This window comes from Gracilibacillus lacisalsi DSM 19029, from assembly GCF_000377765.1.
Lineage (GTDB): Bacteria > Bacillota > Bacilli > Bacillales > Amphibacillaceae > Gracilibacillus > Gracilibacillus lacisalsi.
The window spans coordinates 115,343-173,013 of sequence record NZ_KB898662.1; the positions used below are offsets into that span (position 1 = coordinate 115,343).

At 37.2% G+C, this 57,671-nt stretch carries 49 protein-coding genes (2 of these 49 running past the window's edge); 9 read left to right on the forward strand and 40 right to left on the reverse strand.

Going from position 1 to position 57,671, the window contains the following annotated elements:
* The 3 genes from D569_RS0100525 to D569_RS0100535 all read right to left on the reverse strand — a co-directional run.
* A protein-coding gene (locus D569_RS0100525; protein ID WP_018930433.1) for a sugar ABC transporter ATP-binding protein crosses the window boundary here: on the reverse strand, positions 1 to 167 show its beginning. 1,333 nt of this gene lie to the left of the window's left edge; only the first 167 of its 1,500 coding nucleotides appear in the window; its start codon is at positions 165 to 167; the stop codon falls past the left edge of the window.
* Between the two features lie 423 nt (positions 168 to 590).
* The gene (locus tag D569_RS0100530; RefSeq protein ID WP_018930434.1) at positions 591 to 1,574 is read right to left on the reverse strand and encodes a sugar ABC transporter substrate-binding protein; all 984 of its coding nucleotides are present in this window, start codon (positions 1,572 to 1,574) and stop codon (positions 591 to 593) included.
* Positions 1,575 to 1,639: 65 nt separating this feature from the next.
* Complete coding sequence (locus D569_RS0100535; RefSeq protein ID WP_018930435.1) at positions 1,640 to 2,413, reverse strand: DeoR/GlpR family DNA-binding transcription regulator; 774 nt, start codon at positions 2,411 to 2,413, stop codon at positions 1,640 to 1,642.
* A 227-nt stretch (positions 2,414 to 2,640) separates the two neighbouring features.
* Here D569_RS0100535 and D569_RS0100540 point away from each other — a divergent pair, with 227 nt between their 5' ends.
* From D569_RS0100540 to D569_RS0100555, 4 genes are read left to right on the forward strand one after another with little or no spacing between them, the layout of a single operon-like run.
* The gene (locus D569_RS0100540; RefSeq protein WP_018930436.1) at positions 2,641 to 3,558 is read left to right on the forward strand and encodes an ATP-binding cassette domain-containing protein; all 918 of its coding nucleotides are present in this window, start codon (positions 2,641 to 2,643) and stop codon (positions 3,556 to 3,558) included.
* The gene (locus D569_RS0100545) at positions 3,551 to 4,330 is read left to right on the forward strand and encodes an ABC transporter permease (protein ID WP_018930437.1); all 780 of its coding nucleotides are present in this window, start codon (positions 3,551 to 3,553) and stop codon (positions 4,328 to 4,330) included. The genes D569_RS0100540 and D569_RS0100545 overlap by 8 nt, the downstream gene beginning before the upstream one ends.
* 10 nt (positions 4,331 to 4,340) lie before the next feature.
* Positions 4,341 to 5,012, forward strand: a complete 672-nt coding sequence (locus D569_RS0100550; protein WP_018930438.1) for a response regulator transcription factor — start codon at positions 4,341 to 4,343, stop codon at positions 5,010 to 5,012.
* 19 nt (positions 5,013 to 5,031) lie between these two features.
* Complete coding sequence (locus tag D569_RS0100555) at positions 5,032 to 5,934, forward strand: sensor histidine kinase (protein WP_018930439.1); 903 nt, start codon at positions 5,032 to 5,034, stop codon at positions 5,932 to 5,934.
* Between the two features lie 86 nt (positions 5,935 to 6,020).
* Here the strand turns inward: D569_RS0100555 and D569_RS0100560 are convergent, their stop codons facing one another.
* From D569_RS0100560 to D569_RS0100580, 4 genes are all read right to left on the reverse strand, one after another.
* The gene (locus D569_RS0100560; protein ID WP_018930440.1) at positions 6,021 to 6,461 is read right to left on the reverse strand and encodes a cell wall hydrolase; all 441 of its coding nucleotides are present in this window, start codon (positions 6,459 to 6,461) and stop codon (positions 6,021 to 6,023) included.
* 294 nt (positions 6,462 to 6,755) lie between these two features.
* Complete coding sequence (locus D569_RS0100565) at positions 6,756 to 7,730, reverse strand: permease prefix domain 1-containing protein (RefSeq protein WP_018930441.1); 975 nt, start codon at positions 7,728 to 7,730, stop codon at positions 6,756 to 6,758.
* Positions 7,730 to 8,062 carry a PadR family transcriptional regulator gene (locus D569_RS0100570; RefSeq protein WP_018930442.1) on the reverse strand — a complete coding sequence of 111 codons (333 nt, stop codon included), beginning with the start codon at positions 8,060 to 8,062 and terminating at the stop codon, positions 7,730 to 7,732. The genes D569_RS0100565 and D569_RS0100570 overlap by 1 nt, the downstream gene beginning before the upstream one ends.
* An 878-nt stretch (positions 8,063 to 8,940) precedes the next feature.
* Complete coding sequence (locus D569_RS0100580) at positions 8,941 to 9,180, reverse strand: TM2 domain-containing protein (RefSeq protein ID WP_245548467.1); 240 nt, start codon at positions 9,178 to 9,180, stop codon at positions 8,941 to 8,943.
* Positions 9,181 to 9,472: 292 nt separating this feature from the next.
* On the opposite strand from D569_RS0100580, the gene D569_RS22250 reads away from it, so the two are divergent.
* The 4 genes from D569_RS22250 to D569_RS0100600 all read left to right on the forward strand — a co-directional run bounded on the left by D569_RS22250 (position 9,473) and on the right by D569_RS0100600 (position 11,787).
* Positions 9,473 to 10,120, forward strand: coding sequence for a sigma-70 family RNA polymerase sigma factor (locus D569_RS22250; protein WP_018930445.1), 648 nt, complete (start codon positions 9,473 to 9,475; stop codon positions 10,118 to 10,120).
* A 16-nt stretch (positions 10,121 to 10,136) separates the two neighbouring features.
* Positions 10,137 to 10,721, forward strand: a complete 585-nt coding sequence (gene clpP, locus D569_RS0100590) for an ATP-dependent Clp endopeptidase proteolytic subunit ClpP (protein ID WP_018930446.1) — start codon at positions 10,137 to 10,139, stop codon at positions 10,719 to 10,721.
* A 317-nt stretch (positions 10,722 to 11,038) separates the two neighbouring features.
* Positions 11,039 to 11,455 (forward strand): MarR family winged helix-turn-helix transcriptional regulator, encoded by a 417-nt coding sequence (locus tag D569_RS0100595; protein WP_018930447.1) that lies wholly within the window; start codon positions 11,039 to 11,041, stop codon positions 11,453 to 11,455.
* Entirely contained in the window at positions 11,446 to 11,787 is a 342-nt protein-coding gene (locus D569_RS0100600; protein WP_018930448.1) for a DUF3147 family protein, read from the forward strand. Before D569_RS0100595 ends, D569_RS0100600 begins: the two co-directional genes overlap by 10 nt.
* 139 nt (positions 11,788 to 11,926) lie before the next feature.
* On the opposite strand, the gene D569_RS0100605 is transcribed toward D569_RS0100600, so the two are convergent.
* The 9 genes from D569_RS0100605 to iolG form a co-directional block, all read right to left on the reverse strand.
* A complete protein-coding gene (locus D569_RS0100605) occupies positions 11,927 to 12,544 on the reverse strand; it encodes a YdhK family protein (RefSeq protein WP_018930449.1) in 618 nt (205 codons plus the stop codon).
* A gap of 77 nt (positions 12,545 to 12,621) precedes the next feature.
* Positions 12,622 to 13,797 (reverse strand): D-alanyl-D-alanine carboxypeptidase family protein, encoded by a 1,176-nt coding sequence (locus tag D569_RS0100610; RefSeq protein WP_018930450.1) that lies wholly within the window; start codon positions 13,795 to 13,797, stop codon positions 12,622 to 12,624.
* Positions 13,798 to 13,912: 115 nt separating this feature from the next.
* Positions 13,913 to 15,637 carry a prenyltransferase/squalene oxidase repeat-containing protein gene (locus D569_RS0100615; RefSeq protein ID WP_018930451.1) on the reverse strand — a complete coding sequence of 575 codons (1,725 nt, stop codon included), beginning with the start codon at positions 15,635 to 15,637 and terminating at the stop codon, positions 13,913 to 13,915.
* A gap of 30 nt (positions 15,638 to 15,667) precedes the next feature.
* A complete protein-coding gene (locus tag D569_RS0100620) occupies positions 15,668 to 16,498 on the reverse strand; it encodes a carbohydrate ABC transporter permease (protein WP_018930452.1) in 831 nt (276 codons plus the stop codon).
* Complete coding sequence (locus D569_RS0100625; RefSeq protein WP_018930453.1) at positions 16,491 to 17,348, reverse strand: carbohydrate ABC transporter permease; 858 nt, start codon at positions 17,346 to 17,348, stop codon at positions 16,491 to 16,493. Before D569_RS0100625 ends, D569_RS0100620 begins: the two co-directional genes overlap by 8 nt.
* A gap of 73 nt (positions 17,349 to 17,421) precedes the next feature.
* Positions 17,422 to 18,675 carry an ABC transporter substrate-binding protein gene (locus tag D569_RS0100630; protein WP_018930454.1) on the reverse strand — a complete coding sequence of 418 codons (1,254 nt, stop codon included), beginning with the start codon at positions 18,673 to 18,675 and terminating at the stop codon, positions 17,422 to 17,424.
* A gap of 127 nt (positions 18,676 to 18,802) precedes the next feature.
* On the reverse strand, positions 18,803 to 20,542 hold the full coding sequence (locus D569_RS22255; RefSeq protein ID WP_018930455.1) for a multicopper oxidase family protein: 1,740 nt from the start codon (positions 20,540 to 20,542) through the stop codon (positions 18,803 to 18,805).
* Between the two features lie 52 nt (positions 20,543 to 20,594).
* Positions 20,595 to 21,068 (reverse strand): thioredoxin family protein, encoded by a 474-nt coding sequence (locus D569_RS0100640; protein ID WP_018930456.1) that lies wholly within the window; start codon positions 21,066 to 21,068, stop codon positions 20,595 to 20,597.
* A 53-nt stretch (positions 21,069 to 21,121) separates the two neighbouring features.
* Positions 21,122 to 22,156, reverse strand: a complete 1,035-nt coding sequence (iolG, locus tag D569_RS0100645; RefSeq protein WP_018930457.1) for an inositol 2-dehydrogenase — start codon at positions 22,154 to 22,156, stop codon at positions 21,122 to 21,124.
* Positions 22,157 to 22,532: 376 nt separating this feature from the next.
* On the opposite strand from iolG, the gene D569_RS0100650 reads away from it, so the two are divergent.
* Complete coding sequence (locus D569_RS0100650; RefSeq protein ID WP_018930458.1) at positions 22,533 to 23,522, forward strand: LacI family DNA-binding transcriptional regulator; 990 nt, start codon at positions 22,533 to 22,535, stop codon at positions 23,520 to 23,522.
* 400 nt (positions 23,523 to 23,922) lie between these two features.
* Here D569_RS0100650 and D569_RS0100655 read toward each other — a convergent pair whose 3' ends face one another.
* The 24 genes from D569_RS0100655 to D569_RS0100775 all read right to left on the reverse strand — a co-directional run.
* Positions 23,923 to 26,970 (reverse strand): 3-keto-alpha-glucoside-1,2-lyase-like domain-containing protein, encoded by a 3,048-nt coding sequence (locus D569_RS0100655; protein ID WP_018930459.1) that lies wholly within the window; start codon positions 26,968 to 26,970, stop codon positions 23,923 to 23,925.
* Positions 26,971 to 27,281: 311 nt separating this feature from the next.
* The gene (locus D569_RS0100660; protein WP_018930460.1) at positions 27,282 to 28,484 is read right to left on the reverse strand and encodes a Gfo/Idh/MocA family protein; all 1,203 of its coding nucleotides are present in this window, start codon (positions 28,482 to 28,484) and stop codon (positions 27,282 to 27,284) included.
* Positions 28,475 to 29,443 carry a sugar phosphate isomerase/epimerase family protein gene (locus tag D569_RS0100665; RefSeq protein WP_018930461.1) on the reverse strand — a complete coding sequence of 323 codons (969 nt, stop codon included), beginning with the start codon at positions 29,441 to 29,443 and terminating at the stop codon, positions 28,475 to 28,477. The genes D569_RS0100660 and D569_RS0100665 overlap by 10 nt, the downstream gene beginning before the upstream one ends.
* Before the next feature lie 107 nt (positions 29,444 to 29,550).
* Positions 29,551 to 30,633: a substrate-binding domain-containing protein gene (locus D569_RS0100670; protein ID WP_018930462.1), complete on the reverse strand. Its 1,083-nt coding sequence runs from the start codon at positions 30,631 to 30,633 to the stop codon at positions 29,551 to 29,553.
* A gap of 32 nt (positions 30,634 to 30,665) precedes the next feature.
* Complete coding sequence (locus tag D569_RS0100675; protein WP_018930463.1) at positions 30,666 to 31,643, reverse strand: ABC transporter permease subunit; 978 nt, start codon at positions 31,641 to 31,643, stop codon at positions 30,666 to 30,668.
* Positions 31,644 to 31,665: 22 nt separating this feature from the next.
* On the reverse strand, positions 31,666 to 33,141 hold the full coding sequence (locus D569_RS0100680) for a sugar ABC transporter ATP-binding protein (RefSeq protein ID WP_018930464.1): 1,476 nt from the start codon (positions 33,139 to 33,141) through the stop codon (positions 31,666 to 31,668).
* Positions 33,142 to 33,404: 263 nt separating this feature from the next.
* Positions 33,405 to 34,013: a hypothetical protein gene (locus D569_RS0100685; RefSeq protein WP_018930465.1), complete on the reverse strand. Its 609-nt coding sequence runs from the start codon at positions 34,011 to 34,013 to the stop codon at positions 33,405 to 33,407.
* Between the two features lie 114 nt (positions 34,014 to 34,127).
* Complete coding sequence (locus D569_RS0100690; RefSeq protein WP_018930466.1) at positions 34,128 to 35,474, reverse strand: alkaline phosphatase family protein; 1,347 nt, start codon at positions 35,472 to 35,474, stop codon at positions 34,128 to 34,130.
* Between the two features lie 25 nt (positions 35,475 to 35,499).
* Complete coding sequence (eboC, locus tag D569_RS0100695) at positions 35,500 to 36,381, reverse strand: UbiA-like protein EboC (RefSeq protein ID WP_018930467.1); 882 nt, start codon at positions 36,379 to 36,381, stop codon at positions 35,500 to 35,502.
* Positions 36,378 to 37,238, reverse strand: coding sequence for a sugar phosphate isomerase/epimerase family protein (locus D569_RS0100700; protein WP_342662669.1), 861 nt, complete (start codon positions 37,236 to 37,238; stop codon positions 36,378 to 36,380). Before D569_RS0100700 ends, eboC begins: the two co-directional genes overlap by 4 nt.
* Entirely contained in the window at positions 37,204 to 38,028 is an 825-nt protein-coding gene (locus D569_RS0100705; protein ID WP_018930469.1) for a TatD family hydrolase, read from the reverse strand. The genes D569_RS0100700 and D569_RS0100705 overlap by 35 nt, the downstream gene beginning before the upstream one ends.
* A gap of 30 nt (positions 38,029 to 38,058) precedes the next feature.
* Positions 38,059 to 38,916, reverse strand: coding sequence for a sugar phosphate isomerase/epimerase family protein (locus D569_RS0100710; RefSeq protein WP_425401981.1), 858 nt, complete (start codon positions 38,914 to 38,916; stop codon positions 38,059 to 38,061).
* Between the two features lie 112 nt (positions 38,917 to 39,028).
* Positions 39,029 to 39,616 (reverse strand): CalY family protein, encoded by a 588-nt coding sequence (locus D569_RS0100715; protein WP_018930471.1) that lies wholly within the window; start codon positions 39,614 to 39,616, stop codon positions 39,029 to 39,031.
* Positions 39,617 to 39,651: 35 nt separating this feature from the next.
* Positions 39,652 to 40,248, reverse strand: coding sequence for a signal peptidase I SipW (gene sipW / locus D569_RS0100720; RefSeq protein WP_018930472.1), 597 nt, complete (start codon positions 40,246 to 40,248; stop codon positions 39,652 to 39,654).
* A 121-nt stretch (positions 40,249 to 40,369) separates the two neighbouring features.
* Complete coding sequence (locus D569_RS0100725) at positions 40,370 to 40,576, reverse strand: hypothetical protein (protein WP_156822840.1); 207 nt, start codon at positions 40,574 to 40,576, stop codon at positions 40,370 to 40,372.
* Positions 40,577 to 40,654: 78 nt separating this feature from the next.
* Complete coding sequence (locus tag D569_RS0100730; RefSeq protein ID WP_018930474.1) at positions 40,655 to 43,999, reverse strand: ThuA domain-containing protein; 3,345 nt, start codon at positions 43,997 to 43,999, stop codon at positions 40,655 to 40,657.
* 605 nt (positions 44,000 to 44,604) lie between these two features.
* Positions 44,605 to 45,678 carry a Gfo/Idh/MocA family protein gene (locus tag D569_RS0100735; RefSeq protein WP_018930475.1) on the reverse strand — a complete coding sequence of 358 codons (1,074 nt, stop codon included), beginning with the start codon at positions 45,676 to 45,678 and terminating at the stop codon, positions 44,605 to 44,607.
* Positions 45,679 to 45,719: 41 nt separating this feature from the next.
* A complete protein-coding gene (locus D569_RS0100740) occupies positions 45,720 to 46,550 on the reverse strand; it encodes a carbohydrate ABC transporter permease (protein WP_018930476.1) in 831 nt (276 codons plus the stop codon).
* Between the two features lie 18 nt (positions 46,551 to 46,568).
* Positions 46,569 to 47,465 carry a carbohydrate ABC transporter permease gene (locus D569_RS0100745; RefSeq protein ID WP_018930477.1) on the reverse strand — a complete coding sequence of 299 codons (897 nt, stop codon included), beginning with the start codon at positions 47,463 to 47,465 and terminating at the stop codon, positions 46,569 to 46,571.
* 63 nt (positions 47,466 to 47,528) lie between these two features.
* On the reverse strand, positions 47,529 to 48,878 hold the full coding sequence (locus tag D569_RS0100750; protein WP_018930478.1) for an ABC transporter substrate-binding protein: 1,350 nt from the start codon (positions 48,876 to 48,878) through the stop codon (positions 47,529 to 47,531).
* A 352-nt stretch (positions 48,879 to 49,230) separates the two neighbouring features.
* Positions 49,231 to 50,238, reverse strand: a complete 1,008-nt coding sequence (locus D569_RS0100755) for a LacI family DNA-binding transcriptional regulator (protein ID WP_018930479.1) — start codon at positions 50,236 to 50,238, stop codon at positions 49,231 to 49,233.
* 137 nt (positions 50,239 to 50,375) lie between these two features.
* Entirely contained in the window at positions 50,376 to 50,813 is a 438-nt protein-coding gene (locus D569_RS0100760) for a GNAT family N-acetyltransferase (protein ID WP_018930480.1), read from the reverse strand.
* A 328-nt stretch (positions 50,814 to 51,141) separates the two neighbouring features.
* On the reverse strand, positions 51,142 to 52,470 hold the full coding sequence (locus D569_RS0100765) for a S8 family peptidase (RefSeq protein WP_018930481.1): 1,329 nt from the start codon (positions 52,468 to 52,470) through the stop codon (positions 51,142 to 51,144).
* 263 nt (positions 52,471 to 52,733) lie between these two features.
* Positions 52,734 to 57,671: the 3' portion of a phosphodiester glycosidase family protein gene (locus tag D569_RS0100775; RefSeq protein WP_018930483.1), read on the reverse strand. Its footprint extends 435 nt past the window's final position; the window shows 4,938 of its 5,373 coding nt (coding positions 436-5,373); the start codon falls outside the window, past its right edge — the gene reads right to left on this strand; its stop codon occupies positions 52,734 to 52,736.

A 57,671-nucleotide genomic window follows, 5' to 3' on the forward strand; every position in this document is an offset into this window, starting at 1 on the left:
TGGTAGATTCCACCTAAAACTTTAATTAATGTTGATTTCCCAGCACCATTCTCTCCTAACAAAGCATGCACTTCACCAGCCTCCAGCTGTAATCCAACTTCTTTTAATGCGTTTACTCCTGGAAATGACTTGGTGATTCGCTTCATACTTAATAGCTCTACACTCATACCATCACCTCTTTTCTGGACCTTGTTAAGAAAAAACGAGCAAAATTCGCTCAGCCCTTATCACTAACTGTTAAAATTTTTCGCTTCCTCTAGTAGCCATTATGGAATTAAATAAACTACTTAACTACCGCTTCGGCTACCCACTTCCCTTTCCGTGGGGTTAACTTTTATGAGCAAACCCCGCACGTAAAAGTGGATCTTCAGGCCAAACGATTTCCACAGGAGTTGAAGTGGGCTGCCTTCGCTTTATACCTTTGCTACAACATTTGTAAGACCTAGCAACTTGGTTTATGATCCCAGTGGAAATGCCAATAGCTATAACATGAGAAATCACTAATAATGGTTAAAACCAATTTCGTGATGTCGCCTAGTTTCTGACGCTTAGAGGTTAACAAGAACCCAATTGTTTGGTAGAGTCCTGATTTATTGCCAGCTGTCCACCCCATATTCCTCCACATTCTCTTCGTTAATTAAAAACGTATCTACGGGTGTTCTCTCTTCGTAATCTTCACCATTTAAGATTTGATAGGCTACATCAACAGACATTTCTCCGATTGAAATCGGCGATTGAGCACCTGTACCTACAAATGGACCACCTTCTGCGATAGCAGCTTTTGCATCTGGTGAACCGTCTACACCGTAGATCGCAATATCCTGTATGTTATTGGACTTTGCCGCTGCTAAGGCACCTAGAGCAGTTGGATCATTCCCACCCATTATCGCAATGATGTCAGGGTGTGCCTGCAGAATATCTTCCGTAATATCAAGCGCAGTTTCCAAATCACCCTTGGCATCCTGTTGGGCAACAATTTCAAAGTCATGCCCTTCAATTGCTTCCATAAAGCCTTCAATACGATCATTAATCGAGTTCATGGTCGGACTGTCTAAAACTGCTATTTCTCCCCCTTCTGGGAACCTTTCTACTAAATCTTCACCTGCTACCTTTCCTGCATTCTTATTGTCAGATCCTACATAGGCTGTCACATATTCAAAATCCTTCACTTCGGTATCATAATTAATAATCGGGATATCTGCTTCTTCTAACATCACTAATGCAGGTCTGATTCCTTCCCAGTCAACCGGATTTAGAAAAATGGCATCAATACCTTGGGCAATCATGTCCTCAATCTGGTTAATTTGTAACTCAACCTCCATCGCTGGATTGGTTGTAATTAACTCATCACCGTTTGCTTCCACTTTTTCTCTAATGGCTTCTTCCAAAACTTGAAAGAAAGGATTGTTTTGTGTCATCGAAGTATAACCAAAAGTATAGCCATCCGTATTCTCTTCACCAGCATCATTTCCCGAATCATCCTCTCCATCACTTTCTGTGTCCCCATTACAAGCAGCTAACAACAAAACAAATAAGACCGATAATAACAACAATAATAAACCTTTCTTTTTCATAGCTTGACCTCTCCCTTATCCATTTTTTTAATGAATCACATCATGTGATTATTAACGTTATCATCCTATAATAAGAAGGTGTCACATATGACAAGTTCTACTCCTGCTTGCTCAATCTCATTTTTCTGATTGTCTGGTGGCATTTTCTCTGTAAAAATACGATGAATATCATGCAAATTACCGATTTTGTGGAGATAATTTTTTTCGAATTTGGAACTATCTATGAGAAGATTGACTTCATTCGATTGTTTGATCACTTTTTGTTTAATTTGAACTTCTAAGCTGTTCGAGTTTGTAAATCCCTTCTCTACTGAAAAGCCTGAAGCAGATAAAAAAGCCTTATCAAAATATAAATGATCTAAGTGAGATTGGGTAATTGGCCCAACTAAAGACCTCGTAGATTCTCGGTAAATACCACCTAACAAAATCTTTTCTTTGTTCGAATCATGAATGTTTGAAACAATATTCACTCCATTTGTGACAAGTGAAATCGCCAAACTACTTGATAAATAACGAGAGAAATGCGAAGTTGTTGTGCCAGCATCAATAAATATAGAATCACCATTTTGAACATATTGTGCTGCAACATAGCCAATCGATTGTTTTTCTTTCACATGTAATACATTACGGCGATTAAAGGTAATATCCGTATTAGCAGATAAGATAGCGCCTCCAAATGTGCGTTTTGCTAAGCCATAATCTTCTAATTTCTCTAAATCTCTTCTAATTGTCATTTCTGCTACATTGAATTTTTGAGATAATTCATTTACTTTTACATCATCTTCTGTTTTTAATAAGTTATAAATCTTGTATTGCCTTCGATTCAAGGATTTTTCCATTTTTTATTCCTCGCTTTGTTCGTTATTGTTTAAATCGAACATTTGTAAAACATTATGTATAAGGGAGAAAAAATATACTTGAAGGATATAAAAAATCATCTCCTGTTTCGAATTAGCAATGTAGGGAGTGCAAATAATTCTTTACACTTTTTTTATACTTTTCTAGTTAAATTATTTATACCTCCCACTTATTATAAGAATCATCAACATGGAAAGGGTGATAACATATGTCAGAAACAATTCTTAAAGCAACGAATGTGTCCAAAACATATGGCAAAAATAAAGCACTTGATAAAGTATCGATTGAAATTAAACGTGGGATGATTTACGGACTAATCGGAGAGAACGGCGCAGGGAAATCGACATTCATGCGCATGGTTATGGGATTGATCAAAATCGATGAAGGTGACATTGAACTATTTGGAGAAACAGGGAAGAAAGAAGTACAACGAGCTCGAAGAAAAATGGGACAATCAATTGAAACTCCAGCACTTTATCCAGAATTAACGGCTCGAGAAAACCTGAAAGTCCAAGCAGCAAATGGTGGTGTAAGTGAACGAGAGATTGATCATTTACTCCACTTAATGAATCTAAGTAATGCAGGTAAAAAGAAAGCAAAAAACTTCTCTTTAGGCATGCGTCAACGTTTAGCAATTGCTTCCACACTTATTACTAATCCTGAGTTCTTAATCTTAGACGAGCCGACAAATGGACTAGATCCATCGGGGATTGTAGAAATGCGTGAAATTATTCAGCGATTAGTGGCGGAACGCGGTATTACGGTCTTACTGTCCAGTCACTTGCTTGATGAACTTTCACAAGTCGCAACTCATTATGGTATTTTGCATGATGGAAAACTTATTAACGAACTTTCGAAAGAAGAGTTAGCCCATGAAACTCGTCAGTACATTGAACTAGAAACAACGGAGGTGCAAAAAGCAGTCGTTGTATTAGACGAATTAGAGATAAATGATTATGAAGTTGTAAATGGTACAAGTATTAACATCTATGAACGTATAGATGATGTTGCTAACATCAACCGTTCCTTAGTCTTAGCTGATGTGAACGTGTCACGGATTGGTACAACAAGACAAAAACTCGAGGAATACTTTTTACAATTAACAGGGGGAAATTCGCATGCTTAATCTTTTAACTGCTGAAAGAATTAAATTATTTCGAAGTAAAAAACTATGGATTGTTCTAGCTATTTTCACTATTCTTCCTATCCTGCAAGCCGTGAATAGTAAGATATCAGTAGATTATGGAAAGGAACTTGTCCAAGTTGTCGATACAGTTATCAATGGAGCAACAGGGGTTCTAATGACAGAGAAAAACGGATTAACTGTTTTACTTGTTATTAGTGCTTTTATCTGTTTTTTTATTGGAGAAGAATTTCAAAATGGAACGATACGAAATGCCTTGTCTTTAGGACGTAGTCGCACCCATTATTATCTATCAAAATTTGTGATGGCAGCACTCCTATCACTGATTGGGACGATTGTAATGACCGTGGTTGGCATCATAAGTTTTACCGTAATATTTGAGTTTGGTGAAGTAGCTGAAATTAATCATTACTTTATCTACGCTATCAAATCCTTTAGCACGCTTTATTTATTAATTTTGGCGAATGTCTCCATTTATGTGACGATTAGTTTTCTAACCAAAAATAGTGGTATCGCACTTATTTGGAGTTTCCTATATACCATTGCGACAGGGTTTCTTCCGGATATTTTTCAACAAACTACACATTTTAAGCATGTGACATACTGGTTTTCTGAAGTGTTTTTGTTCTATTCTGATTTTGCCAACCCAGCAGATATTGCGAAATTTCCTGTGATGGTATTGGTCAGTCTGATAACCATTGTGGTATCATCAACAATAGGAATCTTTCTTTTTAAACGAACGGACATAAAGTAGGTCGATAAGTATGGCTACAATATTAATTATGGAAGACGATAGTGCCATTCATTCACTGATGAAAGACGCACTAGATTTACATGGTTTTACAACATTAAGTGCGTATTCAGGTACGGAAGGGAAGTTACTTTTTTCGCAAAATCAAGTGGATCTAGTTCTTTTAGATTTGATGCTTCCAGGGATGAATGGCGAAGAATTTCTTCAAGAGATACGGCAGAACTCCACTATCCCCGTTATTGTAGTTTCAGCAAAGAATGATCAACAGTCAAAATTAGAACTACTGACAAATGGGGCAGATGATTACATTATTAAGCCATTTGATGTGAAGGAATTACTTGCACGAATTGACATTCAATTACGCCATGCATCAAAAGCTTCAATAGGTAATAGGAAAGAGATTCATTATCAAAATATCAGTGTCAATTTGGATACGCGTGAAGTGAAAGTGAATGACCAAATCATTCACCTTACTGGGCGTGAATATGCTATTCTTTTACTTTTTCTAGATCATCCACAGAAAGTATTCAGCCGTGCCAATATTTATGAAAGTGTATGGAATGAAGCTTTTTTTGGTAATGATAAAACAATTAATATGCATATCAGTAATTTACGAAATAAATTAAATGAAAAAAATACTAATTACATCAAAACAATATGGGGCATAGGCTTCAAATTTGATTAAGGAAAGGGGCGTGAATGAAATGTGGGGATGGATATTTGTCTTCCTAGCATTGGCGCTCCTTGTTTATCTTTATTTTCTAAAACGGGAATTAAGAAAACTGAAAGAAGAGGTTAAAGAAATGCCAACTCGTGCTAGTTTTGGCAGTAGGCTCTCACTTGCTTTTCGTGATAAGGCCTTGATGGAATTGATCGATGAATGGAACCAAATAATTGATGCTTTCGAGGAGAAAAATCTCCAAGCAAAGAAAATAGAAGAGAATGTGAAATTATCCATCGTAGGTCTTTCACATGATTTACGCACACCTCTTACTTCAATTAAAGGATATGTTCAACTTTTGGATGCAACCACAGACCAAACCGAGAGAGCACGCTATTTATCGATTATCGAAAGTTCTGTCAAACGATTAATTGAAATGACTGACCATTTTTATGATTTAGCACGGATTGAAACAAATCAAAAAGAAATCAGCCTAACTTCCGTTTCCCTAGCCAGTTTAGTGGAAGAAAACTTCTTGTCTTATTATGAACAATTGGAAGAAAAGAACATTGAACTGCATTTTCCTGAACAAATAATGGACCGACAAATTATTGCCGATCCATTAATGCTTACGCGCGTTATTCAAAATATCGTACAAAACATCATTCGTTATGCCAAAAGTAAAGCGGTTATCTATTATAGAAACGAAGATGACTATATCGTTTTTATTGTAAAAAATGACATCAAACCAGATAGCAAAGTTGCCGTGGAAAAAGTATTTATGCGCTTCTATACAGAAATTACTAGCAGAACAAATACAGAAGCAAGTGGGATTGGTCTGTATCTGTCTAAGAAACTGGTGGAAAAAATGGAAGGAAAAATGGATGCAGAGATTAATAATGGTTGGTTTATTCTTCAAATCCATCTTCCCATTAATAGAATATAGATTTAATTATTTGGGCAAATGAGTTCGAGAATATTTCAAAAAGTGTGGAAAGGCATTATCTAAATGTGTTGATTATTTTATGATTTTCACCATCTATAAGCGCCTTCACAAGTATTAGCCTGTGGTTCATAATAGCAATGTTCCTTGTATTGTCCTGAAAATGGTTGACCATACCATGAAGAAGGGCATTCACCATATGGATTAAAATACCAAAGAGAATATTTGGAAGGATGCTCTCTCCAGTAGTCTAACGTTTGTTTGGCCAATCTTTTTTCTGCACTTCTTGCTCTATTATAAAAAACATTCCCTTTTTGTACTGCTTCAAATGAATAATTTCCACCTTGTACTTGATAAATGACATTCGGTATGGTCCTTAAACCTTCAAAATCTAAACAGTTAGCTTTTAGTCGATTTACAATGACATTACCTACCATAAGCATCCCCAGTTTTCCTTCACCTTCTGCTTCTGCTCTCATCATCCTCGCCATTAAAGCTACGTCACTGTCAGTATATTTTACTCTTGCCATTTTCATCACCTCTAAGAGAAGTGTATGAAAGAATCCTGTAAAAATGTAGACTTTATATAATAAGTTTAGACTTTTCACCAATCATTTTAAACTTGAAAATCTTTGATTCACTTTTCCCTTTTGTTAAAGTAAAAGCAACTGGTTTCGGCAGAATTTACTTTAATTTCCCAAAGAAAACTATACGCTGGTATTTGTGAATAAGTAACTCAAACTGGTCCGGAGCATTACTAAAGCATTCTCGGTAGTTGAAATATGCTTTAGTAATACAAGTGTAATGGATGGACTCAAAATTAGTTATTCTTCTTTATTTACCAGGATAGAATAAGCTCCACTAAACATAGCAAATAACAGCCCCGTAATAGGAAACACAATCCAATTAATATACCATAGACCATAAATGAAACCACTTATCAAGAACACGATTACGGCTAATGGCCAAATTATCGAAGCTACGGCACCAATGACACGATCTTCATCTTTTTCTTTGGTTCGTTTTGCACCCCCTTTTAAAAGTTTATCGTATGCGCCGTACATATTACCAAAATATACGAATAAATATACTGCAACTGCGACAAGTGCTAACATAATAAACACACCAAAGTTAGCCATATTTTCATTAAAAGCAATCATGCTAAGAAGAACTGCTGGAGATAGTATAATTAGAACAACTCCAACAATCATAATGATCGTAAACGTTGGCTGGTAAGCGTCATTCATTGTTTTTATTTTACTTTTTAAATCGATTGGTAAATCAAAATTCCCCTTTACACTAATATATTTATACTTATCTAATTGCATTCCCGCATAGATAAATAAGCCAACCGCAGTAGCTACACATAATAATAGTAAAATTACTCCGATATACATTCCTGTTTCCACAGTCAAGCCATTCATGTATCCATTTTCAAATAAACCTAGTAAAAGCACAAACATGGCTGAACCGAAAATACACAAAACCGCTCCTATTCCAATCCATTGACCCGATTTTTTACTTACCTGAAGATAATCCTCCACCTCTTGCTCCGTTAGTAATGGTTGTTTCGCAACATCGCCTTCTTGCGAAATGTCGAACTCTTCGATGATTTCGTCAATATTACCGAATTCAGAAATAACAACCCCTATTGCCTCATTATCCGTTTTACCAGCTTGCTTTAATTCATGATACTTCTCTTCCATATTAGCCAGAAGTTCATCCCTTAACTGCTTCATTTCCGTAGACTTCGGTAATGAAGCAAACATATTATCGACGTAATTAATAATGGTATCCATTATAGATAATCCTCCCTAATAAATTGGTTAATAACTTCCTTTGTTAACTCCCATTCTCTACACTTGTCTTGATAATAAAGCAATCCTGATTCGGTAATTCTATAATACGTTCGCTTTTTTCCAAAGGTTTGCTCTCTATGAAAAGATTCAATATAACCCTTTTTCAGAAGACGATTAAATGCTGAATAAAGGGTGGTTTCCTTGATGACATACTTATCATCAGATAACTCTTTGATTCTTTTCGAAATTTCATATCCATAGGACTCTTTTTCTAACAATAAATAAAGAATAATCGTATCATTGTAGCCCCGAATTACATCACTACTAATCAAAAAGTTGATCCCCCTTCCCACATTCCAATTTACTTCATCTGTCGTAGTAATTTCAGTTTATCACAATTACTACGACAGGTGAAGTAAAATTTTCATTATATCCGTATAGGCTTGACCAGATCCGAAGTTACCCTTAACTAAATGAGAACTACATCGAACCGTTAAGAAAAGCGCAGAGCGTCCGCTTAAAAACGTAGCGACTGGAAGCTAACTAATCAACTAAGATAAAGGAATCACTGAGAAAGGCGAACCGATGATGACTTATCGTAGGGCGATCCATAGTTTTTGGGTGCTCGGAGCTAGACTGCGAAGTAGCTTAGTTGCAAAGTTAGCAGGACTTCTCTTCCAGGGATATCTCTTTCTGTTCCGAGGATACCTCTTTCCCTTCCCTGGATATCCTTTGCTGTTCCGGGGATATGCCCTTCTCTTCCCTGGATATAGTCGTTTATCCTCGGAAGAGAATATCTTTTCCCTGGAAGAGAAGCCTTTTTCCTCGGAACAGATCGGCGCTTCCGGGGATATCTCTTTTCCATATCTTCGTTACTTAGCAGTTTATGTATTATTAAGAAAAACCGACAAAGCCCACCCAATCCTTGTCATTGACCAAAATAATATATCGATGGTATAAAGTATTTATTTTGAGATGGATATTGGGCGTTACAATCGCTGCGGCTTGTCCACTTCCACTCCTACGGGATGATTTTCGACTAAGATCCCGTGGAAAGGGAAGTGGACAGCCGCAGCGATGGTTTCCTGTACAAGCTATTTCAAAATGGCTACTCTGCTTACAAATGCGTTGATACCGCGGATTATATACTTTCTTTACTTATAAAAAAAGCCTATTACATCACTAAAAGTGACACAATAGACTTCCGCTTTTATCTCGGGTTCCGACACATTCCCGGAATTAAGAAAATATCGACAAATAGCCAAATCCATAGCACGACTAATGGAATCCAGCCAATTAAGAGCCAGGTAGTCCCCCATCCTATGATGCCTAGTAGAAGCTGGGTGATCCCACTCCCTACACGACCTGTGTAAAAACGATGCAAACCGATTTGTCCGAAGAAAAACCATAATAAATATGCAATAGCTAAGTTTCTTTCCTTCATCATCATATTAACTCCTCTCGATTACGATAACATGTACTTGTTAATTTTATCATGTTAGGTCCATTATAGTGTATGAAAAATAACGACTAAGATTTTATCATAATTTTGGAAATTGGATAACCTAACATATTGGCATTTGAATCATTAGTTATTTAAACTGAAATATAATATAAGTAAATTTTTGTTTTGCCCGTATCTTTCTATCCTCCTAATTAGTTATATAAGTAGAGAGGTTCCAAAGGAGTGAATGCAATTGCATGTCAACAGACGTTTTTCTGCCAATGAAGGATGTTATCACATGGAAATAGAAAGACAATTTCATCAATTATATCCAAAACTGAAGAAATATTCATATTTTTTAGCTAAAAATAAATGGGATGCCGAAGATCTTATACAAGAAACTTTCTTTAAAGCGATGAAACATTATCATTCATCTGAAATAAGTGCAGCACTTTTGAATAAAATTGCTTACCATGAATGGATGGATACCGTAAAAAAAAGAAAGGTTGAGGTTTTTAGAACATCGGAAGAGAAATCAAAAGAAGACCCAGCGTGTAAGACAAATCGATTGATTGATTTAGCGAAGTTATTAGTGAATCATTTAACGCCAAAACAAGCAGTTATTTTCATGCTTAAAGAAGCATTCAGCTATCAATCAGGGGAAATAGCTGATTTACTGGATACAACCAAAATGGCAGTCAAATCCACTCTGCACAGAGCAAAAAAAAGATTAAACCATAACACTTCCCTGCAGTCCATCGATTCATTTTGGCAGGAAGAAGAAAGAAAGAAATTGTATGACTTGTTATACCGATCCCTTCAGGCAGATGATCCGGTTATATTGATTGATTGTATTTCCACCTTACATTCATTGGCGGAAACACCTTTGCTTGCGAAACCAACGCATTCATATTCACCTCTCAATATGTATTCTATGGCCGCATAGAAAAGGAGGAAATGATATGGCTACGATTCCATATGTCATTGAACAATCAAGTCATGGAGAACGTTCCTATGATATCTACTCACGTTTATTAAAAGATCGAATTATTATTATAGGCGATGAAATTAATGATCAGGTAGCGAATATTGTAACAGCTCAACTATTGTTTTTGGAAGCTGATAATTCTGAAAAGGATATTTCCATTTATATTAACAGCCCAGGTGGTTCCACATCTGCAGGATTTTCCATATTTGATACAATGGAGCTTGTCAAACCAGATGTTAGAACAATTTGTACCGGGATGGCTGCTTCTTTTGGAGCCTTGCTGTTGCTTGCGGGGACGAAAGGAAAGAGATATGCACTTCCTAATAGTGAAATAATGCTGCATCAACCTATTGGTGGAACAAAAGGGCAGGCAACAGAAATTGAAATTACGGCTAGAAGAATCTTAAAACTCAAAAGTCACATTAACGAAATAATCTCAGAACGTACAGGTCAATCCGTTGAAAAAGTAGCAAAAGATACAGAGCGTGATTATTTCTTAAGCGCACAAAAAGCTATGGAATATGGGATCATCGACCAAATTATTAAGAAGAAAAGATGAGCCAATAAGTTGTAGAAGGGCGTTTCATTTAAATGCTCTTCTACCGATCCATTTCTTCTTGCAGAATGCTTACAATATTATATTTAATGACAATGTGTTCAGTACCTCTAAATACTAGTGTAAAAATAAAAAGGCTTAACTTATTCTAGATGATAAGCCTTTTTATTTATTTTGTATTATACCCTTCATGCGGAAAACTCCCGTACATGCAGAGAGCTACTACACCCCTAATTTTTTGTAGAAAAGATAACTAGATTCTTTACTTTATATCTTAATATACGATATAATCTTATAAAACGATATAAAGAGGTGGTTTTATGAGCAATAATATCTCCCTATTAAACCAATATTGGACTGACATCTATTTTTATTTACACTATCCACATAAAGAAAAAATTTCTCATCAAGTAGTACGTATCCTTCAACTTATAGATAAACGAAAAGAAATAGGAGTTGGTGAAGTTGCTTCCCACCTGAATGTTTCACACAATACGGCATCTGAGCACGTTAAAAGAATGATTGCTAAGAAATATTTAAAAAAGGAAAGAGCTACAAAAGATGAGCGAAAAGTAATTCTGTCTTTAACAAATTTAGGTGAAGAAGTTTTATATCGAAACACCAGTCTGGATGAAAAGAAATTAGAACACGTGTTAAATCAATTGAATGAAAATGAAAAAAGTTTAATAGAAAATGCCCTAAAAACTTTGAGTGAGCGAGTAAAACAATGTATGTGATATTGAAAATTATCGTTTCAGCTGTCGTTATTGGGATTGTTACAGAAGTTTCGAGAAGACTTCCGTCCTATGGAGGAATAATAGCGGCTCTTCCTTTAGTAAGTTTACTTAGCATAATATGGCTGTATGTTCAAGGAGAAGAGACAACAACTTTAAGTAAGTTTGCGTTAGGAGTTCTTTGGGGATTTCCGGCAACTGCCGTTATGTTAATAATCGTGTATATCGCATTACAAAATGCAGTTCATTTATTTATTTCAATAGGTTTAGGTGTATCTGGATGGTTAGTATTTCTATTCATTCAAGATCTAGTTTTAAAGCACTTACTACAATAGACGAACTTTTGTCTAAAAGTTCGTCTCACAAAAGATCGTTCTGTTCCTTAACGAAGAGAAAAGGAAACGAACTCTTATATTTTACAAGAATAGTAAAAGAGTCCCTTCAATTTGAAGAAACCCTTTTGATTAACCATATTTATTCAATTGGTGACAACTCATCTTCTGTTACCCATTTATGATTAGTAACTTCTTCACCCGTCGTAGTCAAAGTGAAATCAATCATATATACAGTGGTATCAATCGCTGAGTCAATTTCGGCGGTTGCACCATCCATACCTTCCATATGAGCTGCATTTATGGTTGCTTCATCTCCAATTTCTAAAGGTTCTTCACCGACATCTTCTAATTCTTCATGAATGACCCATTTGTGATCTGTAACTCTATCACCACCATTTGTTGGTGTGTAGGACACTGAATAAACTGTAGTATCGTATGCACCAACAATAGTTGCTTCTGCACCATTCATACCTTCCATATGTTCTGCTTCAATTATAGCTTGACTGTTTACTTCATAAGCTGGATTTTCGGCTTCTTCTAATTGTTCCGGAACCTCACCTGACCCTGACATATTCATTTCGGAATGATCATGATCCATATCTTCCTTTTCAGCTTGTCCTTCAGATTCCATGTCCCTTTCTTCTGTATTTTGTTCTGTTTCAGTGCCTTCTGGATTTATTTCCTCTGTTTCATTAGCGCAAGCAGCTAATAAAAGGATTACAAATAAAGAAAGTAGTGAAGTTGTTATTTTTGTCATTGATATCCCTCCATTACATTAGTTATCTATACAGTGCCCTAGAAAGTTGCAGATTATGTGTAGATTGCTTGTATATATTAAGAATATTTATTTCTGCGATACAAATGACCAACCACCAAGCATAACAAGACTACCGAAAGGAGAACGAATAACAGATAATTTATTTCAAAATTATCTTTAGTTTGACTATTTTCTTTATTAGAATCTTTTCCTGCCTGTGATTTACTGTCTGTTGTTGCTTTTGTTAGATTATATGATTGGATAACTTTTTCCTCTTCATTGACAATACTCAATTTTCCATCTCGAGTTACCTGCTTTTCGATTTGATCATTTAAAGTGTGAGTATATGCTCGTTTTTCAGGATTTATATATTTGTCTCCATCTAGAGTAAATGAAGTATCTTTATCAATATAAGATGTTTTGTAATGATCAAATCCGTAGTCTAATAGTTTGATAGTATCATCATATACCCCATTCCTTTCATTACTTTTCAAAGTAATCACAATTAAACTTAAATCCTCATCTTCTGCTGTTGTTGCTAGCGTATAACCAGATTGATGAACAAAACCATTTTTTCCTCCGGTGATATTTTCATAAGGGATTTCTCCCTTTACTAATTTGTGATGAGTTATGATGGTGGTATCCCATGTCTTTCCATCCCATTCCATTTCTTTCGTACCAAAGATTTCTTCAAAGGTTTCGTTTTCCATAGCATAGTTCGTTATTTTGGCTAAATCTTCTGCTGTGGTAACATGTTCAGGGTCAAATAAACCGTGTGGATTCTTGAAATGAGTATTTTGAACACCAACCACATTTTTAAGATAATGATTAATATCTTCCGAAAATTGTTCTTCACTACCGCTGAGATGCTCAGCAATCGCTACTCCTGCGTCATTTCCAGAATTAATTAATAAGCCTTTAATCAATTGTAATAAGGGGACTTTTTCACCTTCCTCCAAAAAAACGGTGGTACCTTTTACATTTTTAGAACTTGCATTACTGCTAATCGTTACCTTATCATTTACATTTCCGTTTTCAATGGCATAGATTGCAGTGGCAATTTTCGTAAGACTTGCTGGATACATTTGAGAGTTAGCGTTCTTTTCATAGAGAACTTGTTCTGAATCTGCTTCCATTAATATGGCTGCTTCACTTTCTATATTTGGCGCGTTATTCGATTCGCCATGAACTTTTGAGATAAAAATAGTATTTATTATCATTAGTGCTGCTATACATAATGCGAATTTTCTCATTTCTACTCTCCTAATATAGCTATTCATACATCTATTATAAAGATAAAATATGATGAAAATGTGCAAATCTATCATTTGTAACATTAGTTTAAAATAGTATATAAATTGTAATATACTATTTTAAACTGGTAACCAACCTAAACCTTTTATTAATTGGGGAAATCATATTTACCTTTACTTGTTTGAGATTGTGATACTTTGGACTTCCTATGTTTTCTTGCCAATGTTCGTATTCACCTGACTCAAGCGTAATTTTGTCACTTCCTGACAATAGAGTTAAATCATTACCTTCCCAAAAATATGAGTGGTCACCAATTTTTTTCAACCCTTCTCCTTTCAATTTGTCATTCAGTCTAAAAAGAAATTCTATTTGAACAAATACATCCGCGCTATCATCAGTTAAAACACGAATAGTCCAATCATTACCTTCTCGCACTATATCAATGGTAACTTCAAAGGATTGGTTATGTGTTACGTTTCGATATTGATGTGGTAGTAAATACCATATTCCTTTGTGCTCACTATTTTTAGGTAGATATTGACCAGGAATCGGACCAGTATATCCCTTATCTAACACTTTCGTTAGTCGATAACCGTGTTTCATTTGCTCGAGTTCATCAAAGTCTACCAATCCCGGGGAAAAGCTCGTATACATTTTAATACCTAATATTTCTGCTTTACCGTTACGCAAAGAGAAAAAAGAAGGGTTTTTCGTCATTATGGTTGCGCTAATATCTTCATTACGGTACCTTACAATGGGTGAACCAAAGGAAGTATGCATGCTGCTATGCTCGATACGATTTTCATAACCAACGCTTTCCAAAGCCTTTATATTTTCCTTTATTGGATAATCACCGTTTATAACTTTTTCATAAACTTTTGGTAGTTCAGCTTTTCCTATATTCTCATCCTGAATAAATGGGAATGATAGATAACCTAGCAAAATATGATTGTTTACAGGTCCCATCTCAGAAACAGTTTCAATTGCTAAATCTGCCATTGCTTGAAATACAGGATTATGATCATGATGAGCCATCAATCGGTAAATCAAATGATAGGGAGACAAATCATAATGATTACCTAAATCCTGCCTGCCAGAATACTCTGTTACTATTTCACCGTTTGGATGCACTAGATAGACCATCATCTTCAAATTATTGCGTACATGATCCAGTAACTCCATTTTATTTAATAATATAGCAGTGTGATAAAGACTGATATCGCTAACAGCGTTATATATACCATTACTTCTTTCGGTCCATTCTCCATCCTTAGTTATATCTAAGCCTTCATTTAGCCATTCTTCTGCTCTTCTCACCAATCTCTTATCATTAAAAATATGATAAAGATTTGCTAGGGCACAAGTTAATACCCATCGATGATTTGGCGTGTGGCAGCCCCCGGTTAACATTGCTGGCATAGATCTCTTTAAGAATAAATATAATTTCGATGCTAACATTTTTGATCCATCTTCCTCGAGTAAATGGTAGATTTGCGAGAACCCAGTTACAACAAATCCGGTATCAGGTGGTGAATGATAATTAGTATAACCAGGTGATATCGTCCCGTCATTATGTTGCATGGTTAGCATATAATCTAATGCATAGTCTATCCTATTTTTTAACAGCTTGTCATGGTAGTATCTAGATTCAGGATTCACATATGCGGATACCCAACTTGCTATCACACTACCTGTTCCAACATGAGTGGGACTAGGAATCCCAGTATGTCTGTCAATAATCCCACCAAAATAGCGACTTCTGGACTTTAATATTTGTCTTTCCAAAAAAGTTGTTGTGATGACATCATTTATTTTGATCAGTTTCTTAAAAGCTTTCATGCATAAAACCTCCTGATTTGTAATCTTCACCTATCCTTTTAAACCCGAAGTAGCACTTGTATCCATAATGTACCGTTGAAAGACGATAAATACCAAAATCATTGGTACTAATGAAATAATTGAAGAAGAAAGTAATAGCACCCAATCAATATTGTCTGCTCCAACAATACTTCTTAAAGCGATTTGAACGGTATATTTATTAGGATCACTTAAAACGATCAATGGCCATATGTAATCATTCCATCTCCATTGAAAAGAAAAAATAGCTAAAGTTATCACAACAGGTTTTGCAATCGGTAACATTAAATTGAAAAATATTCTCCCTTCATTTGCTCCGTCTATCCTAGCAGATTCTATTAGATCATTAGGAACAGTTATAAAATATTGCCGGAACATGAATATTCCAGTGGCAGTATTGATCGATGGGATAATTAAACCGGCTAGGCTATCATATAAGCCCAACTCCAAGATAACGGAAAATGTTGGAGTCATGATCACTTCTGTTGGGAGCATTGTAGTAGCCAACATACATATGAAGAATACATGTAACCATTTATAGTTGTATTTTGCTAATGCAAATCCACAAGTCGCACTGGCCAGCACGGTCAATACCGTTGTTACTATAGCTACGATCAGTGTGTTGGCAAAATACTTTATAAACGCCATTGTTGCCCATGAGTATACATAACCATCTATGGTTGGGTTTTCAGGCAAGATATTTAACGGATAGGAAAACAATTCACTACCAGGCTTTAACGAGCTGAGCAATAACCATATAATAGGAAAAAGGTACATCAATGCTACGATGACAAGTGCTGTTGTTAACATTACAGTGGAAAATCGATCATTCAGCTTAGTCATCTATTTTTCCCCCTTTAGCAAAACGGAATTGTAGTAAGGCAATTACTAGAAGTACTACAAATAAGACCATAGAGGCTGCACTAGCATATCCTATTTTCAATTGATCAAAACCTGTCTCATAAATATATTGCACAATAAAAGTAGTATCTGAACCTGGTCCTCCATTTGTTAAAGCTTGGACCATCGGAAATTCTTTCATTAAGTTAAACACAGCCAAAAGTATGACTAAAAAGGAAGTAGATCTAATGGAAGGTAATGTAATGTGCCAAAATTTTTGCCAAGCTGTACCACCATCAACATCTGCTGCTTCATATAGAGACTTGGGAATACTTATCAAAGCACCTATAAAAATCAGCATATTAAAAGCAGTTCCTGCCCATGCAGTTGCAAATAAAACTACCAAAAAGGCGAAATTGCCATCGGAAGACCATGGTATTGGATTGCCACCAAGTACTTGGATCATAGAGTTTATAAACCCAAAGCTTTCACCGAACATCCATCGCCAAAGGATACCAACTACAATCGGTGAAACTAACCAAGGGAAAAAGAATATCATCTTTGCAACATTTTTCCCTTTTGTATATTTGCTTACAAGTAATACTGAAATAAATAGCGACGTTACATATATGAAGGGAACTCCTAACAACGTATATAAGAATGTCCTAAACAGTGCTTTATAAAAACTCGGATCTTGAAATAGATTAATATAATTATCAAGACCAACGAATGTCGCTATATTACCGTTATATTCTGTAAAGGAATAGTAAACACCTAATAATGCCGGCCAAGCATAAAATAATATAAACAGTACCAAATTAGCAAAAATAAATAAAAAAGGCCATTTTTTCACACTACACAACCTCCTTCATGCGGAATAATCCGTAATAAATAGCGACCATTCTGGTGGTCGCTATTTGAAAGTGTTATTCTACGTAAGCATCTGTCATCTCTTTTTTTACATTTTCTAAGGTCTCTGCTACGCTTTGCTCATCATTCAATGTTTTAATCATTTCATCTGCCAAGGTACTAGCTAAACTTCTTTTTGAAACCAATTGTTTTCGAACAAGCTCATTTCGCTGCTGACTGGCAATTGGATCAGAAGCAGCAATCTCATTTTGATAAACAACATATGCTTCCGGAGCAAGTTCATATTCTATTTCTGCATCTTCCTTTACAGGTAAATAACCTCCATATGTTGCTAACTCTTCATAATTCTCTTTTTGATACAACCAATCAATAAATTGTTTTGCTTCCTCCTCTTGACCAGATCCTTCAAAGCCAACCAAATAGTTTCCACCAAGATTGGTAGCTCTAACATCTTCATATGGCATATAAACAGCTTCCCATTCAAAATCTTCTATATTCGAAGCAAAATCTGTAATTTGCCATGACCCTGACATATAAACAGGAACTCTTCCACTTTTGAACATCGAAGAAGCGTCTTCACCTGCTGTCCATACAGACTTTGGCATGATGGTATTATCATTTAATTCAACAAATTTTTCTAGTGCATCTTTTGTTTCCTCATTTGTTGTATATTGATCACCATCTTGGTAAAAACCTTTACTACCATGTTGGTATAAGAAAGCATTCAGTCTGTGTTCGGAATCATCCATTACCATACCGTATTGTGCATCCGTTTTTTCCAATATTTCATTTAATGATGATACTAATTCCTCCCAAGTCCAAATATCATCTTCACTAGTTGGATAACGGACACCTGCTTCTTCAAACAAATCTTTATTTACAAACATACCAACTGCTGTAAGGTCTACTGGAGGAGCTACTAATTCATCATCAACTGTTATCCCCATATCAACCATCACATTATTATCTTCTGCAATTTGGGATAGATCGATTAATTGCCCTTCCCATGCCGGATTAAACCCTGTTACACGAGCTAATGCAGGTGGATCTCCTGCTCGAATCATATTCGTGATTTTAGTTACCATATCACTGTATGGAACATCTACCACCTCTATTTCTATTCCCGTCTCTTCCGTATATTTTTCTGACATTTTTGTTAATGCTGAGCCTTCTATAGTATCCCCAGATACATAAAATTGCATCTTCTCTCCGTTTGAATCATCACCTGAAATAGAATCAGCAGCAGAATTTCCACATGCAGCCAGAAAAATGGATAAAATTAAAAATAATAAAACGAATCTTTTTTTCATTCATATTCTCTCCTTCTTTCAGTTTTATCTAATAAAGTTGCGAACCCTTTTTCTTATATCCCTATCAGGTAAACGCTTACTTTTGTTTTAATAGGTGAAAATTTATTCGCAAATATAATTATCAAAATTATTCTATAATATTTCCTGCATCAGGAGTGAAAGGTAATTCGTAATCTTCATATCGTACCATTGTCGACATTCCCTTCATTGCATGTTGTAGCTTATGACAATGGTACATCCAATTGCCAGGATTATCTGCTTCAAAAGCTATTTCATATTCAGTATCAGGCATTACTAGTATAGTATCTCTACTAATAGGTGAACCTTCCAAATCCTCTCCATTACGAGATATTATTTCAAAGAAATGTCCGTGTAAATGCATCGGATGTGGCAAAGGGGTATCGTTAGTCAACGTAAGCTTAACAATGTCACCTTTATTCACCCAAATAGGCTCGTACTCCTTAGGATAAACGCTATTATTAATAGTCATTGAGCCATCTTCCTTCATCCCTAAATCTGATCGGTATTCCTTATCAAATTGTTTAATGTCAGTAAATTTTCCTTTTTTATATTGTCCGTAATCTAAAATGTCTATAGGTTCAACCGAATCATCTATAATAGTCTTCTCCACTTCAATACTATTATCACCGCTACCTACAGATTCAAACTCTATTACTGTATTATCTGTTAACCACATATCTGCCATTCTTTCGATTACAATATCCTGATTTTCGTCATATATAAATTCCACATCATACCGCTGTCCAGGACTAGTTAATAAGGATTTATTAGTAAAAGTTTCGGGTTTATTAATTGGTTGACCATCTGTATGAGTGATTTTAAATTTTGTACCAGAAAACCGTAGTGTATAATCATAATTTCCAACATTAATGAACCGTAGTTTAACAAGATCTCCATCTTTAACATCAAGGGGCTCTATTTGGTCATTCGTTTCACCATTAATCGTAAACGTATCCCATGCTTCTACAGGCGCCTCTACTGTTGGATAATTTCCTCCTAAAACCTCATCATACAGTTCTTTATCACCGATCCAGTCATCCATTATAAGTGTATAATCTTGATCATATTCAGCATCTTTTTCCTCTACTATGATAGAGCCAAATAAACCTTTATCAACTTGAAAAGCACTATGTTGGTGAGAATGATACCAATAAGTTCCGGGTGTATCTGCTATAAACTCATAGGTAAATGTCTCCCCAGGTTGAACAGCGTTTTGCGTTACTCCTGGTACCCCATCCATCTGATTAGGAACAGGGACACCATGCCAGTGAATCGTTACAGGTACTGGTAATTCATTTACTAAATGAACACGTATAATATCGTCTTCAGTCACGCGAATTTCTGTACCTGGAATCTCACCGTTATAAGTCCATACCTCTCGCTCGGTACCATTCAAAGTAAAAGCTGCCTCTTGTGCAATAAGTGTAAACCCCTTGACTGTTTTTCCTTCTGCCAAATATTTCGCACCAGTTTTAAGTACACCAATAGCGTTCTCAGAAATTAATTCTTCCTGTTGATAATAATCAAGTAATTGTTGAAAGCTAGCTAGATGTTTTGCCATTTTTTCTGTTTCACCATTTTCAGCATAAATATTAACTGATGTAAGATGAACATTTAAGATTCGGGCAACTTTTTCATTAGCAATCTCTCTAGTATCCTTGTAACGATCTACAAGTGAAATCAAATCTTCGATACTACTTATTATATAATCAGCATCATCTATTGATTTCGTTTTTATTTTTACTTGTTCATTAGATGCTTCGGTGGATTGTGCATTATTAAACCCCGATAAAGTAAATACACTAAACAAGAAAACTGTAGATATTAAAACTAACTTTTTTTTCATAAACCCTCTCTCCCATCTAAACAAATGACTATCAACCATAAACATTACTGTCTTACTCGTTATCTAGCACATACGTATTAAAAAAACGCTCAAAATTCGCATCAGCACCTTTAACTCGGGCAACTTCTTTTCCATCTTCATAGTGAACAACTGTCGGGGTTGATTCAATATTAAATGTACTCCAGGCTTCCCGAAATTCGAGCAAATTTAATTTTTTTAAATCCATTCCCAATTCTTCAGCTAAAGGTACTATTATAGGAGTCGTTTGTTTACAATATCCACATGTAGGGCTGTAAAAGTATACCGTGACATCTTCCTGATCTGTTAATTGTTCATCTAGTTTATCGGGCAAGATTTGATTTTGATAATTTGGATCATCTAGCTGTTCAACTGTTTCTGGATGTAAAGAGCTTTTTCCATAAGGATTTTCTTCAGCTAACTTATTATTTTGATAGTTCACAAAAAACCCTAGTAACACAAATATCATAACGAGGCCAATAAAAAAATAAGTCATGTTTTTTTTCATTTTTTTCACTCCTTCTTCAAACACCAAATCTCTTACCGCTAGTTCAAAAATCATCAAAAATAAGGCAAGCCATAATCAGCACAAACTTCATTTACTTTAACAGAACGTTCCTCTTGCGCAGACTTCTTAGCAGTTAATGCTAATATCTCAGCTTTCAATCCATCATCCAACTGAGTTAACGTTGATTTATTTAATAGTATGGAATCTGCAAAAGCATCAATTTCACTTTGATAAGCATCATAATAGCGGTCCAAGAAAAAATAATTTGGCTGTGCTACCACAACTGAATCTTTTGTACTAACTTCAAGATTTGTTTCTTTTTCATTTTCTACTTTTATTAAACCTTTTTCACCGAATACTTCAATCCGTTGATCATATCCATATACTGCTTGTCTACTATTATCGATTACACCAAGTGATCCATCATCAAAAATCAATGTAATGACTGCTGTATCAACGTCTTTATTCTTATGAAAGATAGGACTAATTAAGTTAGCTGTCTTAACACTAACTTCTTCCACCTCTCGTCCTGATAGATAACGAATTAGATCAAAATCGTGAATAGTCATGTCCATAAACATTCCACCTGATTGTTTAATATATTGTTCTGGTGGTGGTTCAGGATCTCTAGAAGTAATCTTGATAATATGCGGGTTACCTACTACCCCTTTTCTAACTGATTCATAAGCCTTTTTAAAATGTTTATCGTATCTCCTATTAAAGCCAACCTGAAATTTTATATTAGTTTTTTTCACGATGTCTAAAACTTCATAGGTATCATGAATATGAAGACTTATCGGCTTCTCGCAAAAGACATGTTTCCCTTCACTAGCTGCCTTTTTTATATAATCCACATGCGTGTCTGTACTTGAGCATATGAATATAGCATCAATTTCTCTATCAGTGAGGATTTTTTCAGGTTCATTCGTCATGATTGGCACACTCCCTCCTAAAGAGGAATGGTCTAATTGACCGATTGACACATCAGATATAGCTCTCAGTTCAAATTTATTAGAATGGAGAGCATTGTAAGCATGAATTTTACCAATCCGTCCGACACCAATAATTCCAATCTTTAATTTTTGCATAATAACTTCCCCTTATTTTAATAAAAGTATCATAAGTCTTTGATATCACTTACCTGTTTCTCTTTTGATAATTTGCTTTTTAACTAAATTTGATTATTATAATCAATGTCTCTAGTAAACCAATGGATTGGACCACCCAAATTTGTAGCGTTTATATTCTTTTTTTACAATGTAAACCTGAACTTTTTACCCTATCATTTTTATTACAAAAAAATAATATATTTTAATAAGTTACAATTCATTTGCATACCTTTAAAAAAAGAGTGATTTTACTTTGTTCAGAATATTTAGAATATATCGTTGACAAAACAAATTCGGTTTTATACTATTTTACTGTAAACGATTTCCTGACAGAATAGAAAGAAGGTAACGACGAATGCCAAACATCAAAAAAGTAGCTGAATATGCCGGTGTTTCCATTGCTACAGTCTCTAGAGTCTTAAATGGACAAAAAACGGTCTCTCCACAAACTAGAATTAAAGTGGAAAAGGCTATTAAACAATTAAATTATGAACCAAGTATCCTAGGGAGAAACCTTCGAAATTCTGAAACAAGATTATTATTAGTACTAATTCCAAACATTTCAAATCCTTTTTACTCAAAAATAATTAACGGAATTGAAAATACAGCATTAAAAAGTAATTACAACATCTTATTATGTGAAACAGACTCAAATCCTGAGCGAGAAAAAATATATTTTGATTTAGCAAGAAAGAAAATGGCAGATGGAATTATTTCAATGGATCCTCAAGTTGACAAAGATACATTAATCGAAATGGCAGAAAAACATTCTATTATCCAATGTAGTGAATACACATTAAATAGTACCATCCCATATGTAACCATCGATAATGAGAATGCCGCCTATCTCGCCGTTAAACATCTATTATCACTTGGACATTCAAAAATAGCGTTCATTAACTCCGATGTGAAATTCACTTATGCTAGACAACGCGAAGCTGGTTACAAACGTGCATTAGGAGAAGCTGGTATAGACGCAAAGAGTGATTGGATTTATTATTCTCAGGAGTTGGATTTTGTTAATGGACAGCAAGCAATGAAAAAATTTCTAAACCTCGATGAGAAAATAACTGCAATTTTTGCTGTTTCTGATTTGCTAGCAATAGGCGCATTAAAAGAAATTAATAATAACAAATTGTCTGTACCTGATGACATTGCTGTAGTAGGCTTTGACAAAATTGAATTTTCTAGTATGACAAACCCTACTCTTACTACCATTGAGCAGCCAATGTATAAAATGGGGAACATTGCCGCAAAAATGATCATTGAAAAAATTCACGGAAAAGAAGTCGAAAATGTGATACTTGACCATGAATTAGTGATCCGAGAATCAACTTTGGGATAGTTTCTTGATGCAGTAATATATAGCATGAAAGTAGATTCAATAGAGAAAATTCATTTGCCTTGAATTATAACAAGGACAGATAAGTAAGCTCATAAATACTATATTTTCCTTTCTGTTACTATGCTTCCAATTAAAATGATATTCCACGGTCTCCCCTACCTCTTTCATCTCTCCTTTTTCCATGTAGATCAGATTTCCTGAATACTATGGACAAGGGGAGAGGAGATATTACTGTCTATATCTCCTCTATTTTTCCATTATTTTAAAAATCTTAGGTTTGTTACTTGATAATTATCGATGTTGACACGATACTAACAACACTCTACAAGTACTAGCAGCTAAATAGATTCTAATCAACCTAATACTTGTTACTTAAGGAATCTCACCTACGCAAGGCGCGTCAGGAGCCGTCGGGTAGCTCCTTGACCCTCACGTCGCGGTAGAAGATTGTCTCCCCAGCCCCATGGTTCTGGAGTCCAACGAAACCTTGGGTGAGATCTCGATCCGGTTCGGTGCTGGTAAAGTCGTTAACTAGCACGTCGTTGAGGTAGACCTGGATGTTACTCCCCTGTACTCGAATCTCGTAAGAGTTCCACGACCCTACGGGTTTCAATGCCTGCTCTACAGCCTTCGAGTCGGCGCCCTGAAAGGTGTAGATCGATCCGGTGGTACGGTCGGGCTGATCAGAGGCATCGATCTGGATTTCATACCCTTGGTCCACTGCGATCCACGGGTCTTCGCCTGGATCAGGAAATCCGACGAAAACACCACCGTTATCATCCTTGATCAGCTTCCAATCGAGCTTGAGGCTGTAGCTATCCAGCTCGTACCCTGGGTGCCACAGAAGGCCCATTCCGCCAGTGGAGCGCAGAGTGCAGTCGGCCTGACGGCCGAACGACCCGTCTCCGGCCATTCGCCACCCAGACAGCGACTCAAGTGTGCCGTCAAACAAGGCGGTGTAGCCCTTCTCGTACTCCTGGTCTCCGCAAACATCCGGCCTACCACCAACCTTCAACGCGTCCAGGTTAACGTTCCCGTCGTCGTCCTCATCATATCGTAGGGTGATCGTGTTCGTCCCTGTCTCCAATCGCATCGGTCGCGTCACGGTAGCCCAGCTCTGCCAGTCACCCGTCGACTTTAGAGCCCACGGTTCCTGCTCATTACCGTTGACCAGTACCGACACCGTCTTGGTCCCTTCGAAGGGGTTCGGTCCGTTCGCGTACCGAAGACGAACCGGGTGTGTTCCGGCCCGATCCACTTCCACTGTGAACGTCGCCGACGCCCCTACCGATCCGAAGCCGTCAACGAAACCCCAACCTGAGTACCCGTTGTGCTCTGAGTCGACGTCCGCGCTACCGCGTAGTGTCGCTTCCTCAGCCTCGTGGAATCCCTGATCAGCCGGGGACTCATAACCCGGGATTGCGTTGAGCGTGTACCATGCCTCGGTGTTCCACAGCTGTCGCCCTTCGGTGTCGGCGAATGGACGCGGACTGCGTAGATGCACCACACGTCCCTCCTCTAGACCGTCAACAGTCAAGGTGACGCGGGTGGCGTCATCAGAAACCTCGGCGTTCGAGACGAACAGAGTGCGTTCATCCACCTTAGGCCCCCCATACGTTGGACGTGGCACATACCTCCAGTGGTCCATAACGAACGCTTCATTCGGGTCTTCGGTGATCTTCGTGATTGTCTCCTCCGAGAGAGGCTGAGTGTAGGTGACCTCGAACCCTTCCGGTGTGGCCCGCATCTCGACCATGTCGAACACATCCGTACCGTTCGGGGTCAGCTTCTGTAACCCGTAGCGTAGCTTACCTGGCTCGGACCAGTTGCCAGCCTCACCGATTCCTCCCACGTATAGAGCCCCGTCTGGGCCCACTAATGTGCGGTTCACACCCGCCTCAAGTCCCGCCGAGTGACGGAACACTGCGCCTTGGAACTCTCCATCCACCTCTTCAAGAAACCCACGCTGCAGGCCGCCGTATGTCACGTCGCCGAACACCATCTGCCCAGTGTATGGGCCTTCCTCCAACATCACTGGGGATGAAGGGGAATTGCCGATCTCGTTCTGCGGTATCCACAATGCCGGGTTAGTAACCGGTTGATCGTCGAATGGCCCTGCCGGGTTGGTAAAGTGGTTGAAGAATCGATCCTGTTCCACGTGCACCAACTTCGAACTAGGCAACCATCCGCCCTGATTATCCATGACGAACAGCTCACCGCCTGGTACCTGCGTCATCCCGTTCGGCGTGCGCAGACCACCGGCTACGTACGACACCTCACCTGTGTCCCGGTCGACCTTGATCGTGGTTCCCCGGTTTTCCGCAGGCTGCGGATCGGTGGTAGCGCCGCCGTTGTTGATTGCAACCGATAAATTCACGTAAAAGTAGTCGTCGTCATATAGCAGCCCAAAAGCAAACTCGTGAAAGTTTCCTCCAAACGGCCAGGTAGCTACCTGCTCGTGATTGTCAAGGAACCCATCCCCGTCCGGATCAGTAAGCTCAGTCAGCCCATCACGCTCCGAAACGAATACCGAGTCGCCTATCACCGCGACACCCATCGGGTTGTATAGGTCTGTGGCCACGCGGGTGAACGTGACATCATCAGGCCCTGTCGCCTCGGTGACGCCCTCTAGGACGAACACCTCGCCAGGCTCGGGATCATCCACCCAGCCGCCTGGGCTCACCGAGCCTGATGTCACCACGACTAAGTCTCCATCGTTCGTCCAGTCCATCGCCGACACCATCGGCTCAAACCCATCTGGCCGCAAATCAGTGAGCGTGTACCCCGGATAGACCGAGTCCAGACGCATTCCGTCACCCGCCTCATCGCCCTGACCCTCACAATACTTCGTGCCCGGCGCGGTCACACGAACGACATCAGCCTCGGTACTGAGGACCTCGGTGGGAACTAAGGTAAAACTATCAGCACCCGGTGGGCGCCATTCGAGACGGAGAATGTTGTCGTTGGTGTTGTCGAAATACTCAACCTTCAGGTCATGCACACCCTCTGTTAGGCCAGTTGTCCCTGTCTTTGAGGTGGCCTCGTGTAATCCGTCGTGATCGATCACCATCGAGCCATCAATCACCAGGCGAGACCCGTCATCACTCGTAAGCCGGAACTCGTAGTTGCCATCCTCTGGAACGGTCAGGTTGGCTAAAGCATGCGCGATGAACCGTTCGCTCAAACCGAATTCGTCTTCAGTCGAGAAGTCGATGGTAGGGACCAAGCGGTCAACGTTTGGTGTCTGGCCCGATCGCAGCGTGCAAAGCTGGGTAAGTTCCCGCGCCATGTCGTACACCCTGAGAGTAACACCAGACTCTTGAGGCGGAAGGTCGTTAGAAATTTCGTCAGAAATATCTGCTGATGTCGCAAATGGACTCAACGACATTGTAAACAGACCAGCAGTTAAAATGGAAGCTACTGTCATTTTCTTTAGAACATTTTTCATCCTATCTCATCCTTAAAAATTTATTTATGAGTATAAGTATCACTAGACATAAAGTTTTAAAGTTTTTTAGAAGCCAAATATTAAAAATAGTACATATCATCACCTTTACAATTTATTGATCCATACTAAAATTGTATTGGAGTTCCTTATTAAACTAGGTATAGGTATTGCAAACAAACCGGGCAGTTTACTTCGTCCCAACAGCCATTTTTTGATCTTATCTCCTACAAAAAATTTCTATCAGGGACCTTTCTTATAAAGGGAAGCTCCTAATATATAATTTATTCCTATAAAAAGTTTGCTTATTTTCTCTAGGAATGAATTAACTTTCTTCTCGCTTGTTCTCTTAATTGCGCCACATTAACCCAACCCCCTGTTTCATTGGACTGCTGGACGGCTTCCAAAACAGCTTGATTTTTAGCTCCATCTTCAAAGTTAGGCTTTGGACTATAACCATTTTTGATGCCTTTCATCAACTCGGAGATCATGTTTAAAAAGGTATGTTCATAACCAATAATATGACCTGCTGGCCAATACGCACGTATATATGGGTGTACTTCTTCGGTACAATTTATCGTTCTGAAGCCTTGTAAACCTTCTTCATCATCAGTAAAGAAAACTTCTAAATTATTCATATTTTCTAAATCCCAACGAATAGATCCCTTTTCACCATTTATTTCAAAACGATTTGCATTACGGTTTCCTGCAGCAAATCTAGTTGCTTCAAAAATACCGAGTGCGCCATTTTCAAACCGACTCATAAAAATTGCAGCGTCATCTACTGTAACTTCTCCCATTTCTTTTGAATCGACACTTGCACTTAAGCCTCCACTCATTTCTCCAATTGGTCTTTGTTTAACAAAAGTTTCCAACATACCATTAACTTCTTTCATTTCACCCACAAGAAAACGAGAAAGGTCTATAATATGTGCCCCAATATCACCTAATGCACCAGACCCAGTAACTTCCTTCTTCAACCTCCAAACTAATGGGAAGGAAGGATCCATAATAAAGTCTTGGAGATATTGTGCTCGAACGTGAAAGATTTTTCCTAATCGGCCTTCATCTATTAGCTTTTTTGCATATTGTACTGCAGGGGCATAACGGTAATTATGAGAAACCATATGGATAGCGTTCGACTTTTCAGCTACTTCAAGCATGCGTTCAGCATCTAACAAGGACAAGGCTAATGGCTTTTCACAAAGCACATGTTTCCCCGCTTCTAAAGCAGCAATCGCCATTTCTGTATGCGTATTATTTGGTGTTACTATATCGACTAAATCAATATCATCCCGCTTTATTAATGTTCTCCAGTCCGTTTCATAAGAAGCATACCCCAAAGCGCTGGCAGCTTCTTTAACTGCTTCTTCATTGCGGCCTGCAATTGCCTGTTGTATGGGTTCACAGCCCTCGTCAAAAAAGAATGGAATGTCACGATATGCATGACTATGTGCTTTCCCCATGAATTGGTAACCAATCATACCAACTCGAACTTGTTGCGTGTTTATGCCCACCACATTTCACCAAGCCTTTCTTTTATGATTACTTCTTTAAGAAAATCTGCTGCTTTTGAAAAACCCTCTTCGACTGACATTAAACTATCTTCATGTTCGATACTGATAACACCCTCATACCCAACAAGTTGTAAAGCGCTTATAATGCGCTTCCATGTTTCTTCTCCATTTCCATAACCGATCGTTCGGAAAATCCAAGACCTGTGTAATTCATCACTGTATGGTTTTGTATCTAACACGCCATTAATAGCAGTATTTTGATGATCTATTGCTGTATCTTTTGCGTGGAAATAAAATAGTGCATCATTCTTAGCAAGTTCTTTTATTCCTATGACGGGATCCATATTTTGCCAGAATAAATGACTTGGATCAAAATTAACACCTATACGATCTCCGCATTCTTCTCTTAATTTTAAGCTTGTTTCCGTATTATAAACGACAAAACCCGGATGTGGTTCAATCGCTACTCTGACACCGTATGCTTGTAAGAATTCATTCTGCTTTTTCCAATATGGAATAACCTTTTGTTTCCATTGCCAATCCAATACCTCTGGATGGTCATCGGGCCAAGCTGCAGTAACCCAAACTGGATTTTCTGAATGTTCCGATTCACCTGGACATCCTGAAAAAGTGATAACTGTTTCCACGCCTAATTCAGAAGCAAGTTTTACGGTATTTTCAAATTCGCGATGATGCTTATTTGCTTTTTCTAACTGAGGATGTAATGGATTTCCATGGCAGCTTAAAGCACTAATTTCCAAATTTCTTTTTTCAAAAGATTCTTTAAACGCCTGTAGTTTAGTAGGATTTTCTAGTAATTCAGCTGGATTGCAGTGTGCATTACCAGGATATCCTCCCGTCCCTATTTCAACAGCATCTAACCCCTTTTCAACAATAATATCTAACGCCTCATCAAGGGAACGATCTCCAAATAATACTGCAAATACTCCTAATTTCATGAGAAGACCTCCATTATAAATTTATAAACTTAACTAGATAAACCTCGTAATATTCATTAAAGTAGGATTTTGGGAGCATTGGTTATGCCCCCTAAACCTTATGACCATTAATAATTTGCATCCTCATCGTAATAGTCTTCTACATTTTCAGGTGTAACTGGTGTTGCATCAAGAACAATATCATGTGGTACTAGTTCACCTTCGAAACCTTCTGGACTTTCAACTTTTAGAATTTTAGCTGCTAAATTTACCCCAATAGCACCCTGTCTAGGTGAGTACGTAACCGACACCTTTACTTCTGGCATCGTACCTTCTAGCATCATATGATAAATTTCCTTCATACCACCTGAACTTACTATAAACATTTCCTCTTCACGTTGTGCATCTCTGATTGCTTGAACGATACCAACAGTCATATCATCATCTTGGGAAAAAACAGCATCAATTTCATCGTTCGCTAACAAAATGTTTTCCGTTGCCGCTAATGCAGCTTCTGCAGTAAAGTCACCAGGTTGACTAGCTATGATTTCAATCTCCGGATAATCTTCAATGTAATCACGGAAGCCTTGAGATCTTAAATCTGTCACAGTAGAAGGTACACCAGAAATTTCAACTACTTTACCAGCTGGCTCACCATTCTTTTCGATTAAACCTTCAACTAAGTACTGTGCATCTACTCTACCAATACCATAGTTGTCACCACCGATATAAGTACGATAAGATTCTGTCTCTAAACCGCGGTCTACGTTAATTAATGGAATTCCAGCTTCTGCAACATCTTCTGCTGCTGGTGTTAATGCAGCAGATTCGATTGGTAACATTACAATGGCATCAACACCTTGAGTAATGAGATCATCAATATCAGATGCTTGTGCTGCTGGGTCTGAAGATGTTACTAACCTATAATCGATATTCTCTTCTGCAAGCTCCTCAGCTGCTGCTTCAGTATTTTCAACCATAGCCCCCATCCAGCCATGACCAGCAGCTGGCAAGGATATACCTATTGTGTAACCATCTGAGTCACTAGCGTCACTGTTCGCCTCTTCATCTGCATTTTCAGTATTTTCTTCCGTTGTTTCCTCTTCATTATTTTCATCAGTTGTGGAAGGCTCTGCATTGTCACGACAAGCCGCCAGGATAAAACCTACCATCAAAATCACTAAAATTTGTAAAAACTTTCTCATGTTCATTTTATTTCCCCCTTAGAAATTATAAAAATAGATTAACTACGCTTTTGCAACAATACCGCTACTAGTATGATCGCCCCCTTTACAACACCTTGAATATAGGGTGAAATATTTAGGAGATTCATAATGTTGCTTAGTATTGCAAGGATTAATATACCGAACACAGTTCCTATAATCCGACCTTGACCACCTGTCAACTTGGTTCCACCTATAATAACTGCGGCAATTGCATCTAATTCATACATCGAACCAGAGCTTGAAGTTGATACAGAATTTAGACGAGAGGTTTCAATGACAGCACCAATTGCGGCTGTTAAACCACAAATCATATAGGTCATAATCGTAATTTTGTTTATCGGCACTGCAGATAAGTGTGCTGCACTTGAGTTACCGCCCACTGCATAAATATGGCGGCCAAATGTTGTCTTTTCTAGTAAGATAAAAGCGATTACTACTACAAATGCAAATATATAAACAGGAATCGGTATACCAAATAAATACTCATTTCCAATTGCCCGATAATCCATGTTAGAACCTGCTATTGCACCAGCATCTGCATAATACAATGCTGTTGATCGTGCAATCGTCATCATAGCTAATGTTGTAATAAATGCTGCTATCTTCCCATAGGTAATAATTACTCCATTAATGACCCCTATTAGAGCTCCAGCTACTAACCCAAATAAAATAGCTGTAAAAATAGATGTACCAAAGTCAACTTGTGATGCCATAACAATGGTACCTGTCAGAGCTAAAACTGAACCAACAGATAAATCAATGCCTCCAATTAGTATGACAAAGGTCATCCCAACTGCTAGGATTCCAATAACAGATATCTGTCTAAGCATATTCGTTATATTTAGCGGTGAAAGAAAGTGATCACTCGCGATAGATGCAACAATAAACAGTACAATAAAAGCAAATACTACACTGTAATTTGACCAAAAATATTGCATCCAATTATATAGCTTCCTATCTTTTGTAACTTCAATTTCTGTTTCCAGATTTGCCATTCCCTTAACTCCTTTCTACTACTTAAAGCCCTGTCGCTTTTTTCATCAGTTGTTGTTCTGTAGCTTCTTCATGATTGAATTCACCGCTAATTCTGCCATTATGCATAACAAGAATTCGATTACATATTCCTAATAGCTCTGGAAGTTCAGAAGAAATAACGATAACCCCTTTTCCTTCTTTTGCTAAATTAGAGATCAAATGATAAATCTCTCTTTTCGCACCTACATCAATACCTCTTGTTGGTTCATCAAACAAAAATATCTCTGTATTTGCAACTAGCCATTTCGCAAGAACGACTTTCTGTTGATTACCACCACTCAAGTTTTTAACTGGCTGATTGACACTATGAAGCTTAATATTTAAATTTTTTACTTGCTTTTGAATATCAGCTTTTTCTAATTTTCTATTAACAAACCCAACTCGCTGATATTTCCTTAAATTAGGTAGAGTAATGTTTTGAGCAATACTCATATCCAGTATTAAACCTGTTTGCTTTCTATCTTCAGTTGCAAAACCAAAACCACCTTTTACCGCTTGTATTGGATTCTTATAATTCACTTGTTGTCCTTTTAAGCTTACTATTCCTTCATCAGCGGGGTCCCCTCCAAAGATCGCAGTTGCAAGTTCACTTCTTCCGGCGCCAATTAACCCTGCAAAACCTACGATTTCACCTTCTTTCAGTGTAAAGCTAACATCCTGAAAGTTTGGATTCTGAGTTAATCCCTCTACTCGTAATATTTCATTACCGAATTTAGTTGGTAATGGCGGATACATATCTTCAAGTTCTCTTCCAACCATGAGATTGGCAATGTCATGTTCTGAAAAATGCTCTAGGACATCCGTTTTTATCCACTTTCCATCTCGTAAAACTGTAAGTCTTTCACAAACTCTTTTTAGTTCAGGTAAGCGGTGAGAAATATAAATAACAGAAACATTTCTTTGTTTTAATAAATCAATTAATTCAAATAGTTTTTCTGTCTCCTTATCTGTTAACACCGCAGTTGGCTCATCCATGATGAGAATTTCAGGATTAAGAGATAACGCTTTCAAAATCTCAACAATTTGTCGTTCTCCAATACTTAAATCCTTAACCAATGATCTTGGACTAAGTTCTATACCAAATTGATCTAATAATGCTTTTGTATCTTTTCTCATTTTCTTATAATCGACAAATCCCAAATTCTTTGGTTCCCTGCCTAAGAATACATTTTCTGCGACTGATAAATATGGAATTAAATTTAATTCTTGGTGGATAATAGCGATACCTAGCATTTGAGACTCTGCTGGAGAGGATATATCGACACTTTTTCCATTTAGGATAACTTCACCTGAGTCAGGTTGATGTACACCAGCTAAGACTTTCATCAAAGTTGACTTTCCCGCACCATTCTCTCCGACTAATGCGTGAGCTTCTCCTTTAGCTAATTCTAAATTCACCCCATCCAGTGCTATAACACTTCCAAATCTTTTTGTAATCCGTTTCATCTCCAGAATCATAAACTCCCCCCTTATTGCTTAAATTAGTTGTGGTAAAATACAACACATGAAAAGCTGCAAATCACTTGTTAATATATTTACAGATTATTTTTAATATTATGATAATTAATTACAGAAATTACATGATTATAATCCCGGGATAACCGAAATTTTAGAATTATCTGAGAAAACGTTTACTTTTAATAGCTATTTTGATCTAAATAACACTAGCCATTTATTTTTCTAATAATAAAACATTCATGTAAATATTATTGGTTTATTCATTACTCCGGAGAATGATCATGTTTCGCTTCATCATTTATTTGATCTTCGGCCTCTTCTCCGCCTTTTTGTTCGTCATATCCTGGTTCTCCTTCTGGATGGGTTTCATAATGATGATGAAAGTGGTCAAAAAACTCCTCATAATATTTATCCTCTTCAGAGCTAAGGATCCACCCAATTTGATATCCCCTGCTAAAATAAATAGTAGCCGGAATCGTAATATTTTCTAAATCCAGTAATTCTTCTAATTCTGGATATTCGTTAAGATTTAGACGATGAACAGTAATATCCCTATCCTCTGCTAATGGAAATATTAATGAATTCATTCGTGCACAATCGTCACAGCCTGGTTCATAAACATAGATGAACTCTCCAGTTGGACTCCCCATTAGACTTATTAATGAGGCACGAACTTTTTCTAAATTTCCAGTTAACTCATATTGTTGTAGTTCTTCCGGTATATCTTCCGCTTCTATTCTTTCCTTTCCTGGGTTGAAGATAACCATTACAACAATAACAATAGCCATTAAAACAATCCCTATACCACTGAACCATATCTTATACTTTTTTTTCTCATTTTTTCCTTTCTTTTTCTGTTGTTTATTTACCATGCCCAAAACTCCCTTAATGGATAAATTAACTTTTACTAAACGCGTTTCTTATACTTATATTCTTTACAAAACTAATCATCAAAATGTTTTCAAACAATCTTCGTATGGATCTAATTACGCGTTTACTTTACTCTTATTTAAAGCAAGATCAAGTATAATATCATGAACGTCTGTAGCATTTATCTGATTAGGGAGGTCGATATCATTACCAGTAACAATCATTGATACTAGATCTTCTTCGTTCCGGGCTGGTAAACCATGAGAACCTTGTATTCTCTCTGGCTCTAATGGAATTTTATATGTCTTTGGATTAACAAAAAGCTCAACAGGATCATATCCGGGTTTGCGATGAATATCAACGGTATATGCAAACTCTGGCGCCGCTTCATTATCCAACCACCAATAATAGACAAACCAACTATTTCGTTCTGCGATCGCAATCAATTCGCCCGAACGTTCATGGTTAATCCCGTTAACTATTTTCTCTTCTTCGCCCCATACTTCAGCTATACCAGGAGTCTCTTCTAGTAACTTCTTAACTACTGGAATATCTTCTTCTTTATTAATATAGATGTGTGCTAATTGGTGATCTGCCAATGCAAAAGCACTACTCATCTCCAAATCAAGGAAATCTTGACCTTCTACCTGTTTGACTGCAATGTGTCCACTTTTATTTAATATTTGATTAATCATAACTGGTTGATCTACTTGGTTGAAATTGTATTCAGATAAAAGAACTAGACGAGTTTTGTCCTTTAAATTGCGTTTCTCTAACGCTTCAACAAACTCTCCTATTAATTGATCAATTTCCTTAACTGCATGCTTGGCCTGTTGACTCTCAGGACCAAACCGTTGCGTATGATAATCCATGTTTGGTAGGTAGACAAGTGAAAGTCTTGGGCCAAACTCTTCTAATACATCTAGTGCTGCTTTAGCAATCCATTCACTAGATTTAAATGATGCAAGTGGCCCCCAGAATGTACTCAAATCGAAAGTCCCATATTTTTCTTTTAGTCTTGGATACAAATCTCTCGGTTTAGAGTCATACCATTGAATCATCTTATCGTCTAAATGAAAAGGGGCAGGTGTGACAACATAATCAGCAGTAGTAAGCTTACTAAATTGCCAAAAAAGAATGGCTGTTTCTGCACTAGGGTCTTCATGCTTCAACCGTTCCCATAATTTTTCACCTTGTATGGGGATCATATATTGATTCCACATTTCTACTTCTTTATAGTCTCTATCAGGTAAACCGTTACATATAATACCGTGCTCACTCGGTGGCTTACCAGTGATATACGTAGCCTGCATCGTTCCAGTCACAGCTGGAAATACAGGCTTAATTTTTGTATGTTTACCTTCGTTTAATAATTTTTGTATATTCGGCGTAAGTGTCTTATCACTAAGCAGTGCAGGAGATAAACTGATAATATCTAAAACTACTACATGTTCTTTAGTCATCAAATATCTTCCTTTCATTTTAAAATTACGTTACAGCGAATAATTTCGTAAAAAAATAGCTTGCTAACATAAATACTGCAACACTTAAATAGCCAGCTAGTCCCCCGAAAGGAGTTGCCAATGCTGCAACTAATAGTGGAAGCCCAACAATACAAGTTCCTACAGCCTTCCGAATATATTTTGCTGTAGGACTTTTCAAAGCTAATCTGATTCCTTTGAAAGTCCATATTAAAAAGATGAATATTGCAATAATACTGATGTAAAGATTATCCCAATCACCAATTAATAAAACAGCTAATGATGATAAAACAACGATAGTTGCCATTACTTTGACCCGAACTGGATAGATTCCTTCTCCAACTTCAGCTCTAGCCAGGAAAGTAACTGTAAAAATGTAGACCAAGCTTATGAGTGAAATCCACCAATTTTCGATAAGCTGATCGGTGACAAGTGAAAATCCTAATAATAAATTTAGTAGTCTGCACATCCCCATTGTTAACGGTCCATAGAAATAATTGTGCTTTGCAAATCTGTCATATAACAAGATAAACAATGTTAAGACAACGGCGATAACTAAACTTATCATATTAACTAAGGCCGCTAGCAGGAGGGCTAGAGGTAACAAAGACAGCCCTATATATAGCGCAGCCTGCTTGGAAATACGGCCAGAAGGTAATGGTCGCTCAGGGCGTTCCTTTTTATCAACCTCATAATCAAAGTAGTCATTAAATATCAACCCGCATGCATACAACAAAGCACTAGCAAGTAGTAAGAAAACAAGTTCTATTGAAAATGGATGACCAGTTAAACCGCTCACAATCCATCCCGCTGCCATAATATCAGCCATTGCAGTAAACAAGTTGGGAAGTCTAACAAGTTCTAAAAATGACTTTACTTTGCTATTCATAGCTCGTTTAATATTCCCCGTACATAGTCATAGGATTGCTTAGCAGTTTCGATTGCTGTCGTTTGGTAGGGGTATAACTCAATCGTAATAAATCCATCATAACCAGTATCCTTTATTTTTTTTAAAACACCTGGTATGTCAATGGATCCTGTGCCAGGAATCATATGCTCATGAACTCGACTAGCAGCGATATCTTCCAAATGATAATGTTTTGTATATGGCAATAATTTATCTACTAATTTAACCGGATCTTCATTTACACAAAAGAAATGCCCAATGTCAAAATTCAACGCAATTGCATCTGACGGTACAGCCTTTTTAAATTCTATAAATTGATCGGATGTTTCAATGGTCAGATCAGGTTCTGGTTCCACAAGAATGGTAACACCTGCTTTCTCCGCATGGTCAGCTAATTCTTCCATCGCTTCAATAAACACTTTATTAGCCCAAGCATTATCTACTCCCTGCATTGGTCCACCAGGCTGAGTAGATAATGTTTTAGCTCCTAATCTAGCTGCCATATCAATACACGAATGAGTATGATCAATTCGCCTTCTTCTTTCCCTTGCTTCACTTTCAACAAAAGAGGGGCGCCAATTGTCAATATAACCATATGTCATAAAGGCATTCATATTGGAAATTTCAATCTGGCGATAGTCCAACCTTTGTTGAATTTCTATTAATTTTTCTTCTGTTGTATCAGGGGGAAACGCATGTGGAATATCTTGTAAAATCTCAATCCCGTCATATCCTATTTCTGCTAAAATATCAATAGTTTCTAATATACTGTACTTTTTAAAACCGTTACTACTGAATGCTAATTTAATTGGAATGCACCTCCTGTTGTTTTTCCAAATTTAATTTTCCAGATTGTTTGTAGTAGTTAAATGGGTTGTCCCAAACTAATTTCTCAATTTCCTCGTCACTATATCCAGCTTTTCTCATTGCCAACGCAGTATTAGCAATATTCAATGGATTTGCAGGCCCCCAGTCTGCTGCTGTGTTAATCATCATTCGATCTGTACCATACTTACCAAGTAACTCTAATGCACCATCCACTAACACCTTGGTAGGATAAATTGTCATGGCACTCCATGCTCCATAATCAACAGCGATGTCCATAGTATCATGGTTGTTATGGTCCAGAATAACCTTATCTTTATTAATACCTACTTGCTCTAAAATCTCGCAAGTCTTATACGTACCTTTTCGTTTTTGAGTATGTGGAGTATGGACCATTACTAATAAATCTAATTCTTTTGCCATTTGTAGCTGACGTACCATAATTTCTTCTTCAGCATCCGTAATTAAATCAAATCCGATTTCCCCTAGAGCTAGACAACGTTCATTTTCGAGATATTCTCCCATTCCATCAATAACTTCATGTGCAATTTCAAGGTTATTTGCCTCTTTTGGATTCATACCAATACAACTAAAATGTTCGATGTTACCAAATTGCTTTGCTCGTGTCGGCTCGAAGGTAAGGATATGTTTAAAATAGTCGAAATAAGATTCAGCATATTGGCGATCACTACCTAACCAAAAGGAAGGTTCTACTACTACACGAACTCCAGCCGCTCCCATTCTTTGATAATCATCAGTAGTTCTTGAATAACAATGAATATGTGGATCAAAAATTTTCATCATAAGATCTCTCCCTATTTATAATTTTTGTTATTATACTGAAATATTTATATAACGCTCTAAAAATTCATAGGAGCGCTTTGAAGCATAAATAGGATCGTGCGAATACGTATATAGTTCTACCGTTACAAAACCATCATATTCAATTTCATTCAACACTCGAAAAATCGAATCAAAATCCATCGTTCCATCTCCTGGTATTAAATGATAATGCTTCTGATAAGCGATATCTTCCATATGCAAATTCCATATTCTTTTTTTGAAATTTGATAATAACTCGGGTAAATTTTCTCCGATTACCTCCGCATGACCTAAGTCTAAATTTGCACCTAGTCGATCCGAACCTACTAAATCGATAACTTCTAATAGCTCTCTGCCATTTTCAACTAAAAGTCCTGGTTCATATTCGATTCCTACATTTATTTGTTTTGCTTCGGCATACTCCATAATTTCTGTAAGCGACTCAACTAATTGAATAAGCGCCTGATTAGGAGGATTACCTGGAAGACACATTCCACTTGTAATACTAATGTTTTTTGCCTCTAACTCAACAGCCATATCTATACAAGCTTTTGTATATGCAATTCGTTTCGATCTTTTTTGTTTATCAGCATTACAAATAGACGGTTCAAATGTAGGCTCTCCTGTTGGATCAAAAAAGAAGCCCGCAACCGTATTTCCATTGATATTAGATACTTCTAATTGATATTTATCTAATTCATACTTCAAATCCTTTACCCAATTTGCATTAGTTGAAGGAGGAAATGCATGTGGGGTATCTGCAAGTATTTCCACACCTTGATAACCTGTTTTCCCGATTTCAGAAACGGCATTTATTAATGTCATATTTTGATAACCATTTGTACTGTATGCTAATTTCAAAGCTATCACCCCTATTTTTAAAATCTTATACACTTATAAAGTCTAGTTTGTAGTTCCTAGGGAAGCTGAATGAGCGTCCCTAGGAAACCATTTTTATTTAGATTATAATCTCAACAGGGAATTAATTCTGTTCACCATCAGTTTGTTGTGCATTAAATGTCCATTCTAATTCTAAAGAATCTCCTTGGAATTGGTTTTGATCTTCTCCATTATCAACAAATACAAATTTTACAGAAAGATCATCTAATGTACCTGATGGAAGTCCTTCTTCTCCTAAAATTGGAATAATAGCAGATTCAGCAACAGCTTCAGGTGTCATAGATTTAAGATCTGCCAAAGTAGTTTCATAGACAACCTCATCAAATTTATCTAGGTTCATTAAAAATTCTACTTTGATATGTTCACCTAGATCTTCGGTGTTGTCATCATTTGCATCTATGACGGAATAATCAGTATCCAATAGAACCCTAGCGATATCTAATGAACCATTATTTTGTAACTCAAATGTACGAATCATTTGGTCACCTGGCTTTAGATTGTCAATATTAATAATTTCCGTTGGCTCAGCATTTAAATCTAACGTACCAGCAGCAAATGTACTGTTTGTTACTTCACTATCGCTAAAGTATGCGAAAGTTCCACCACCAACTAGCGATAACCCTAACGCTGCAGTTGCAATACTCATCCCTAATTTCTTTTTAATCCCCATCTTAGCGTCCTCCTAATAATTAGATATTATTTTACTTAAACTTTTTTATTGGCTTGAGAAGATACTATCTTTGATTCTTCTGTTCTTTCTCTTTGTTGACTATCCAGTTGTTTTAGTGCTTGCCAAATACTTATTACTGAATAAATAAGTAGAAAAACACCGGGAACAATAAATAATAACGCAAGCCCTTGTTTTGTATTAGCAAAATTTGTAATATACCCAACATATGGTAAGTGAATACCTGTGTATTGCCCTACTATGTTCTCAGAAAGTACCGGTTCCATATCTGGTCCATCGTTATTGTCTCCTTCTGTAATATACTGTTGCCCATTTCCCTTCACTTCCACAATTCTATGGGTAATAAGAATATTATCTTTTGTTCTAAACGTGATAACGTCCCCTTCATCAAAACGGGTCATATCACCATCGACTTGAATTAAAATAATCGAACCTGTCTGAATCTCTGGTTCCATTGATCCAGACAATACTGTTTTCAGTTGATGTCCGAAAACAGTCGGTTCTCCACCTGATGCACGCACAGAAATGACAACGATTACAGAAAATACTAATACAATAAACAATAGACCCGTAATAATGTTGTTAATCATTTTAAAGATTTTATTCCACTTCATGGTTGAACAACACCCCGATACTTTATAGAATTTATTATCTGAACATAGTTTAGATGGTAGATAGATTCTTGAATTCACCTTTTGCTACTTTCGATCACAGTTATTTGTTACATTTTTATACTTAATTCATTAATTCTTCCTGTTCCTCCGCAATGGTAGGAATGGTTATAGTAACAGTTTCAGAATCATCAAAATAAGCAACAGTCGGTGATGTTAGTTGGCTAAACAGTAGAAGTAACACATATAAAGTAACAAGTATTTGTATCGAAAAGGTTGTCCGTCTTTTTATCGCATTCTTATTTGCTTGTAAAAGCCATATGTTATTCATTGCAATATCCAACCCTTCGTCATACTCCCCTTCCGCGACAGATTTCTACCTGCCACAGAAGGGTAAATACCAAACTACTTACTGCCAATTTGCTATTAAATATTCAGTTCCTGCTGCTAATTCTTGATAAGCTTGATCAGTTAAAATTCCTTCTTGATTTTGGTGTTCTATCAAGTCAAGGAAACCATTTAAGTGTTTGACCACTTTATCAGCTTGATCATTTTCTTCATATTGACTTACTGAAGTTAAATGCGTATTTAATAAACGAGCCACTTCTTCATCTGTAATATCACCAGATTCTTTGTATTGATTAACCATGTCATTTAATGCATTCGCATCTTCTACAATGACGGAATCTTCACCTGGTGCCGGGAAGTTCTCACCTACAAACTGGATCCAGTTAATGTTTACTTCACCTGATACCCAATAAACATAAACATCATGGACTCCAGATACACTAGCAAGTTCGGAACCAATTGTTTCCCATGCTTGCCAATCACCAGTAGCTTCTGGGCTTACAGATGCAATTGTTTCTCCATCAGGAGAATCTAGACGTAATTCAATTTCTGCATCAAAATTAGAAGCATGTCGGAAATAGACTTCTTCCATTTGCTCTAAGTTTAAGTCTTCAAATTTCAACCATTCACCTTCGCCAGTCCATCCGACATTCTGACCGCCACCTTCATCAGAAGTACTTTCTGTGTCTATACCAGATGACTTGTCATCATAGTACTCTGCTTCAATACGTGGTTTGATAAATTCGATAGTTTCAATACCTTCAAGTGCTGGTGCACCATCGTTACCATTATCGGTCGCAACTAGACTCAATTGCCACCATATGTTATCATTATAGTTATGTCCTTCATCCAATAGAGTATAAGTGGCTTCGCATCCAGTTTTATACTCTTGCGGATGACCATGATCATCATGAAGTAAATCTAGTCGCCATTCTAAGTTTTCACAGGCAAGTTCTCCATCTTCTTGATCAGTTGCACTACCAGTAACCGTAATAGTATCACCGTTGTTGAAGAATGTTTTGCCTTCATAGTCGTCAATTTCGACCACTGGAGGCGTATTACCAACTACGATGGTTTTACTCCAGTTTGCCGTCTTACCTGTTGTATCTGTCACAGTTAAACGAACATTGTAAGAACCATTTTCAGTGAACGTATGAACTGGATTAGCTTCTGTTGATGTATTACCATCACCGAAATCCCAAGCAAATGTGATCTCATCTCCATCTGGATCTTGAGTACCGCTAGTATCGAAGGATACTTCTTCACCTACTTGTACATATTCCGCACTTGCTTCTACTTGTACTTCAGGTGCACGCTCTAGTACTCCCCAAGAAACCTTGCGAATACCAGATTCTTCATTTACTTCCCACCAAGAATTACCAAACTCAGCAATATAGATGCTTCCATCCGGTCCTATTTCGACATCCATTGGTAGTTTTAAACCTTCAATGAAATTGTCCACTGATACGATCTCACCGTTTTCATCAGTGTCTACTGCCTTCATCCATCCTCGAGCAAAGTCGTAGAATAGTAGTTTTCCATGGTAAGAAGATGGCAGTGCATTTTCACCAGTCCCCGGCTGATAAACTGGACCTGCACTTGCTGAACGTCCACCACTACCCCAAGGCTCTTTTTCTCCATATGGATAGAACGCAATTGGATAAGTTGCTTCATTCTCAGCGAAATCAAGTATTTCATCTGGAATAGTTAAAATATCTTCTGCAGATAGATCACCTCTGATGGTACTGAAGTCGAAGTTCTCAGCAAACTCTACGAAACGATCAGAAAATTCATCATAAGGATTATCTCCATTTACATATGGCCATCCAAAGTTTTGTCCTGGCTCGGTAATAACATTAAATTCATCATAATCTTCTCCATCTGGACCAACATCCCCTTCATAAATGTAGCCAGTTTCTGGATCAAAGGAGATACGATAAGGATTTCGGAAACCATAAGCATAAATTTCACCACGTGCACCTTCTACATCTACAAATGGGTTATCTTCAGGTACGGAACCGTCTTTGTTTAGACGTAGAATACTACCTCGTAAATCTCCTAGGTTTTGAGAAGTAGTAATTGAATTCACTTGTGGTCCATTTGTTGCTGGATAGTTATCCCCTAGCGTTAAATATAACTTGTCATCTGGCCCAAATTCTATGAAACCAGCTTGGTGACAACATTGTGGACCAGAAGGAACTTCTAATAAAATTTCTTCTGAATCCGGGTCGATTGTGCCATCTGCATAATCAAAGCGAGATAGATTATTAATAATTTCCCCATCTTCAGTGTATCCAGGTACTGAGTAATAAATGTAAACGTAACCATTTTCATCAAACTCAGGGTCTAAGGCAATTCCCATTACACCGTGTTCCCCTTCAGTTGTTGTATCAATGTCTAAAATTTGATTTGTAGAACCATTTGGTTGAGTTTCATACACACCACCATTGATACTAATGGAGAATACGCGGTTATCATCCGTTACTTCTAATGAAGTGGGACGTGGAACTGCATCTGTTAATGTTTCAGAAACTAATCCTGGTTTGGGAGAAGGTTCATCACAGTTTGTATCCGTTGCTAAACCGAAAACATACTCTAAACCACCAAGAAAATGTTGTTCAAATTTTTCCTCTGATGTCCAAGTTTGTGAATGGTGCCCTAACGCTGTAATGAATACACGTCCTGCTTCTTGAGGGCTACACCAAGAAGTTGGGTGATCATCAAATTGACCGCCACGTTCACCTTCCACAGAATCGGTATCTAGGCTTAGCAAGATATGCTTTCCAGCATCACGCGGATTCATATCTTCAGGGAAAATATAAACTTCTTCCAGTTTTGTCCATTCTCCACTTGTAAGATGTTCTGTCGCAGGGTGTTCACTATCCTCTACTAAGAAATTTACTTCTTGTGTCCAAGGGTGAGAATCAAAGTAAGCCCCTACCATTTCACCATATTCTGGCCAATCATATCCTGTATCAATAGCAGCGTGTGCTCCAATGAAGCCACCACCATTTTCTACAAAGTCAATAATTGCTTCTCTTTGTTCTTCTGTTCCGAAGTTCATGGTTGTATTACCAAACATGATGGCATCATAATCTGCAAGAAATTCAGGTGTGAAAGCTTCGTCCAATGACAAATCACCTTCTCTCGCCTGATCTGTCCCATCAACAAACGTTACTTCAAAGCCATTTTCTTCTCCCCACTCTGGCATCACGTCTTTAATATCTTCGATTGATGCATGACGATAACCTGCAGTATGGGTAACAACTAACAACTTGTGTACATCTCCGTCTTCATGGTCTCCTTCATGTGCGGAAGTCGTTATTGGTTGCATCAATGGCGATACCAATGTCGACAATACAATGATTGCAATGAAGAAAATACTACCGATTTTCTTTTTTACCATTCGTTTGACACCTCCGATTTGATTTAACCCTTAGATGCCTAGACCTGTTGCTGTTGTAATTAAAAACACTCTCTTCTGCTCGAACTCCATTAATCACCCCCTTAAATTAGACAATTACAAAGAGTTTCTTCGGTTGTATTCTATTTTTTTGCTATCAAATCTTATTAGCAGTAGATAATTCTTTGAGTTTTAGAAATTGAGTATCATTGTATTTTCAGTAGAAATAATCACAGGTGATATTAATATGGGTTTGATTTTAAACGGGAGATATCTAGGTTGAAGGGTTGAAGTGATAACGATTGATGTAATCCTTTTCATAAAAAGACCTATAATATATAGATGCCAGCTATAAACAAGCATGAAATATCAAGATAAAGTGCTATTATCTATACAAAGTATGCATGTAAACCTTTACATTGGTAAAGATACCAAACCATGTAATAATTGTCAATAAATTTTCAAAATTAAAGTTATTTTATTAACTTCCTCATATAGCTTCCTTCTTTTACTTATAGGTTTTGTATATATCATTTTTAGCGAATCCGATTGTATTGTCCATTTGCTCACCTTCATTACCTAAAAAAGCTAATGAAGGTGAGCAAACCCTACCTTAATTTTTCAATAATCATATCAAATAATTCTAAATCCTTTTTAAAATCTTCAGGTGTCGTTTTTGGCAAAATCCCTTTGGTCACAACCTCAAAAAAATGTTCTAATTCCAGAGTATAGGGATCCTTAAATGTCGGTCTTGTCACACACTCTGAATAGTTACCATTTACTGTTTTGGCTAAAGTTAAATTAGTAGGTAAATGACGAATATAGGGCGTATTGTATTGAACTGTTAGTTGTTTATTGTTTCCAAATACCTCAATATGGGCATCAAACCTAATAATATTATCTATCCCAGTTTCAAAGGTAGTATAAAAATCGTCATATTCTAAAGTTGCTGTTATAAACTTACCTCCGTTCCAATTTGATGCCGACACAACTCTATTCGGAAATCCAATTAATTCACGCATTGCAGATAAATCATGACTACTTAACCCACACAACAACCGATAAGTAGTGCGTAATGTATCAGGTGCATCTTCTCCAATTGCTTCATTCACCATTTTCATAGCTCGCTCTTCTTTATCAACCATTGCATGTTTGGGCATATCATTAAACCGATGAACATTACTGCTTTGTTCTATAAACAAGCTGTTTTGCCCTATAATATCACGTACTTTCACATAATTAATTTTGTCTAACTTCTCCATTTCATGTACTGCCTCAATAAAAGCTGGTGCAAATCTTCTCATATAACCAACCATTACATACACTTCATTTTTATCACGAGCCTCAATTATTCTATCCGCATCAGATTTAGTCAAACACATTGGTTTCTCAACTAGTACATGTTTCTTATTTTGCACTGCAGAAATTACACAGTCAGTATGAAATTCATCGCTATTTAGCACAAAGATTACATCAAGGTCCTTCTGCTTTGTTAACTCTTTGGCATCTGTAAATAAATTGGTTACTCGATACCTTTCACCTATAGTTTGCAATAGTTGTTTAGATATATCACACAATGCCGTGACTTCATACTTATCCGATAATGATTCTAATATCGGCAAATGTATTATTTGTGCTACTTCTCCTAACCCTATAATTCCTACCTTTAGTTTGTGATTCATCATCATCTCTCCTGACTTTTTCTTAAGTAATAGAATCAGCTTTATCCTTTGACAGCACCTGCTGCACTACCTGCAATAAAATATTTTTGTACAAATAAAAAGAAAAGAAATACCGGAACCATTGTTAGTGTTGCAGCAGCAGTTATACTTCCCCAATCTGAACTATACTGTTGCATAAATAACTGTATACCTACCGGAATAGTCATTACATCCTCTGTTTTCAAGAATATATTAGCAATTAAGTATTCATTAAATGAAAATAAAAAGGAAAAAATAGCTACTGCTGCGATACCAGGTCCTGAAATAGGAAGTATAATTTTAATAAAAGTTTGAAATCGATTACAGCCATCGATTCTAGCTGCCTCTTCTAATTCCCGCGGTATCGAATCAAAATAACCCTTATACATCCAAATTGCAAAAGGTAGATGAAGCGTAACATAAAGAATGATCACTGAGTAAAGGGTATTAATCAACTCTAAATGTCGAAACATAATAAATAATGGTATCAACACGAGAATAATCGGAAACATTTGCAGCATTAATAATGATTTTGAATAGATAGAAATAAATGTTGAACGAAACCGAGATATGGCAAACCCCGCAAATGCCGCAACAATAATACTCAATAAAGTTCCCCAAAACGTAACAATTACACTATTCTTAAATTGGGTCCAAAACATCGTTTGAGTATGTAAATGTAGATAATTCTCCAAAGTGAAATTTTGAGGTAATATATGAGTTGACGTCCTCATTTCAGAATTACTTTTGAAAGAATTTAATATCATGGTGATGATAGGTAGATTAATTAAAAATGTAATAACTATTAGAGAAAAAAACAAAATAGTTTTTCTTATCCCTTTATGTTTCTTCATCCATCTCTCTCCCTTTTTTCAATCTTCTTCTTGAAATCTCAGCATTAAATAAGCTAATCCCATTAGTATGATTAAACTTACAATCGCAATGGATGAACCTATACCTAACTCACTTTTGATAAATGTATAATTATATGCTAATACGATTAAGTTTTCTGTTGCATTGATTGGACCACCCTGAGTTAGTAACCAGATCGTGTCAAAATCATTAAAAGACCAAATAGTCATAAGGATCCAACAAACAACAGAAATGCCTTTAATAGAAGGCCAGGTGATATGGAGAAATGATTTCCACCTATTAGCACCATCTATTGTCGCCGCTTCGTATAAATCATTATTAATAGTTTGTAATGCTGCTAGAATGGATACCATCATGAAAGGGAAGCTTCTCCAAATTTTAATAAGAATTACTGAAAAGATAGCTCCACCTTCTGTTCCTAAAAAATTTATTGAACTAAATCCAAAAAAAGTAATAATTTCATTTAATAAAGCATTTTCATCAGCTATTAACCATCTCCAACCTACAATTGAAACTATAGAGGGAATAATCCAAGGAACAAGTAGGGCAACTCTAAAAAACCCCTTTAGCCATACATCTTTATTAATCAATACCGCAAGTCCTAACCCCGCTAAATAACTCCCAATCACCCCAAAAAATGCAAAAACAGCACTAAAATATAGTGAATTATAAAATTCCGACATTCGAAACAAATCAATATAGTTCTGTATGCCTGCAAAATCACCAGGTTGTATTAAGGTACCATCTTGCAAACTGTACATAACCCCTACAATTAAAGGGTATAGATTGATCATTGCAATAAGAATTAGTGATGGTAATAGAAAATTATAAGGAGCCCAATCTATTTTTCTCCTATTAAGTGGTTTCTCTGCTTTACTTATATTCAGTAAACTCAAAGGGAACCTCCTCCTGTTTTTATCTATGAAGAGCTAGCTTATAAAACTCTTCCATATTTTTATCTATTCACCCATAATATCTTGTAGACCTCCTTCTGCTTCTTCCATTGCACTCATTACATCTTTTCCTGAAAGAATCTGTTGCGCTAAAGATTGTAAAACACCATCACCTTCAATTTCATTTAATTCCGGAAAACTTCCATTAAAATATGTAGAGGTAGTAAATGCATTCGGAATGTACTCATCGTAAACAAATTTATAGTCTTGGTCTTCTTGAAAATATGGCTCTTCTGAGAAAGAGACTCTTGCAGGCAACTGATTAGAATCCCCTTCTGTCCATAATGGCAACTGATTTTCAGACCACCATTTCAAGAAAGTTTTAGCTTCTTCCGGATGTTCTGTTTGCTTATAAAGCATAATGTTATTAACCCACATAACAGTGCCTTTATTTCCATTGGGACTTTCTAAAGCTGGTAAGATACCAACTTCATCCGTTATTTCTGGGAATTCACCTCTTGTACCTGGTGTACCAAGGTACATTGCTGCTTTCCCCTGTCCAAATGAATTTAATGCATCATCCTGCCCCATTCCTGGAGATGCAGGATTAATTGAACCGTCTGCTTGTAGATCAGCTAAAAATTGAATTGCCTCTTGATTTAACTCATTATTCACTAACTCTACATGACGATCCTCCGTAAAAATACCTCCACCATTGTTGAAGATTAAGGTAAATAAAGTATGAACACCATTATTTGCTCCACCTTCAATAGCTAATCCATACTGACCATCTCCATCAGTTAACTGATTAGCAGCCTCTCGGAACTCTTCCCAATTTGTGGGCACTTCTACTCCCGCATCTTCAAATAAGTCTTTTCTGTACCAATATACCCTTGTATCTAATCCCCAAGGTAACGCTAGATAATGACCGTCATATTGCATTGCTTCGATTGTTCCAGGATAAAAGTCATCTAGTTTTCCTTCAGCTTCCCATTCTTCAATTACATCATCAATCGGTAAAATAGCATCTTGCCCATAAAATTGGAATGCTTGAAAACCGGCTCCAGTACTTATATCAGGGGCTGTGCCTGATGCGATTGCTGTAGTAAATGTTTGATACCAGTTTGCCCATGGAGTAGATTGATAGGTTACATTTATATCAGGGTGTTCTCTATTGAATTGATCAACTATTTCTTCAGCTGCTGTTATGTATTCTGAAGGTCCCCAAGACATATCCCAAAAGCTAAGCTCCACCACTTCTCCACTTTCACCTTTATTGTTTTCACCAGAAGTATTACCATTAGAACTATTATTAGTCCTATTTTCACTGCTAGATGAATCACTTGAACACCCTACAATAATAGTAAAAATAATAGCCAGTAATAAAACATTTAAAAAACGCATTTTGTTACGCATAAACATAAACCTCCATGATTGATTTAGTATTTTCATGCCATAAACTACAGCGTTACGACTACATTACTCATACAATATAACGGTTTGTTTTCTTCTCCACCTCCCTAAAACCGAATTAAAATATAAACGTTTACATTTTACGACAAATGTTGCAATAGGCATTATTTTTTATTGAATCCTTGATATAAGCAGGATGATTACATATGATTCTACATAAAAAATGATATTTACCCCTATTTAATCACTTATAAATATAAACGTTTACATTTATAAGTAAGCGCTTACTAGTTAAAACAAATGTTACCATACTATTTTTATATTTTCAATAAAATTTCTCATTTTTTTCAATATTTTAGGTGTCTCTTTTAATTAACTGGGTAGGAAGTATTATTTTTCTAGGAGCAATGCTTTCACTACTCTCCATTTGTTCAATTAATATATTAACAGCTGTTTTCCCCATTTCATGTATTGGTTGTTTAATAGTTGTTAAAGATGGACTAATAATACTAGAAGTGCTAATATCATCGAAACCTACAACGGAAATATCATTAGGTACTAACAGCTTTTTCTCCCTGATACCATTTAACGCACCATATGCAATTAAATCGTTAGCACAGAAAATAGCCGTGAATGTTGGGTTCCCCTTTAATAATTCTAACACTGCTTTATAACCAATTTCCATAAAATTAGCATCGTTGCGGGTTGAATAAATAATATCTTCATTTATCGGAATGTTGTTGGTCATCAAGCAATTTTTATAGCCAAGCTCTCTTTGTTTAGATGCTCGATCAGTTCCAATATACGCTATACTATTGTGTCCTCTGCTTATTAAGTATTCTACAGCATTTATGGCTCCGCCCAAATGATCGACGTCTACAGAAATAATGTCCGACAAGTTTTGGCTTTGTAAGCCTACCATTGATATACCATTTTCATAGAAAGTAGAAAGCTTTTCATTTACCTTTTCATCCATTCCATGTGTTAACGGTCCAACAATAATCCCGTCCACATTTCTTTCTTCAAATAGTTCCAAAACAGATATAATTTTATCTTTTTCTCTATTATGTGATGCAAGTAATAGTGCATAACCTTTATCCCATAATTCATTTTGAATAACTTCCGCTAATTCAGACCAGTAGCTTGCTAACTCTGGAAGGATAAAACCAATCATTTTTGTCTTCTTTTGTTTCATAGATCTAGCACTATAATCTGGTTTAAAATTCATTTTTTCAATCGCATCTAGTATTTTTAACCTAGTCTCTTGCTTCACTTTATCTTTCCCATTAATAACTCTGGAAACAGTCGCAATTGATACATTTGCCTCTCTGGCCACGTCTTTGATGGTTTTTTTCACTTTCATTCAGATCCTTTCTTGTAGTAAAGTATAAACGTTTACATATATTATGATATAAATATCGTTCAAAAAAATCAAGACTTTTTATCTATTTTAGTGGCATTTATTAAGCATTTCGAATCAGTTCAATCAGCAACGTTTTTTTACAACTTTTTATACATTATGGTTTGTAAATCTTGAAAACCAATTCGGTGATAGATCTCTTTCGCAAAGTTGCTGGCAAATACATTGAGACGAATTTCTTTAAAACCACGATATTTACTATCAGTCACCGCAGCTTGTAATAATTGCTTAGCTATCCCTAGATTCCGATATTCGGGTAAAACATACAGTTCATAAATAAATGCATGAGGTGAATTTGTAATATAATCTACATTTCCCCCAAGCAGAATCCAACCAGTAATTTCTCGATTGACATGTTCATACACTAAATAATATCCATTTTGATCAAGTGTAAATAACGCCATTTGTACAGCTTGTTCTTGACTGATAGCTTTTTTAGATAACGTACCTTCATTTGCAGCATCCTTCGCTTTGGACAAAATAAACTGCACATCTCTATTCGTTGCCTTTCTAATCATAGTTACGCCCCTCAAAATAGCATTGTAATGATGTGAATCACCATCAGTAATAGCATATTTCTCCCGATATGGATGATTAACTACAGTTTGACGGCTGTTCACCATAATAAAGCATATGTCATAAATTCTTTTTTGTTCTGTTGTACAGAGGGACTGTTACACCGATACTATAAAGTAAAGGATATTCATAGTCAATAATCAAAAGCTACCATCCGAGATATGAAACGAAATCTCAAGATGGTAACCTTTTTTGTTTCACTCATCTAATTGCGACAATTCATCTATTTTAAATAACGGCATGTCCCCATTTATCGCTCCATCACAACTTTTACTGTGGTATGGTGTTTTCTGCGTTGATATAACCAGCACCATAGATGTTATTATCACGGTCTTCCCACAAATCCACTCCATTTTTCAGTAGTTCTTTTATCTCATCAGGTGTTAAATCTGGGTTATGCTGCTTCATCAAACTAACTACGCCAGCACAAATTGGTGTCGCCATCGACGTACCTGACATGGTAAAGTAATCCTCTCCGACACGACTTGATTTTTGCAATTTATCAATATATGAATTTGGTGAACGCAAGGATATAATATCAACACCAGGTGCTAGAATATCTGGTTTCACTTCACCGTAAATCGTTGGTCCTCTACTGGAGAAACTTGCTACGTCATCATCTCCGCGAGTATCTGCGGTATCACGATCATCTAATGCTCCAACGGTAATAACACGATCACTCAGACCTGGACTTGAAATGGTTTGTGGATCAGGTCCGCTATTACCAGCTGCAACACAGACAGTAATCCCATTCCTCCATGATTCCTCTACAATTTGAACCAACGGATCCCGATCTTCTTCTCCATAATCCTGTGGCTCTGTTCCAAGGGACATACTCATGATATCAATCGGAGTATCCGGATTATTTTCATTATATTGGATACACCATTCTACACCTTGGATAATCGTATCTAAAGAACCAGATCCTACATTATTCAATACTTTTACACCTGCAATATTTGCTTCTGGAGCTGGTCCTGCGTACGCTCCTGAAGAAGCAGAACCATTACCAGCTGCATCTCCTGCGCAATGTGTTCCATGACCGTTATCATCGTATGGTTCAGAGCGATTATTGACAAAATCCACAAAATCAGTGATTCTTCCTGATAAATCTTGATGAGGATATACCCCTGTATCAACTATTGCAATTTTGGTCCCTTGGCCTGTTAATGTTGTATTATTACGAATGACTTGTTTCGCGTTAGCTGATTCAACCGCAACATCTAATAAGGCGTGAACCTCTTTATTCTTATATACCTTTTTAATATGTTTACAGTTTGATAGTATCTCATCCAAGCTGTCAGGGGTCATATCTGCTGAACAACAGGAAATCCTCGAATGATAATGATATAACTTATTTTTCCGATATTTTTTAGTGACCTCCTCTATTTGGTGACAACCCGATTCATAAGCCTCCGGATGAAACTGAACTATAACTGACAGTTTTTTCTTACGTTTTAACCTTTTTTCAGCTAATCGATGCAAAAAGCACGGTGTATATTTAAAAGGGCGATACAGATTAATTAACTCATCCCGTAAAGGACGATCTAACTTACTCGCATGGTTACGCACCGTCTGAATCATTGAATATCCAAACAAATTATCCCCTCATTTCTTCTTTTTCTACAAGCTATGAGTAAATGAGGGGGTTGGAATCCATGATTGTCCATAAATCGTCGAAAATAGGCGAATTTTCAAGAAAAGTGGGATTTTCTTTAATGGACCACAGAAATGTAAAAGAAAGCATACCAATGGTTCAAAAGGTATGCTTTCTTTTTGCATATTTTTAATAGAAAAATTGATCGCTCCCGAAACTATATCCAAATCATCCATGGTTAAAGCGTAATAGTTTAAACAAACAATTATTTAGCTGGCCTTTGACCTTTACCAGGTTTTGGTTTGTTTTTTGTAGTTTGATAAACTTTAATCGCTTGTTTGAGTGCTTTTTCTGCCTGCTCCAATTCCATTTTTGTTGCTGTATTGTTATCTGCAACAAGTTGAGCTGTTTCAATTGCATCATGGAACACCTTTTTCGATCCTTCATCGTATTTGATAGGGTGATTAGCATTTTCTGTTCGGTCATACAATCGCTGTGCTCGATCAATTGTTTTAATTAATTTTGAAGCATCAGCTTGAATGGCCACCTTAAATGTCATACCCGGAAAAAGAACTTCCTCGCCATTATGATCTTCCATTACTACATCATTTATAGTGATATTACTGATTTCTGCATCAGCTTTCTTATGTGTACGGAAGATCAACTTTTGTAAACTTTCATTTAAAGAATCTGCATCCTCAGATCGATCCTCTGCTACAAATTGTAATTCTCCTGAATTAATTTCATGCGTCAGGATACGGAACCCTTCTTTCTCTGCTGTTTCTGCAAAACCTTCAAAACTGATTTGTTCTTCATCAAAGCGAATCGTAACATGTTGAGTTGGCAGTTGTCCTTTCATGCCTTCTAGTCCATATACTAGAGAGAACTTTTCCCCTGCTCGAACGCTATTTTCACCAGACAAATGCGCTGTTAGCTCGGATGGCTCTTCGTCTTCATCATCTTCTGTAACACGAATAATCGCTTCAGCATACACTTCAGGATTCGCCACACTTGTTGCTCTCACACGTACTTCCCCTGCCGCAAGTGCTGTTACTAATCCATTTTCAGAAACTTCTGCTACTTCCTCAGTAGATCCTTCCACACTCCATACTACTTCTTTGTTCTCTGCATCTTCCGGTAAAATGGTTGCTTCTAGTTGGTCACTTTCTCCAACTGTTAAATCTACTTCTTCCTTACTCAGCTTAATAGTTTCTACTATCACTTCTTCATCAGAATTTGATTTATCAAGTGGGATTAAAGTAAACTCATCAACTGTTCTACCACCTATTGTTTTCGTAATAACTTGAAGATTTTCTCCATTAACTTCTACAGCTGCGTACATTTGCGTTTTTTCATCATCGACAACTTTTTGCCATGGATATTCCGTAAGACCGTAGTACTTATTACCAGTACCTCCTGGTGTCAAATAAGTAGTCCCTTCACCTTCAGCAACCTGTTCTCCATTTTTCATCGGATGTGAACGTAAATAAATATGGTCATGACCATTAAGAACGAGATCTACACCGAACTCGTCAAATACTGGTACCCAGTTCTCTTGGACAGATTCTGTTACATACGTACTTCCATAAGGACTACGGTGAAACACTGCAATCGTCCAATCTTTGTCATTTTGTTCTAAATCCCTTCGTAACCACTCACTCTGTTCTTCAAAATCATATTCGCTATTAAGGAAAACAAAATGAATATTATTATAATCAAACGAATAAACCGTTCCGTCTAGCGTTTCACCAAAATAATCTGAGCTCGGATTATTATAGTGTGCTAAATAATCCTCATTCATCCGGGTTCCAGTCACTTCATGGTTACCTACAACCGTTTGCGTAGTTGTGTTTAGCAAATGTTCTTGAGCTGTCTCAAACCACCAATTCCACTGCTTTTCATTATGACCATGATCAACCATATCACCAAGGTGAATAATAAATTCACTATCCGGATAATGATTAAACGCTGTATTCACTGTATTGCCCCATAGCTGATAGGTCTCTAGCGACCCTGCCTGGGAATCACCAAACACCAAAAATTTCGTTTCGTTGCTATTAGCTGGTGCAGTCTTAAAAGTTCCTGTCTCGCTATAATATTCCTTACCATCTCCAACACGATACGTATAAGAAGTTCCTGGTTCCAGATCATCTGCACTTGCTTTATGAACACGGATCGTACCATCCAATGTTGTGTTATAAGAATAGTTTGTCCCTATATATTCCATCACATTGTCTGCATCAAAACCAGAAAATTCTTCGGTTTTCACTAATTCAACAACTGTACCATCAACACTCGGATGAGTATTCCAGTTAAAACGCCTTTCAGTTGTTGATTCCGCACCCATAGCAACACTAATATTAGTTGGTTCCATTTCCCCAGCGAGTTCTGAAACTTCAAAGCTGTGTACAGGACTGTGACGATTGCCTTCAACTGCCTGGACCATATGAGTTGTCACTTCTTCGGTTAAAAGTGAGGTATGCAGTATACCATTTTCGTCTGTTACTAGATTTTCGTCACCTATACGCTCCCCATTAGCGTAAAGAGAAGCACCTGCTACAGGCTGACCTTGTTCATCCAATACTTCAAAGGTTGTTGTCTGTCCTTGCGCATATTGCTCGTTCCATTCCAGCACAAGCTCATGACCAATTTGTGATACCATATTTAAACCAGCATAGCGCTGTGGTTCAGAATCTCCCACTTGTAGTATTTCCCCAGATACAAACTCAATCTGATTTGCACCTTCAGCATCGGCTTTAATGCCATAGTGAATCTGTGCTAAAATTTCGTCATCTGTAAGGTTCTCGTTCTCCAGATTCTCGAACATTACTTTAACCATCCCAGTTTCTGCATCCATAACTTCTCTTACCTGGCCTTCCTTTAAAAGAGAATGAGGCGAGACTGACCAATTCTTCGTTTGATCTGGATCGAATTGAAATTCCAGATGGCCACCACTCAATTTTTCAACTTGGTCACCTTTAATGTCTACCGTATATGTTTGGCCAGCATATACGTTTTCTAATGTTGTGTAACGGAACTTCGATGAGCCTGTGTCGACATTAAATTGCCATTCACGAATTGTCTCATTGTCAGACATATCGCGTACTGCAAGCTTAACATCGTGAATACCATCACTTAAACTTTCTTCCGGTGTATAGCTGATTTGCCCATTTAATGGATAAAATGCAGGCTCGACTTGCTTACCATCAACATACATTCTTATTTTTTCAGGATTGATTAGCGTGTTAGCAGGATGCAGATCAGGATCGTAATGTGCATCCTCAGCGAAAGCTTTGATTGTTGGCATGTTTGTTTCAATCGTTTCATCTTCTTCTGGATAAATATCGCGTATGATCGGGGGTTCGCGGTCTTCTTCGACATCTCCGTACAAAACGCGGATATCATCAACAAAAAGAGTTCCAGCCGTTTTATTACTATTATTTGTCTCCATGTAACGCACTGGCATATCTATCGTTAGAGGTAATGGGCGCCCCTGCGGAATATTTCCTTCAACATAACGCCATCCCTCCCAGTCTACACCAGGGTTACTACCAGTTAGATTTACAGGAAAGGCGTTACCATCTCCATCACGGAACTGTGCACGTAGCCAATGTCCTTGCCCATCACCATATACCCACATTCCTAGCTTGATAGGATAGGCAGGCACCTCTAGTCGGTTGCTAGCACCTTTTACTGTTAAATAGGCACCAGATGTTCCAGTTTTCCCTCGAAAGTCGTAATCAAGACGTAGTGAATGATCTCCTGAGCGGACATAATCCTGATTAGACTCCAAATCTGCGTTTACTGATACATAAGTAGCTCCCGACTGATTATAATAACGATCATGAAATGCAAAATCATCTGAAAAACCATCAAAATTTTCTATCATCACTGGTGGCTGTCCAACACTTATTCGTGTTTCAGCCGTAACTTCTCCATAGCTTACAACTACTTTCCCATTTACTTCATCTTGGTTTGTAGCCGTAAACACTCCCTTATCATTTACGGTACCAATATCCCCTTCGACCATCCAGTCAAATTGGTCTGCATCAGCCTGAATAACTTGGCCATCGCGTAATGCTGTTACATCTAAGTTCACTGTTTCACCTGGCATAACTGCCATTTCAGTTGCTTCCAGCTGCAGATCAGTCAATTCATTTACAACTTCAACAGATGCCACTCCATCGTTAACATTTGTTGATGAAACTCGTAATTCACCAGTGGAAGAATGGCTAGAAGCAGTATACTGGCCATCTGTTATTTCACCGATTTCCTCATCACTACTCCACTCTAGTAATCCATCGAATGATACAGGATGTCCATTGACATCAACAGCAGATGCATCAAATGAAAAACTTGATCCACTTAAAATCCGCTCAAATGATGGGGAAATAACCAAATTTTCTGGCTCACCTGTTTCTGGCGCTGTACTAACAAGAAGCAACCCATTCGCATTACTTCGTTCCCCTCCATCAGAACCACTATTTAACATTCGTGCAGTGTTCTCGCCAGGCATTCTGCCAATAAAAGTAGACGATCCACCGCCATCCAAGTTCATCGCATTTTCTACACCTAAGTCTTTCATAACAAGCGCGAGATCATCTAGCTTTAAACCTTCACTAAAACCGGGCTGACGGCCATCCACTTCATATAACACAATCGAACCGTCTGGCTTAGTACCAATCGCACTGCGGGGGTGTACCCCAGGGCTTAAATCAGTATTGGCTTCACCATCTTCAACAAGCATGGAATTTCCACCGATTGCTGTCACTACTTCATCCCATGGTGATTCAACAAGGAAACTTGCTTCTACAAGATCACCTGCTGTAAGCCCTGCTAAGATCTCTCTTGCAGTCCCGCTCGCGGATAAAACAGCCTGTCCTTCAGTAAGTTTTGTATTTCCTTCATTCTGCCTCACTTCCACAACTTCCATCATCAACGTTTCGCCACTTTTAACCATACCGGATTGGATATCAAGTATTACTTCATCACCACTATTATCCGTTTGTGTTGATGTGTAGTACTTATCTGTATACAAGACAAGCTGATTATTACCACGTAAGCGATTAATATGATTGATCGAAAATGATTGGTCGTCTATATGTAACTCTTTATGAAAATGTTGATTGGGACGACCATAAATACTTTGCCCGTCCTCTGTAACACCGAATGCATATTGATTATTCGAACTCGGAGTATTATA

Coding starts and splice junctions, on each gene's coding strand:
- D569_RS0100760 (WP_018930480.1), bottom strand. CDS start 50,813: ATGATTAGAAAGGCAACGAATAGAGATGTGCAGTTTATTTTGTCCAAA.
- D569_RS0100630 (WP_018930454.1), bottom strand. CDS start 18,675: ATGAAAAAAAGATTCGTTTTATTATTTTTAATTTTATCCATTTTTCTG.
- D569_RS0100535 (WP_018930435.1), bottom strand. CDS start 2,413: ATGGAAAAATCCTTGAATCGAAGGCAATACAAGATTTATAACTTATTA.
- D569_RS0100550 (WP_018930438.1), top strand. CDS start 4,341: ATGGCTACAATATTAATTATGGAAGACGATAGTGCCATTCATTCACTG.
- D569_RS0100600 (WP_018930448.1), top strand. CDS start 11,446: ATGTATGTGATATTGAAAATTATCGTTTCAGCTGTCGTTATTGGGATT.
- D569_RS0100565 (WP_018930441.1), bottom strand. CDS start 7,730: ATGGATACCATTATTAATTACGTCGATAATATGTTTGCTTCATTACCG.
- D569_RS0100650 (WP_018930458.1), top strand. CDS start 22,533: ATGCCAAACATCAAAAAAGTAGCTGAATATGCCGGTGTTTCCATTGCT.
- D569_RS0100530 (WP_018930434.1), bottom strand. CDS start 1,574: ATGAAAAAGAAAGGTTTATTATTGTTGTTATTATCGGTCTTATTTGTT.
- eboC (WP_018930467.1), bottom strand. CDS start 36,381: ATGAATAGCAAAGTAAAGTCATTTTTAGAACTTGTTAGACTTCCCAAC.
- D569_RS0100685 (WP_018930465.1), bottom strand. CDS start 34,013: ATGGTAAATAAACAACAGAAAAAGAAAGGAAAAAATGAGAAAAAAAAG.
- D569_RS0100540 (WP_018930436.1), top strand. CDS start 2,641: ATGTCAGAAACAATTCTTAAAGCAACGAATGTGTCCAAAACATATGGC.
- D569_RS0100715 (WP_018930471.1), bottom strand. CDS start 39,616: ATGGGGATTAAAAAGAAATTAGGGATGAGTATTGCAACTGCAGCGTTA.
- D569_RS0100665 (WP_018930461.1), bottom strand. CDS start 29,443: ATGAAATTAGGAGTATTTGCAGTATTATTTGGAGATCGTTCCCTTGAT.
- D569_RS0100740 (WP_018930476.1), bottom strand. CDS start 46,550: ATGAAGAAACATAAAGGGATAAGAAAAACTATTTTGTTTTTTTCTCTA.
- D569_RS0100640 (WP_018930456.1), bottom strand. CDS start 21,068: ATGAAAAAAAACATGACTTATTTTTTTATTGGCCTCGTTATGATATTT.
- D569_RS0100655 (WP_018930459.1), bottom strand. CDS start 26,970: ATGAAAAATGTTCTAAAGAAAATGACAGTAGCTTCCATTTTAACTGCT.
- D569_RS0100580 (WP_245548467.1), bottom strand. CDS start 9,180: ATGATGATGAAGGAAAGAAACTTAGCTATTGCATATTTATTATGGTTT.
- iolG (WP_018930457.1), bottom strand. CDS start 22,156: ATGCAAAAATTAAAGATTGGAATTATTGGTGTCGGACGGATTGGTAAA.
- D569_RS0100750 (WP_018930478.1), bottom strand. CDS start 48,878: ATGCGTAACAAAATGCGTTTTTTAAATGTTTTATTACTGGCTATTATT.
- D569_RS0100705 (WP_018930469.1), bottom strand. CDS start 38,028: ATGATGAAAATTTTTGATCCACATATTCATTGTTATTCAAGAACTACT.
- D569_RS0100680 (WP_018930464.1), bottom strand. CDS start 33,141: ATGATTCTGGAGATGAAACGGATTACAAAAAGATTTGGAAGTGTTATA.
- D569_RS0100755 (WP_018930479.1), bottom strand. CDS start 50,238: ATGAAAGTGAAAAAAACCATCAAAGACGTGGCCAGAGAGGCAAATGTA.
- D569_RS0100735 (WP_018930475.1), bottom strand. CDS start 45,678: ATGAATCACAAACTAAAGGTAGGAATTATAGGGTTAGGAGAAGTAGCA.
- D569_RS0100595 (WP_018930447.1), top strand. CDS start 11,039: ATGAGCAATAATATCTCCCTATTAAACCAATATTGGACTGACATCTAT.
- sipW (WP_018930472.1), bottom strand. CDS start 40,248: ATGAAGTGGAATAAAATCTTTAAAATGATTAACAACATTATTACGGGT.
- D569_RS0100670 (WP_018930462.1), bottom strand. CDS start 30,633: ATGAACATGAGAAAGTTTTTACAAATTTTAGTGATTTTGATGGTAGGT.
- D569_RS0100555 (WP_018930439.1), top strand. CDS start 5,032: ATGTGGGGATGGATATTTGTCTTCCTAGCATTGGCGCTCCTTGTTTAT.
- D569_RS0100730 (WP_018930474.1), bottom strand. CDS start 43,999: ATGGTAAAAAAGAAAATCGGTAGTATTTTCTTCATTGCAATCATTGTA.
- D569_RS0100725 (WP_156822840.1), bottom strand. CDS start 40,576: ATGAATAACATATGGCTTTTACAAGCAAATAAGAATGCGATAAAAAGA.
- D569_RS0100675 (WP_018930463.1), bottom strand. CDS start 31,643: ATGGCAAATCTGGAAACAGAAATTGAAGTTACAAAAGATAGGAAGCTA.
- D569_RS22250 (WP_018930445.1), top strand. CDS start 9,473: ATGGAAATAGAAAGACAATTTCATCAATTATATCCAAAACTGAAGAAA.
- D569_RS0100560 (WP_018930440.1), bottom strand. CDS start 6,461: ATGGCAAGAGTAAAATATACTGACAGTGACGTAGCTTTAATGGCGAGG.
- D569_RS0100545 (WP_018930437.1), top strand. CDS start 3,551: ATGCTTAATCTTTTAACTGCTGAAAGAATTAAATTATTTCGAAGTAAA.
- D569_RS22255 (WP_018930455.1), bottom strand. CDS start 20,542: ATGAAAAAAAAGTTAGTTTTAATATCTACAGTTTTCTTGTTTAGTGTA.
- clpP (WP_018930446.1), top strand. CDS start 10,137: ATGGCTACGATTCCATATGTCATTGAACAATCAAGTCATGGAGAACGT.
- D569_RS0100605 (WP_018930449.1), bottom strand. CDS start 12,544: ATGACAAAAATAACAACTTCACTACTTTCTTTATTTGTAATCCTTTTA.
- D569_RS0100610 (WP_018930450.1), bottom strand. CDS start 13,797: ATGAGAAAATTCGCATTATGTATAGCAGCACTAATGATAATAAATACT.
- D569_RS0100690 (WP_018930466.1), bottom strand. CDS start 35,474: ATGACTAAAGAACATGTAGTAGTTTTAGATATTATCAGTTTATCTCCT.
- D569_RS0100615 (WP_018930451.1), bottom strand. CDS start 15,637: ATGAAAGCTTTTAAGAAACTGATCAAAATAAATGATGTCATCACAACA.
- D569_RS0100620 (WP_018930452.1), bottom strand. CDS start 16,498: ATGACTAAGCTGAATGATCGATTTTCCACTGTAATGTTAACAACAGCA.